This is a genomic window from Rickettsia endosymbiont of Gonocerus acuteangulatus, from assembly GCF_964026435.1.
GTDB lineage: Bacteria > Pseudomonadota > Alphaproteobacteria > Rickettsiales > Rickettsiaceae > Rickettsia.
Genome location: NZ_OZ032147.1, coordinates 976,331 through 1,033,588, shown reverse-complemented (window position 1 = coordinate 1,033,588; position 57,258 = coordinate 976,331). Strand labels below are relative to the sequence as shown.

Sequence of the window (57,258 nt, the reverse complement as noted above, 5' to 3'; positions counted from 1 at the left end):
CATATTGCGTTGCTGAGTATTTTTTATTACATAAATAGCTTATATATCCAACCAAAGCAGTAGTACCCATAGCGGCAGCAAAATTTTCTATAGTAATAGTAATTAATAAAGCTCCAAAAGAAGGAGGTTGACTATTGAGCCAAATAAACGCAAAATGTGTTATGCTTTGGAGGATGCCGGTAATGTCATTGTCAATTAAAAAGGGACCAGTAAATTGCACGAAAAAGGAACCACTATATTTAAAAATTTTTATGCCATATTACCTCCAGATTTATAGTTATTAATACGATAACTTTTACCTTTTATGTTTAGTATATGAGCATGATGTACCACTCGATCAATAATTGCATGAGTTAATACTTCATCAGCAAATATTTCATTCCATTTTTCAAAATCCTTGTTTGTGGTAATAATGGTAGATTTATTTTCATATCGTTTAGCAATAATATTAAAAAAGTCTTCTACTGAATGTTTTGGCAATTGCTTAAACCCGAGCTCATCAAGAATTAATAAATCAAACGATAGGAGTAATTTAACCTTTTTGTGATAACTATTATCTGCTCTTGCAATATGTAAATTATAAAGCATATCCGATACCGTAGTAAAATATACAGAGTATTCTCGTGTTAAAGCTTTTAATGCTAGCCCAATGGCAAGATGAGTTTTCCCAGTTCCTGAATCACCTATGAATATTACATTTCCCTTAGTATTAATATAATCACAAGTTGATAAATCACTTATTACTTTGGCATCAACACTTGGTTGGAAATTAAAATCAAAGTCTTCTAAATTTTTAGTTACCGGCAATTTAGCAGCACTTTTACGGCGACGGTAATTATTATCCTTACGGTTAGATTTTTCATCTTCACATAATAGTGATAGAAATTCTTTAAATCCTAGTTTATTATTTTGAGCATAAATAATCCTTTCATTTAAACTATTGACTATACCTGATAATCTAAAGCTTCGTAGGTCATTAAATAAGTTCTGCATTATTACCTCCAAACTCTGGTAATGGTAAGTTTACTGCATTACTATTTAAAATATTCTTAATTTTAGAGTAAGAACTTATACCATAATGTAGTGCTCTATGACAGGCTTTATCTATTAAGTCATCATTGTAAACCTTACGTAAAGAAATGATACCTCGTGCACAACGTTGCCAATCATTCACTCTTGTTTGTTGTAATGATTCTAATAATAAACTGCAATTATTCCCTATCTGCTGCATTTGTTGTTGATAATGTTCACTATATTCTATAAAACCTGGGCATAGACGTTTGTATTTAGCATAATGAGACGGATTAGTGGTAAATATCCCCTTGCCCTCTGTTCTAACGTGTCTTGCTATTAAATCATTTTGTATAGAAAATATTTGAACAAGTTTTGGGGACAATTGTACCATTACCTCACTGTATATATATTTTGCTGGTACAGAGTAATAATTATTATCTATGGTAATATGACAATCTTTTGCTACTTTTCGATTATGCCAAGATGACAAATCAAAAGTTTCTAATGGTAAAGGAATCAAACTACTTCTTTCCTCTTGCTCAAACAGTTCTCTAGGTATTCTCTTAGTAGTACCATGTATTCGGCTATTGGCCTTATTTAACCAATTTGCAAGACCATTTGTTAATTCTTCATATCTATCAAATTTACGACCAGCAAAAAAATTATTTTTAACGTATTTTATTCCCGACTCAACTTTGCCTTTTTCTTGCGGTTGATACACTCGACAAGGAGAAAGTAAAATTCCATAATGATCGGCTAAGCACTTATATTCCTTCTGATATACTGGCTCATAAAAATTGGCATCTACTACTCCAGCTTTAAGATTATCAAGTTTTATTACTTTTGGACTACCAGCAAAATAATTAAATGCATTGATATGACATTGAATCCATGTTTGACAACTTTGATCAAACACTACTTCATAATAATCAAGGCGACTATAGCTTAAACGCATATTAAATACATATGCTTTAACTCTACGCCCTTTAGAATTATACTGTAAGCCTATGTCACCAAAATCTACTTGTGCTTCCTCTCCTGCTAAAGTATGAAAACGAATGCAACTGTTATCCTTAATTTTATATTTTTTGATATAACGGGTCAAAGAAGTATAACTGCTTGTATAACCTTGATTTTTTAACTCCTCAAAAATTCTTATGTAACTCAGATTTTTTTCTAATAACTCAATTATTTTTTCGTGCCAAAAATCCAAAACTGAAGATCGTTCATAGATTGCTGGGGATTCTGTACCAGCCTCTACATAGCGGTTTATTATTTTTCGTACTGTTTTGCGGTCTGTTCTTGTTAGTTTGGCAATATTCCTTTGACTATTGCCTTGTTTATAAAGGGTGATAATTGTTGTATACATATTTATTCTTATCATTGTATCACTAGATATTTACTTGCTTAATTATCTAGTGAATATTGCACATTAACCTTATTAGGTCACACCAACTTCTCTGGTCCCTTTTTCGTGCAATTTACTGGTCCCTTTTATTTTAGCAATGACAGTAATAATTAAGCCTTTAAAATTATTAAACCTATACATTATAGCATAAGTCATTAAGGTACTGACAGAGCGAGAGTATCATGTTATAGTAAGCAAATATTAACAAGCATGTAAAGAGATATGGCACGAGCATATGCAATAGAACTAAGACTAAGAGTTATAAAAGCTGTAGAAGCAGGGATACGAATAAGTAAGGTAAGTAAATTATTTAATGTAAGTCGTGATACTATATATAAATGGAAAAAATTAAAAGATAAGCAAGGTACTTTAGAAGCAGCAACTGGTTATCAGAAAGGACATAGTCATAAGATAAAAGATTCAGAATCTTTTAAAGAATTTTTTAAAGCTAATATGAATAAAACATCAAAGGAGTTAGCAAAGCAATGGGGTAATATTGCATCTGTAACTATTTTAAGACAAATCAGAAAACTTGGCTATAGCTATAAACAAAACTCATTTTCATCCGAAAAGAGATATTAAATTAAGAAATGAATTTATAGCAAAGATACAAACCATCACAAAAGACAAATTAGTATATCTTGATGAATCTGGAATAGAGGATAATGCTTGCAAAGAGTATGGATGGAGCATTATAGGACAAAGGTGTTATGGAGAAAAGGTGTATCAACATAAATTTAGAATAAGTATGATAGCTGGTCTTTGTAATGGTAATCTTATTACTCCTGTAATATTTGAAGGTAATTGTAATACAGAGGTCTTTAAAACTTATATTAGGGATGTATTAATTACAGAATTACAACCTGGGCAAACCGTTATTATGGATAACATTAATTTTCATAAAAATTCTAAAGTTAAAGAGTTAATTGAATCCGTTGGTTGTACCATATTGTATTTACCAACTTACTCTCCTGATTTAAATCCTATAGAGCATTACTGGTTTAAGATAAAAAATGAAATTAGGAAAGTTGTAGGAGATTTTGAAACATTTTATGATGCTGTTTTTAATACTATTAAATTGTCAGTATCTTAATGATTTATGCTATACCATACCACCGACAAATCCACCGACTAAGGTTGCAATCAAGCCATATAGCTTAACAATTACTGCTATTTCTGTTTTACTATAGCCAAGCTCTATATAAAAAGGCGACGCAATAGATAAAAGCATTGCATCACCGAGTTTAAAAAATATTAAAGCAAACAAAATAGTTACAGCAAATTCTCTTTTAAAAAAATCTTTAAAAGGACTAATTACTGTATGAATCCAAGAAGCGATAGAAGTAAATTTTATCTTTTCTCTTACTAATTCTTTTTCCTTTACTGTTATTATAAAAATCGTAGAGACGGCAAATATTATACCTATAACAAAGAAAGTTAATTGCCAGTTATCGTTGGTTATTTCAGCAAAATATAAAGCCCAGCCACCTGTAATCAGCATACCGATTCTATAACCGAATACCGCTGTTGCACTAGCTATGCCTTGCGTTTCTTCTTCAAACTTATCGATATACGAAGAGCATCAACAGCAATGTCAAATGTGCTTGATAAAACCCCTAAAGCTATAGTTAGAAAATATAAAGCAGTTAAAGAAGTGGCAGGATTTTCTCTTCCCATAGCTATCAATACTAAAGCCATCAAACTGCTACATAATATAAGCCAACCTTTTCTATGTCCCCATCTGCTTAAAAAAGGCACTTTAAAATTATCAATCAGAGGAGACCAAAATACTTTTAGAGAATAAGATAGTTTTGCTATTCCAAAAGTAGTGATAACTGCAATATCTATACCCGATTCTTTTAACCAAACCGAAATAGTACTATAAATTATAGCTAGTGGCATGCCGCTAACTATTCCTAAGATTAATATTTCGAATAAGCGATAGTCTTTAAATATTCTGGTGATAAGCATTTGTTTTATTATTATTTAGTCATTTCTACGTATTTTTTATCGTCATTGCGAGGAGATGCGTAGCCAGGAGGGCGGAGGCAATCTCATGAGATAGTGTAAGACTCCTGAGATTGTGTACGTACAATTACTTTGTAATTTCCTCGCAATGACGGAAAAACTGTTATACAGGAACGTTATCACTATCCCTCAGCTCTTTATTATACAACGCATAATATTCACTCTTATTATCAAGCAGCTGCTTATGGTTTCCTTGTTCACAAACTGCACCATTTTTCATCACAATTATATTATCAAGGTCAGTAATGCTACTTAAGCGATGGGTAATAATTAAAGTAGTTTTTCCGTTGCGTAATTTCTTTAGAGATTCTAGAATTTTCTGCTCAGAAGATTGATCTAAGCTGCTTGTTGCCTCGTCCCAAATTAAAATTGGTGCATCTTTTAAAAAAGCTCTGGCAATCGATAAACGTTGACGCTGACCACCTGAAAGAGTTGTCCCTTGCACACCTATTTGTGTATCATAACCATTTGGCAGCTGCATGATAAACTCATGTGCATCAGCATATTGTGCTGCCTTAATTATTTCTTCTTGTGTAGCATTAGGTTGACTATATGCTATATTCTTGGCAACGCTAGTATCAAATAAATGCGTATCTTGTGTAACTAAAGCAATTTGGCTGCGTAGAGAAGTAAGCTTAATATCTTTAATATCATGAGTATTAATTAAAATTCTTCCTTCTGTGGGATCATAAAAACGTGCTAACAAATTGCTGAGCGAAGTTTTACCACTACCAGAACGCCCAACAAAGGCAATCATTTTATTAGGTTTTAACTTTAAATCTATATGTTTTATAGCTACCTTACTTTCAAAACTTAAAGCTAATTTCTCAAAAGTAATTTGTGCATCAGATAAATTGATTTCCTTAGAATTACTATGATCTTTAATTAAAGGTTCGGTATCCAAAATACTAAATACCCTTTTAGCTGCTGCAATCCCCTCTTGTAGGTTAATATTCAACGATACTAAACTTTTAAATGGTCTATAAGCTGCAGCAAAAGAAGCTAAAAAAGCAAATAATGCACCTGGTGTAGTCTTCCCATCAAGTACCAAACTACCTCCATACCATACCATACCACCAACTGCAAGACCGCTTAACCCCTCCATAATAGGTGAAACTAACGCATCTAATTTAGATGTTTTTTTGTAATATTCTAAAATATTGTTAATAATTAACGCTGCTCTCTTACTTTCTATTTTTTCACCGACAAAAGATTTAATAATTTTAATTGACTGAAAGGCTTCATCAAGCTTAGAAGTATAATGCCCAAGCTCCTCTTGTGATCGTGCAAATATTCTCCTTATCTTTCTTCCCATTTTCTGCACCGGATAAACGGCAAGAGGAAAAACAAGGAAAACCACACAAGATAATAGCGGTTCTAAATTAAACATCGTTATTATTAAACATACTACAGTTAGAAAATGTTTAGCACATCCGACGAGTAAATTAGAAACAGCACCACGCATTAAAGAAATATCATTAGTAAAGCGGGATATAAGACGCCCTGAAGATTGCTTTTGAATAAAAGAAATATCGGCAAATAACAAATGCTCATACATTTTTATCTGCAAATCGTTTAATACTCTCTGTCCGACAAATTTTATTAGATAATTCTGATAATATTCCGAAATTCCTTTGATAAAGAAAGTTAAGATAAGCACTATCGGCATTATAACAAGCATTCTTCTATCATGCGTTAAAAAAATCTTATCAATAATAGGTCTAACCGTATGTACTATAATTGCCGTACAAATTGCTGCAACAGCCATACAAAATATTGCTATATATATCTTAGTTGCATAAGGTTTAATATGATTTTTTATTAACCTTTTAATTATATAAAAAGCTTGGTAGTCATTATCTAAATTATTGTTCATTGTCGTTAAAAATATTAAATTGATGAGTAGGACTAGTTGGCAGTGGAATTTTTAAATGCTCAAAAGCAGCAGCTGTTATCACCCTGCCCCGTGGTGTTCTTTGTAGTAAACCTATCTGTATTAGATAAGGCTCTATGGTTTCCTCAAGTGCATCACGCTGCTCGGAAAGAGCGGCGGCAATTGTCTCAATTCCGACAGGTCCACCATTATAATTATCTGCTATAAATTTGAGATAACGATAATCATTGCTATCAAGTCCAATAATATCAACCTCCAAGCGGTTTAAACCAAAATTAGCTATTTCTTTATCTATTTCTAACTGATTGTTAACCGCGGCAAAATCTCTTATACGGCGTAGCAACCTTAAGGCAATTCTTGGCGTTCCTCTACTTCTTCTTGCTATTTCTTCTGAACCTGAATCAGTCAAATCAATATCAAGCAATTTACTTGCTCTGTTTAAAACCTTTTTCAGCTCTTCGGTATTATAGAAATTCAAACGCATAGGAATACCAAACCTATCACGCAAGGGGTTACTAAGCAAACCAAGACGGGTAGTAGCACCTATAAGCGTAAATTGCGGCAGGTTTATTTTTACCGATCTTGCAGCAGGACCTTCTCCGATAATTATATCAAGCTCAAAATCTTCCATAGCCGGATATAAAACCTCTTCAACCGAAGTATTTAAACGATGGATCTCATCAATAAATAATACATCATTTTTTTCAAGGTTGGTGAGAATAGCGGCTAAATCTGCTGCTTTAAGTATGGCAGGACCGGAAGTAGATTTGAAATTACCACCTATCTCATTAGAAATAATCTTGGCAAGCGTAGTCTTACCAAGCCCAGGTGGACCGTAAAATAAAGTATGATCAAGGTGCTCACCACGTGATTTAGCTGCCCTAATAAATACAGAAAGGTTTTCCTTAATCTGTTGCTGTCCAACAAATTCTTGCAAATATGATGGTCTTAGCGGCAATTCTTGATCATTCTGATTTTTTTCGGGCGATAATATATTAGTCATTTTTAAGTAAATTGTAGCTTTATTTGGGCGGCTCTGATGTTATTCTCGTATAGGCACATGAGTATTAACTTAAGGACCAATGTCATCCCGTGGCTTGTCCACGGGATCCAGTAATTAAAAAATACAAAAGCTCGATTTCTCGCTTTATGCTGGATTCCCGCCTCCGCGGGAATGACATATAATCCACACAATATTTACACATGTTACGACTATATAATAGCGGAAAAATAGTTTTTTGCTATACTATTTATTTAAAAATTATTATTACGATTCTTTAATGCGGTTCTGATTAATTCATCAATGGAGATTTCTGGATTTTTGGTGATAATTTCTTGTACAGCGTTTTGTGCTTCAAACCTTGAAAAGCCTATATTTATCAAAGCTTTTATCACGTCATTACTTGCTACCGGCGTAATACCTTTAATGCCCAAACTGTCTTTAATAACAGCAGATGAGCTTGATATTTTTACCACTTTATCACTTAATTCTCGTACTATACGCTCGGCTAGTTTAGCTCCTACTCCTGCAATCGCTTTAAAAATATTCTTATCTTCATTATTTATGGCAATTTGTATATCAGTAGGCGTAAGGGCTGTCAAAATAGACAAAGCCATCCTTGTTCCTATACCATTTACAGATTGCAGCAAGTTGAAACAACTCTTTTCTTCTAAACTCAAAAAGCCGTATAAATTAATATGGTCTTCTCTTACATGGGTTTCAATAAATAATTTATAAGATTCCCCTTCCGCAAGCTTAGCTAATGTCTTACCCGAAGCAAAAACTCGATATCCAACCCCATTTACGTCAATTATCGCATAATCATCATAGCTTGAGTCGACTCTGCCGCTTAATTTTCCGATCATATTATTTTTTCTTTTTCTTCTTACTATATATTAAAACTAACGTTGGTAAAGCGGTAATAATAGCAGCTAAAATATAATGAATAACAAGCGGTCTATCCACCATATGACACTGCCCATCATCTGGAATCGTCTGAGCCAAAATCATATAGGCAACTATTATCGTTATTGCTATATATAGAAAAGCAAAAAATAAGTATTTCATAAATTTTTTCATGTTAATCCCTGTTTGAATTGTCATTTTAACATAGGCTTAGCGTTGCTTGTATGATGCCAATGTCATTCCCACGTAGGCGGGAATCCAGAAAAATAGACATAAAAGCAGCAAATTTTTAAAATTAAAAGCGTAGGTTATCTCGCTTTATGCTGGATTCCCGCCTACGCGGGAATGACATTGATACTATATTATAATACCTTAAATTTATAGCAAACTTGATTCTTTTCCCCTTTACTCATCAAAATTCCTTGCTCTAAACCATATGCCAAATCTCTACTTGCTGTGGCTGTGGAAATATTTTTATGCACTGCGATATAATCTTTTCTAGTAAACCATTTATTTGTTAGAGCAGTCTTAGTAAATTCGATTCTTGATAGTGGTGAATTAGCCTCATATATTATATTATTACTATATAATTTTAATGCTGCAAGGATTTGATCAAGCATGAACTCAATAAATAAGGTAGACTCCCCAAGCTTATCACACTTACTTAAAACACTATAATACTTACTTTGACTATTTCTTATTAAACTTTCAACTGAAATATATTCAAAAATTCTATTATTTTGCATTAATAATAGTTGTTGCCATAATCTTCCTATCCGCCCGTTACCATCAGAAAAAGGATGAATAAATTCAAACTCATAATGAAATATACAAGCTTTGATTATTAAAGAAGTATTACTATCTTGCGTTATGAACTCAAATAAATCCTGCATTAATATAGGTACACGACTAGGAGGTGGAGCAAAATGCACTAATTCAGTACCTTTAAATATTCCTGCATTCCCTTTACACCAATATCCATTATCTATTATTAATCCTTGCATTAATATTTTATGAGCCTTTAGTAATGATTCAATTTCAAAAGGATTAAATATTGTAAGATTATCATATAACAAAACTTACGCTATGAGTAAAAAAGTGATAAATTATTGTAAAAATAATTAAACATGTCAAAGAGGATAAAGTTGCAAGCAATACCAATTAATAGGACAGATTATTGTCAATTTTTAATAGTTAGCCAAAAGAATTATAGTTTAACCTACTACGCTGAACATGCAAAGAAATGTAGTCATGATGTTATTAATAGATTTTTAAGGAATAAAAAATATACACCTTCTTTGTTATGGGAACACATCAAGAATGATGTTATTTTTTCATCTAATGGATATACAATATTTGATGATACGGTTTTAAATAAAAGGAATACGAAGCAAATAGAAATTGCAAGATCGCAGTACAGTGGAGCTACAGGTAGAGTTACTAAAGGTATAGGAGTAGTGAGTCTGGTATATTATAACCCTGATATTAATAAGTTTTGGGTAATAGATTATCGAATTTTTGCACCTGATCATGATGGAGCAACAAAACTAGAACACCTATTAAACATGTTAAATAATGCTGTTTATAGCAAGAAGATTCCTTTTCAAACAGTACTTTTTGACACATGGTATTCTACACACAAAATTATGCAACATGTTGACTCTCTGGGGAAATATTATTATGCCCCTATTAAAGCCAATAGAAACGTTAGTAAAACACACGATTCTAAACCTTATAAAGCTGTAAAAGAGTTGACATTTTCAGATGAAGAGATCAGGCATGGAGTAGAGATTCATATAAAAGGCTTTGCTAAAAATAAGCATGTTAATTTGTTTAAATTTACTGTTTCTACCAACAGAGTTGAGTATGTTGTTACCAATAACAAAACTCAAAAATCTTCTAAAGCTGCACAAGATGAGTGTGGCTTTCGATGGGTAATTGAGAGCATGCACAGAGAAATTAAGCAACTTACTGGGATAGAACGTTGTCAATGCAGGAAACAGCGTATTCAACGTAATCATATTAGTTGTGCATTTTTAGTTTGGGCATTTCTCAAAAGGACTGCAAATACAATCGGTAAAACGGTTTACCAAATAAAGTTAGAGCTTTTAGATGACTATATGCAACAACAGCTGCGTTCTCCATCTTTACGATATTTAGAACCAAACATAGCGTAAGTTTTGATAATTCTATAGCATTCTTTACTTCTAAAATATCTTTTTCAGGGGCAAGGACTCTTTTACCATTTATTAAATCAGTGACTTGCTCTATGCTTAAACTATTACCTTCAATTGCTAAAGATGATTGAAGGGTTTTGATTTGATTATTTTTTCTAAGCTTTACAGGTGTAGAGTAAAGCTTACTACCTACTAAAATACCCAGCTCATAAGAAATATCTTGTAATAATTCCAAGATTTTATTAGTTATTTGAAAAGTTGGTTTGTTATTCATGATATGATGTAAAACTGTTGTTGGGTGAAGTATGTGTGATTCCCGCATAGGCGGGAATCCAGGAAAAAAATAAATATAAATACATCAAAGCTTAAAAAATAAATCTCGCTTTATGCTGGATTCCCACCTACGCGGGAATGACATAAGAACCGCAGGATGATAAAGCAGAACTAATCCACACAAACAAAACCATAAAAACATTATTATGCCCAGTTCAGCTTTTTTGATTGCGTTTTTTGTATCTATAATTCGTTACTACGATTATGCATTATTTGGCTTATCAGCACACATTTTAGCACAAAATTTTTTACCTAGAAGTACGCATGAAATACAGCTACTTGGCTTTTTTGCATTACTTAGTGCGGCTGTTGTGATCCGTCCTTTAGGCTCTATAATTTTCGGCTATATAGGTGATAGATACGGACGCACTAAATCTATCAAAATATCGATGTTTATCAGCAGCATTTCTACCTTGCTAATCGCTGTTACCCCTTCCTTTGATAAAATAGGTATTCTTGCTACAATTATGCTTACATTTTGCCGGATGATTTTTATTGCAAGTTTAGCTGGTGAAGTTGATGGAATAAAAGTTTATGTGGCAGAAAAAACAAAAAATAACCAAAAAAATTTAGGACTAGGAGTAGTTGCAAGCTGCACTCAAATAGGAGCATTACTTGCTGCTATGGCTTATTATTGTGCGACTAACCTTAATATTTATTATTTGTGGCGAATTAATTTCCTGATCGGTGCTATATTTGGATTATTTGCTATTTTAATGAGAAATTATTTCAAAGAAAGCAACGAATTTTTACATCATAAAAATAAGCAATCTAATAATATCTCTATTTTTCAGGTTCTAAAAAACTCTAAAAAGTCTTTTATTTTGGCACTACTAATAAACGGTACAATCGGCGGTATATACCATTTCTTAGTATATTTCTTAGGCGTGTTTTTAGCAAGAATAGCCTTTATAAACCCTATAGAAACTGAGTTTATGAACATAAGCTTAATTATTACTTACGGGATAGCGGCTATTTTCGCAGGAATGCTTGCTGATAAAATAAATCCTTTAAAACAAATTATATTTGCCTTACTGCTTAGTCTTGTAGCTGCTTTTGCCATGCAGATTTTACTATATCAGCAAATATTTACTGTTCTAGGTCCTATTATGTTAATTGGACTTGCCGCATTTTATGCTGTTCCATTACAAATTATCGTCCAGTCTTTATTTAAAACAGCTATTAGAATGCGGCTTTATAGCTTATCTCACTCCCTTGGCGGTATTATATTATCCTCAAGCACGCCTTTCTTCAGTATGTTACTATGGCAAAACTTTAAGTCGTTATGGGTAACATTCAGCTTCTTCACTTTCTTACTTATAATACTAACTATTGCAGTATTGGTTTTACGTAAAACTATTACACGCTAAAAGACTTACCGCAACGCAATCGTTTTTCTAGGAAATTACTATAGTTATGGATGTGCTGTAATTGTTAGAATGGTAATATTATCTTTTTTAGGTCCATAGTGCCAAAAAATCCTATAAGCCGCAGGAGTATTATTCTCAGCATAAGCTTCAAATATTTCTTCTCCGTTGTCGCCTTTAGTAGATTTATATTTATGAGTATTTAAACTAGGATGATGCGGATTTGTTTGTAAATATGCTAATGTTTTTCTTACTGCTTTTAAACGCTTTTCTAAACTTTTATTATTTTCAAGTTCTTCCAAATCTTTACTAGCCTGAATAGTAAAAAGAATTTTAAAGGTCATCAATAAAAGTAATCCCCGCCGCAAGCAGCGGGGTATTTTAGAAGAAAGCTAGCTGATGATCCTCATGCAGTTTCTGATATTCCTTGCCTTGGTTTTTTACGTATTTTCCTATCATATTCTCATTTCCATGCTTACCTACCGTACTCGTAAAATATCCATCAGTCCAAAATTCTCCACCCCATAATTGTTTCTTTACCTGTGGACACTGTCTAAATATTTGACGAGCTGTAACACTTTTAATTGTTGTTACTATTTTTGTTACGCTATAGGTTGGTACAGATTGTACCAAAAAATGGACATGATCTTCATCAACCCCTATTTCTAAAAATTTTATTTGATATCTCTTTTCTATCTCTAAACATATTTCTCGTAATACTTGATCAACTGATACGTCAAACACTGCTCGGCGATATTTTGCTGGAAATACCATGTGATACAGCAGTACCGTAACATTATGACTTTTATGTATATATTTGCTCATTCCGCCATATTACGCCGCAAGCGGCGGGGAATATACCCAAAAGAGATTTAAATATTTACTGAAGTCTTCTATATATTTTACTTGCCCTTTAGCTGAGCCTTTAATCCCATTATTTAGCTGTTCTAAAGCTTTTTTATTATTAAATAGCCAACTTTCTTTTAAAGGGATTTCGGTATAGGGCTCTAAAATAATTTGTCCCTTTTTACTATTAATAATAACATGGAAGCTACTTACTCCTTTAGCGAGTTTACCAAGTGTTATCCTTCCTTTCGTATCAGGCTTTAATATACATGATTGGGTCATATAAATTAATATTCTTTGTTATAACTTATATAATAATACATAGTGGGTAATTAATCAAGTGGGATTACACGCTAAAAGACTTGCCACAACCGCAATTAGCTTTTTCGTTAGGATTGGTAAAAGTGAATTGGGATTTGAATTTCGTTTCTATATAATCCATTTCAGAGCCTAATATATACATCAATGCTTTTGGATCGATTAGGATTCGCACGCCTTTTTCTTCAACCACCTCATCAAATTGGTTTTTATTGTTGGCATACTCAACATAATAAGTTTGACCAGCACAACCGCCTGACCTAACGCCTACCCTAATTCCATATGTAGGCTTATTACGTTTTTCTATCAATAACCGCACTTGTTTTGCAGCTGAATCAGTTAATGAAATAACGTTTTTCTTCATGTTTTAGGAGTCTTTTTTATTTTCTTTTTTAAGCTTGTAATCAGCTATAGCTGCTTTTATAGCATCTTCAGCAAGAAGTGAACAATGAAGTTTTACCGGTGGCAATGATAATTCTTTTGCAATTTCAGTGTTTTTAATCTCTTCAGCATCGTCTATTGATCTACCTTTTACCCATTCTGTTACTAAAGAACTTGAGGCAATAGCTGAACCACAGCCGAATGTTTTAAATTTTGCGTCCGTAATAATGCCGTTATCGTCAACCTCGATTTGTAACTTCATCACGTCACCACATGCCGGAGCTCCAACTAATCCCGTACCGACGTTTTTCTTCTCTTTATCAAGCGACCCAACATTACGAGGATTCTCATAATGATCTATTACTTTTTTGCTATAAGCCATTGTTATTCCTTAATTCATGATTCTATTTTTGTGTAGATGCTCGCATGATTTTGAGAATTGAATTTTATTTTGATCGGTGAGTGAGCGGAGCGTACAAGTAGTACGTGAGCACACGAATCCCTAATAAAATGAAAGAGCAATTCTTAAAAGCAAAAGAGCATTAGTGCGTAGCCCATTTAATTTTCTTCAAATCAATCCCCTCTTGCATCATTTCCCAGAGCGGGCTTAAGTCCCGTAGCTTATTGATTTTTGAGCATATTAACTTTACTGCATAATCTACTTCCTGCTCGGTAGTAAATCTACCTATACCGAATCTAATTGAAGTATGGGCAAGTTCTTCATCAACTCCCATAGAACGCAATACATATGATGGTTCAAGCGAGGCTGAAGTACAAGCCGAACCGGAAGAAACCGCTAAATCTTTAATAGCAAGAATGATTGACTCGCCCTCTACTCCTGCAAAGCTTAAATTTAAGTTGCCTTTATATCTTTGATCTTTATCACCATTTAAATAAACTTCAGAAATTTGATTGTTTATAGAATTTAAAAACTTATCAAATAAGTGATTTACATGCTTGGTATCTTTTTCCATCTCATTATAAGCGATATTAGCAGCTGTGCCAAGCCCTACTATTAAAGGAGTTGGCAGTGTACCGGAACGCATACCACGCTCTTGACCACCACCGTTTATTAGCGGAGTGATACGCACACGAGGTTTTTTTCTAACATACAAAGCACCTATACCTTTTGGACCATAAATCTTATGCCCTGAGATACTGGCAAGGTCAATATTGCATTCATTCACATCGATTGGAATTTTACCGAATCCTTGTGCAATATCAGAATGAAAGAAAACCCCTTTTTCACGACAGATTTTTCCAATTTCCTTTAAAGGCTGAATTACTCCTATTTCGTTATTTACCGCCATAACTGATACTAACATAGTCTGATCAGTTATAGCATTTTTTAAAACCTCTAAATCGATTATTCCATTAGGTTTGATCGGTAAGTAGGTGACTTTTATCCCTTCCTGCTCTAAATGCCTGCAAGCATCGAGGACGCATTTATGTTCACTAACTACTGTAATAATATGGTTCTTTTTATTGCCATAGAATTTTGCTATACCTTTTATAGCAAGGTTATTGGACTCAGTCGCACCAGACGTAAAAATGATTTCCTTAGCTTCAGCCCCTATTAGCTTTGCAATATCACTTCTTGCCTCTTCTACAGCGTTTTCAGCTTCCCAACCAAAAGAATGGCTACGTGAATGAGGATTGCCAAACTTGGTAGTAAAATATGGCAGCATCGCTTCCATCACACGTGGATCTAACGGAGTCGTTGCCTGATAATCTATATATATTGGCAGGATTAAATTGTTTAATTGTGTGTTCATATAATTGTGAGTATTAAAAATTTGTTTTTTATTTTTGTGTCATCCCGTGGCGGCTTTGCCAGCGTGGATCGAAAAACACCCTCGGTGTCATCTAGTTGCTTGACTACGGGATGACACAGAGGGGAAAGAATCCACGCGGGCAAGCCTCACGCAGGAATGACATTGTGCACTTCTTTAAAAGCCCTCATGAACGCCTTTATATCATCAACCGTATTATTACAGCCTAAAGACACTCTAATAGACGATTTTACTTCTTCTTCATCTAGCCCCATATTAGTTAGCACATGCGATTTAGATATTTTACCTGATGAGCAGGCAGAACCGGAGCTAACACAAATATTTCGTAAATCAAAACCGATCAGTTTTATCTGAGCGTCTGTACCTGGCACAGTAAACAATGTAGTATTAGGTAATCTCTTTGCGTTTTCGCTAATAATATTTATGCTTTGGTATTTCTTTAATTTTTTCTCTAAAACTTCTTGTAAGCTTCTGAGTTTTGCATAATTCTCTATGATATTTTCTTTCATTAATTCAGCTGCTAAGCCAAATCCTGCAATTGCTAAAACATTTTCAGTGCCTGAACGTACTGACTTTTCTTGTCCACCTCCTATGATTATTGGAGTAAGCGGAAAGCGAGAAGTAGAAATCAAAGCAGCTCCTCCCTGCCCGCCTCCTATTTTATGCCCTGAAATTGTAGCAAAATCTAACCCTAACACTTTGATATTTGTTGATATTTTACCAAAAGCTTGTACTAAATCGCTATGAAATCTTGCATCATATTTTTTAGCTATCTCACTTATTTTATCTATATCTTGTAGCACTCCACTTTCATTATTAGCCATCATTACAGATACTAGTTTTTTAGAAGCTGCACTTTGTACTAATAACTCCTCTAAATACTCAAGATCAACTATCCCCTGCTTATCAACTCTTATTATCTTAATATTTGGAGCTTGTTTTATATGGTTATAGATCGATAAATGTTCAATAGCAGAAATGAAAATATCACCGTCATAAAAATTTTTCATTATTAAGTTATTACTTTCAGTTCCTGAAGAAGTAAAAGTAATATCATATTCCCTAGATGATGTTGATATAGCTAAAGCTGTTGCTATTTGAGAACGTGCTGTTTCTATAATATTTTTAGCAAATCTACCTGAACTATGAGCAGATGAAGGATTAAGCTCCTTATCCATCAAGCTTATTACATATTCCTTAACCTTTGGTGCAATAGAAGTAGTAGAGTTATGGTCTAGATATATCATATATTTAAATTCAGGTTTAAAGCATCTTTAACTGAAATATTCTCAAAATAATCTCTGATATGCTTACCAAGACCTTTCCATAATTTATGTGAATTACATTTCATTGTACTCGAGGCACAATTTTTTATCGATTTTTTGTAACAACCGGTCATTATGAAGTTTTCATTTACAGCATCCATAATATTAGAAATTTTTATTTCTTCTAATTTACCTATTAAGATATATCCCCCATTTGGACCTCTAATAGCCTTAACTAAATTGGCTTTTTTAAGTTTAGAAAATATTTGCTCTAAATAATTAAGTGATATATTTTGTTTTAAAGAAATTTCATTCAAAGTTATAGGCTCATCGCTTACATTTGAAGCCATCTCTAATATCGCCATTACGGCATACCTACCTTTTGTCGTTAGCATCATAGGATTATTTACCAATAAATATTGGCATTACAATAAAATATCCTAGTATATTAGTCAAGTATTATATAGATATTATTATCTTTGTTTTTCTTGCGTATTTTTATTATGTATAATAGGAGAGTTGGAGGAAGGACTTAATTTATGACTAGTGTTTATAACTATTTGTTCCCTTAAATTTGAAGTCATATTCTTTGCTTCAGCTAAAGTATTTGAATGAAAATTATTTTTAAATTCAGCTTTTAAATTATCTTTTAATTCGTTATTGAAAATCTCTTTTGGGAGATAAATCCCACCAGTAGCAAGACCAGCCCATGTATATTTAGATTTAGCGTTTAAAGTATTTGCAATATTGTTTATTAGCTTTTCTTGATTTTTAGGTTTTGAAAAATGATCTACAATATTTGGATTTTCTTTAATATGCTCGGAAATTACTTGTTTTAAGGTCTGATTAATCATATGAAAATCTTCTCCCCTATTATCCCCTCTATCAAATAGCTTTTGCGAAACTTGTTCACTTAGCATATTTGCTAAGAGTCCTACCTTTATATCTTGTTTATTTACTAAATTTTCATATAAAGGATTCAGCACTTGCATCGGAGAATTTATATGTTCTGAAATATGGCTATATTGATTCGTTTTTGGAGTAGAAACGTCCCCTACACTACTAATCGGCTTTGAACTTAGCTTTTCTACAATATAATTTTCAAGTTCTGGATTTTCTTTACATATTGTTTTTACTTCGTTAGCAAATTCTTTTTTATTAGGTAAATTTTGCTTGTTTTCCGACTTAGCTTGCAAAAATACCTTATCAATAGCCTGATCAATAAGGATATTTTTATCTGTAATTTTACTTTCTTCTAATGGTTGTTGAGCATCACTAAATATATTTATTACTTTCCCAGCTACATAGTTTAATCCTATCTTCACTCCCGCTTTTGCAAGACTTGGTAATTGACCTTCAAAGTAATTTGTTTTTTGTGCTAGATTATATAAACTACTAGCAGCATTGGTATAATTACTATTTTCAACCCCTTCAATAATTTTAACTAATTCATCAGGATGATTTAACATTGATGGCAAAATATTATATATTTTTTCTTTATCAAGATTTCCTACTCCAGCTACTACTTCTAAAGTTTTATCCATAATATTTGCGAATATTTTTTTATTATCATTTAAATATTGTTGAATTTCAGGATTGTCTTTCGTTAAAGTAATTAGCTCTTTTGCAATTCCGGTATAATCACCTTTAATAAAGCCACTAAAAACTTTTTGTAATGACTCAGGCTTATCAAGCAATAAAGGCATCACTTTGCTAAGCTTTATAACATCTTCTGTTTGTAGACCATAATTTTCAAGTTGCTGTTTAATGACACCGCTATCTTTTACATCTACGTCAACTATACCTTTTAATAAATTATCAAATAAGCTATCTTTACTTTGCTGCACTAATGTATCTTTTAATTTAAACGAAGGATCATTGAGAGCTGAGATTAAACTATTTGTCACGCTCATATAGTCACCTTTATTTACATCTAACATAATATCATGTGCCATTTCAGGCTTTGACATCATTTCGCCGACTATATTAAGCATTTGTTTATCAAAATTATAATCTCTGGTCATTTTTTGCAAATCAGAATTATTTTTAATAATGCCTAAAGCTGCATTTGGTAAAAATTCTTTATTATTCGCAAAGAAATCTCTTAAATCTTTATTGTCTTTAGTCATTTCTAAAGTTTTTTCAATAGCTATCATTAACCCTTGATTTGGATCATTAAGAGTATCAAAAACTTCTTTTATTTTAGGAATTTCATTTAATAAACTAGGGACAGTGCTTAAAACTTTAGGATCAATTCTATAATTTTCAAAATACTCTTTCAAGGCAGGTTTAGCCTGCTGTTTAGCATCTGCTACAAAGCTATTTAGTACTGTCTGTTTTTCAGGACTTAGGTTATTAAATTCCTTTAAAGACCTCAAATTATCTATATTTTCAGCAACTTCTTGCTTTAAAGCAGGATTTTTATCAAAGATTTTTTGCACTTCTGCATAGCTTTGCTTATTTTCCGGTTTTTGTAATATATCATCAAAGGTATTGACATAATCACTTGGTAATATTTCAGTTGCTCCAGTTCTTATATAATCTGCAATGTTTTTTCCTTTTTCATTAAAAAACTTTTCAAAGTTTTTATCTTTGGTAAGCAAATCCAAAGTGTTAGAAGCTACTTTGGTCCAATCAGGTTCTTCTTTCTTTACTTCAATTGCAACTTCTTTAAGCTGATCAAGTACGCTATCATTTTTAAAACTTTCTTTTAATATATACAAACCTTTCTGATCTAAGAAACTACCTTCTTGAAATTCTTTAAATCCAGCTTTATCAAGTATCTGCCCTATTTTAGGTAAATTCTCAGCATTACTTTTTAAAAATTCCCATATTGGTTTTTTCTCAAGGAGTGATTTTTGAAATTCCGGATCAAGATATGTATCAGAAGAGTTAGCAAGCTTGATAAGGTTATAAGTATTTACAGGATTAGTTAAGACAAATTTTGCTCCAAGTAAAAGCGTTTTAAAACTCAAGCTTTTTGAAGATGATAAATCTTTAATTGCACTCTTGAATAATTTGTTAGCACTAGAAGAAGATAAAGTTTTTTCTAAACTTTTTCGTAAACTATTACTACGCTTGGATGTGTCTGTTGTTGCCATATAAATAATTATTCTTTATTAAAATAAATTACTAATATCTATTAAAGATAGTCAATTGCATGCTAAAAACAATAGAAAAGTTTACATTTAAACTTTTGATCCTTATTATATGACATCTAAATTACAATTAATGCTAGAAATAAAATGATTATTATACCAATATTAAGTTTTCTTGGCTTTTCATGCTTTTTCTCAAAATATTTCAAAATAAAATTAAACCATGCGATACCTATAACAATTAGCATATTAGTTACGATTCTATATTGCTGTGCTATACTAAATCTGTTAATGGCTGCTACCTATTTACTTTACTTCATCGGTATATTATTAGTATACTCTTGCTCTTTTCCAAATAAAACTTCGTTTAATAACTCTTCATTTATTAGCAGTATATTTATAAATCAGCATAGATTTTCTTATGAATCTCTCTTTTTTACTTTAGTAATCTTTGCTTTTTTTCTCTACACCAGAGAAGCATCACTGCATGCTTATGATGATTTTTCTCATTGGGGAATATTTACTAAAGAACTATTATATTCAGGAGTTTTTGAAAGCCAAATTTCATTTACCTCTATTATTTTACGCATGCACATTATCCAAGAGGTGCCGCTGTTTATCATTATTTTATGTTAACGCTTTCAGGTTACTCGGACAGAAATGTGCTATTTGCTCATTTCTTACTACATTTAATGTTCTTAGCTCCTTTAGCCTACAATAAGAAAATTTGGCAGACCGGTTTACTATTTTCTGCTATACTTTGTGCAGTAGTACTATATACAACAGGGCTTCGCTCTATATATAATGATAGTACTATAGGGCTAATGTTCGGTACTATCTTTGCTATTTATATCCTTGAAGAAGATAAGAAAAAAGCTTTAAAGCTAATTATACCTATTGCTATAATGCTTCCTTTATTTAGAGAAATTGGAACATGGCTAGCAAGTTTTGCTTCGATAATTCTTATATTACATTATACATTTTTTGATAAAAAACCTAAAATATCACATGATTATATTACCTATGTAATTTTATTAATTCTACCAATATTATGCAATTTTATCTTAATGGATTATTTTAGGAATACTCACGATTTCTTAGATAGAAAAGAGCATAGTTTTAGTAATTTGAAAATACTATAAGTAAGTAGAACAAAACTTATTTAAAATAATAAGATTTTAAATAGGTAATGATGAACAGAAAATATAGACACTTATCTCGCGAAGAGAGATATGAAATAAAAAGAATGTATGACCTAGGAGTCAGTATTAACAAGATAGCACAACATCTTACGAGGTCTAAAAGCACTATTAGTATGGAGCTAAAAAGAAATAAAGTAAAAGGTAAGTATATGCCTTGTGTTGCTCAGGAACAATATAAAAAAAGGATGCATCAGCAAGAGTTATTAAAAATAGAGAAGTTACCTATTTTGTTAAATTATATCAAAAATGCTATGATTCACAAGAAATGGTCACCGGATGCTATAGCCGGAAAGTTAAAACTGGACAAAAATACAGCTTGTTGTATCAGTACAGAAAGTATATATAGATTCGTCTACACTTCTGCAGTAGCAGCTAAATTAAAGTTATATAGCTATTTACCGTCTAAAAGATATAAAAGGCAAGAAAGGGGGACAAGGCATCAAAGGATCATTATACCACAAAGGATCTCAATACATCAGCGTGATGCAATAGCAATGCAAAAGCTAGAAGTAGGACATTTTGAGGCAGATCTTACATTTCATAAAGGTAATCAAAGTATGAATATCGGTGTGCTGGTGGATAAAAAGAGTCAAAAGATTATTTTAGTGCTGAATAACTCCAAGAGAGCTAAAATAGTTACCACTGGGTTTTTAAAAAAGATCAAAACGCTGCCAAGTAGTGTTAGAAAGACTATTACTATGGATAATGGCAAAGAGTTTGTAGGGCATCTTGCTTATAGACTATCTGGGTTTCAAACTTTCTTTTGTGATCCATACCGCCCTAGACAAAAAGCACTAGTGGAGAAAATGAATTCTATGATTCATAGAATTTTACCTAAAAATACAGATATTACAACCGTTACACAAAGAGGTCTTGACAATATTGCTGAGATTTTAAATAACATGCCAAGAAAGATTTTTGGTTATAAAACCCCCAATGAAATTTGGGCAGAAAATTTATAGGTTTTGTTCGACTTAGTCCTTGAATTTTCAATTTAATATATATTGCAGAAAATTTTAATAAACAGCATAAATTATTACTAATAAATTATGGTAAGTTTCTTTTAAAATTTTTAGTAAAAGAAGGAAGTTTAGTTGTATATACTATTTGTTTTATTGCTTGGTATGGAATTCGTAAGTATAAACCGAAACTGTTAGCAGAATATACAAAACTTACGCTATGTTTGATATAATGCCCATGAATTAAGGGATATTATGAAGTGCTTCACTATAAAACATTGCTGTGTAATAAGAGTTTTTAGCATATTTGCTATAACATAGCGTAAGTTTTGTATAAATTTTTTCTAATAGCCACATTTATTTGTGGTATAATTTTTGCTTTATGGCGGCTATATCTATATTTCCAAAACTTACGCTATGAGTAAAAAAGTGATAAATTATTGTAAAAATAATTAAACATGTCAAAGAGGATAAAGTTGCAAGCAATACCAATTAATAGGACAGATTATTGTCAATTTTTAATAGTTAGCCAAAAGAATTATAGTTTAACCTACTACGCTGAACATGCAAAGAAATGTAGTCATGATGTTATTAATAGATTTTTAAGGAATGAAAAATATACACCTTCTTTGTTATGGGAACACATCAAGAATGATGTTATTTTTTCATCTAATGGATATACAATATTTGATGATACGGTTTTAAATAAAAGGAATACGAAGCAAATAGAAATTGCAAGATCGCAGTACAGTGGAGCTACAGGTAGAGTTACTAAAGGTATAGGAGTAGTGAGTCTGGTATATTATAACCCTGATATTAATAAGTTTTGGGTAATAGATTATCGAATTTTTGCACCTGATCATGATGGAGCAACAAAACTAGAACACCTATTAAACATGTTAAATAATGCTGTTTATAGCAAGAAGATTCCTTTTCAAACAGTACTTTTTGACACATGGTATTCTACACACAAAATTATGCAACATGTTGACTCTCTGGGGAAATATTATTATGCCCCTATTAAAGCCAATAGAAACGTTAGTAAAACACACGATTCTAAACCTTATAAAGCTGTAAAAGAGTTGACATTTTCAGATGAAGAGATCAGGCATGGAGTAGAGATTCATATAAAAGGCTTTGCTAAAAATAAGCATGTTAATTTGTTTAAATTTACTGTTTCTACCAACAGAGTTGAGTATGTTGTTACCAATAACAAAACTCACAAATCTTCTAAAGCTGCACAAGATGAGTGTGGCTTTCGATGGGTAATTGAGAGCATGCACAGAGAAATTAAGCAACTTACTGGGATAGAACGTTGTCAATGCAGGAAACAGCGTATTCAACGTAATCATATTAGTTGGGCATTTTTAGTTTGGGCATTTCTCAAAAGGACTGCAAATACAATCGGTAAAACGGTTTACCAAATAAAGTTAGGGCTTTTAGATGACTATATGCAACAACAGCTGCGTTCTCCATCTTTACGATATTTAGAACCAAACATAGCGTAAGTTTTGTTTCTTTACTTTTAGCTATGAAGAAGCAATTAGAGCAGCCTCATTACTTCGATATCTTGGTTGTTACGTTCTAGCTATAGGTATAATTGCTGCTGCATATATAAAAAGTAGTATTTTCTTAAATGAAAAACAGAGTAGAAAAGAATTATTTGTTCTTATGTTATTATTTGCTGTTTTTTCATTTTCAGTAGTAAAAAATATTCTAAGAATCAAGCACTTAAATTTAGAACAAAAGAGTTTTATAAAGCAAGCAATAAATATTAAAAAATTGTTAGAGCAAGGAAATGAAATCGCATTTAATTTTAGTAATAAAAAAGATAATCTACAATGCCATATATTGAATTATACCATATATTGAATTATAATTTAGTACCATATTTAAATAAAAAACACTTACAAGAATGTTTAAAAACTCCTAAAGGAGCAGTTATAGATATAAAAAGAGAAAATATATATATATACCTTTTTTATAAATATCCTCTGTGTCATCTAGTTGCTTGCTAACTAGATCCAGAAAATAATAAAAAATACTAATAATTTAAAACTACCTTGACTCATGACTAACGTAAAATACAACTTAGCAGCTGCTTACAAAATAATGGCATATTTATCGATGGATGACCATACCTATACCCATCTATCTGCAAGACCTAAAGATGCTGATTTTTATTATATTTACCCTTTTGGGCTTAGGTTTGAAGAAGTAACAGAGCATAATCTCCTCAAAGTTACTTTAGATGGAAAAATTTTAGAGGGAGAGGAATATCAATATAATAAGACTGGCTACTTTATTCACGGAAGTATTTATCGAACACGTCCTGATATTTCAGCTATTTTTCATTATCACACTCCAGCAAGTATTGCAGTTTCTACTTTAAAATGCGAATTACTGCCAATCAGCCAATGGGCATTACATTTTTACAATAGAATTTCTTATCATGAATATAATTCTTTGATATTAGACGCCGATAAACAAAGCGATAGGCTAGTTGATGACCTTAAACAAAATTATGTGATGCTGCTTCGTAACCATGGTGTTATTACTTGCGGGAGAACAATATATGAAGCTATGTTTTATGCTTATCATTTAGAACAAGCTTGCAAAACACAATGTTTACTAAATTCAGCTAACAAACAAGATCTTATATTACCCTCCGAAGAAATATGTGAACAAACTGTAAAAGATTTATTATTATTTGAAGAAGATTTAGGCAAACGTGACTGGGATGCTTGGTTAAGAGTTATAAACAAGAAATTATAACTCTATTTGCAAACGAAATATGGCATTGTTAACAAAACAGCTTTAATTGATAATCAAATAGTGCCATACTATAATGCACTTATTTCACCATGATAACAATCAACTACAAAAGAATTGGGATGAAATCTGGAGCAAGTATCAAAATTGATTATATTAATAATATTGGTATTATTATCTACCTCTTTTAACCAATCTATTAATGTTTCTAAATATTTTTGAGATTCTTGAGATTTATCTCCTCCAATTATTCTTACTTGTATTAGATTATCTTTTATCATTTTGGCAGGATTTAACTCTTTTATCAGTTGTTTTAATTGTTCTTTATTAATAGCACTAGCTAAACCAACTTTTCCTAATTGTACTGAAAAAAACTGCACGCAATTTCCAAAACTTACGCTATGTTTGGTTCTAAATATCGTAAAGATGGAGAACGCAGCTGTTGTTGCATATAGTCATCTAAAAGCCCTAACTTTATTTGGTAAACCGTTTTACCGATTGTATTTGCAGTCCTTTTGAGAAATGCCCAAACTAAAAATGCCCAACTAATATGATTACGTTGAATACGCTGTTTCCTGCATTGACAACGTTCTATCCCAGTAAGTTGCTTAATTTCTCTGTGCATGCTCTCAATTACCCATCGAAAGCCACACTCATCTTGTGCAGCTTTAGAAGATTTGTGAGTTTTGTTATTGGTAACAACATACTCAACTCTGTTGGTAGAAACAGTAAATTTAAACAAATTAACATGCTTATTTTTAGCAAAGCCTTTTATATGAATCTCTACTCCATGCCTGATCTCTTCATCTGAAAATGTCAACTCTTTTACAGCTTTATAAGGTTTAGAATCGTGTGTTTTACTAACGTTTCTATTGGCTTTAATAGGGGCATAATAATATTTCCCCAGAGAGTCAACATGTTGCATAATTTTGTGTGTAGAATACCATGTGTCAAAAAGTACTGTTTGAAAAGGAATCTTCTTGCTATAAACAGCATTATTTAACATGTTTAATAGGTGTTCTAGTTTTGTTGCTCCATCATGATCAGGTGCAAAAATTCGATAATCTATTACCCAAAACTTATTAATATCAGGGTTATAATATACCAGACTCACTACTCCTATACCTTTAGTAACTCTACCTGTAGCTCCACTGTACTGCGATCTTGCAATTTCTATTTGCTTCGTATTCCTTTTATTTAAAACCGTATCATCAAATATTGTATATCCATTAGATGAAAAAATAACATCATTCTTGATGTGTTCCCATAACAAAGAAGGTGTATATTTTTCATTCCTTAAAAATCTATTAATAACATCATGACTACATTTCTTTGCATGTTCAGCGTAGTAGGTTAAACTATAATTCTTTTGGCTAACTATTAAAAATTGACAATAATCTGTCCTATTAATTGGTATTGCTTGCAACTTTATCCTCTTTGACATGTTTAATTATTTTTACAATAATTTATCACTTTTTTACTCATAGCGTAAGTTTTGTTTCGTTATTTAGCTCAGTAGAAAAAAGTATAGCATAAATCATTAAGATACTGACAATTTAATAGTATTAAAAACAGCATCATAAAATGTTTCAAAATCTCCTACAACTTTCCTAATTTCATTTTTTATCTTAAACCAGTAATGCTCTATAGGATTTAAATCAGGAGAGTAAGTTGGTAAATACAATATGGTACAACCAACGGATTCAATGAACTCTTTAACTTTAGAATTTTTATGAAAATTAATGTTATCCATAATAACGGTTTGCCCAGGTTGTAATTCTGTAATTAATACATCCCTAATATAAGTTTTAAAGACCTCTGTATTACAATTACCTTCAAATATTACAGGAGCAATAAGATTACCATTACAAAGACCAGCTATCATACTTATTCTAAATTTATGTTGATACACCTTTTCTCCATAACACCTTTGTCCTATAATGCTCCATCCATACTCTTTGCAAGCATTATCCTCTATTCCAGATTCATCAAGATATACTAATTTGTCTTTTGTGATGGTTTGTATCTTTGCTATAAATTCATTTCTTAATTTAATATCTCTTTTCGGATGAAAATGAGTTTTTTTATAGCTATAGCCAAGTTTTCTGATTTGTCTTAAAATAGTTACAGATGCAATATTACCCCATTGCTTTGCTAACTCCTTTGATGTTTTATTCATATTAGCTTTAAAAAATTCTTTAAAAGATTCTGAATCTTTTATCTTATGACTATGTCCTTTCTGATAACCAGTTGCTGCTTCTAAAGTACCTTGCTTATCTTTTAATTTTTTCCATTTATATATAGTATCACGACTTACATTAAATAATTTACTTACCTTACTTATTCGTATCCCTGCTTCTACAGCTTTTATAACTCTTAGTCTTAGTTCTATTGCATATGCTCGTGCCATATCTCTTTACATGCTTGTTAATATTTGCTTACTATAACATGATACTCTCGCTCTGTCAGTACCTTAATGACTTATGCTATACCGCATTATTTTGTGCATCACAAATTTTGTATTCTTTAGACTTAACTTCTATTTTTATCTTTTCCATCCTTGGTTTGTATTTTTAGAGCTTGAGGAATTTTGTAAGGTAGTAGGCGACTCCGGTTTTGGAGTTAAATCAATATTCTTAACTAATGATTGAATTTTTTGGAGCTTTACAGATTTTATAAACTGTTCAGGATTTGATTTCAATTCATTAAATTTTAATAAAAGCTTTGCAAGAGTAATTTTTGAATCCTTTAAAATATTGTCAAAACTTTTCGATATTTGCTGTTTATCTGATGAAGATATAGAAGATTCATTAACCACATACTCCTCTATTTCTTTTCTAAATACTTCTTGTACTAAAGCTGGATTTTCTTTCCAGAAGAAATCAACAGTTTCTTGCTCATTTTGGTAGCTGTTATAACTCATTGTTGCAAAACTTATAGGACCTCCAATTATATTTTTTATTTTTGACCAATCAGGTAATAACCTAGAAGAGAAGTAATAATTTATCAATTCTTTTTGTTTTTCATTAGACAAGTTCATAGGAGGTACTTCCTTAGAAACTGTAAAATCAAATGCTTCATTTAAACCTTGAGGATTTTCTTCAAGAAATAACCTTTGCGATCTTAAAGCTTGATCTTCAGTTCTTTTACCAGGAGTTGCATATTCTATTTTAGAAGTTTGAGGATCAAAAACCATAGAAGGTGATTTATGCTTGTCTAATATATCTGCAGATTTAATATCTATATTAGGAGATTTTTTTAATTTATTAATTACTTTTTTAAGATTATCCTGAGAAGTATACTTTGCATCAGATGAATCGCTTCCTCCTAATAAATAAACATTTAGTTTTTTATCTTCTGGAAACTTACCTAATATATCTTGTGAAATTGCTGTTTCCACATTAGTACGTAAATCAATATGACCTAATACCGATTTTTTATTTTCTGGATCTTGAGCAATTACTACTATACATGCAGTGACAAGGTGAGTTCCCATTTTTTCTTTATCAGAAATACCGTATTCCCTCTGCTCTATTATATTGAGCATCATAATCCACTTTATTATAAAATAAAATATAAGATTTATTATAATTCTCAACTGCTTTAAAATGATCACCTTGTAATTTATAAATAGAACCTAGTGCTAATCTAGATTTTAATTCTAAAATTTTATCATCACTTTTTATACTTTGATCTAAATTTTTTTAGTTTTCTATTTTATATTTCTCTAAATTACCTTGGTTTGAATATATTACAGTTATAAAGTTTTGAGCCTCTTCTGCATGACTAATTAATCTAGAATTTAAAGCAATATTTAAAGCTTCATTATAGCTTTCCATTGCCTTTTCATTATCACCTAACTTATTATAGCTTTCACCTACTGCATTATATATTCTAAAAGTAATATAAGGACCTTCTTTAACAACTGATGGTAGTTGCATTGTAATTGCTTCTAATTCCTTTATAGAATTTGTCTTAAAGACTGTACTAAGCAAATCCAAATTTTTACCTCTTTCAACACTATCCTTGGTCCATATATTAATTTCTGGGAAACTCTAGAAGGTAAACTCTAGAAGGTAAATCAGATAATTGCTGTAATATTTCCTTTGTATTAGATACTGTTGGTTGGCCATTAATTAACATAACAAACCTATTAAATTTTATTAATGGTAATGTAATATAGGATATATGTAGTTGTCAACTATTTTAAACTTTTTATTATTTAATCCACAAGAAACCAATATAACTGTAACATTTTGTAACATAATATACCTTGCACCATTTAGCATTAAATATTAATATCTTAAATATATGTTATTAGTATTTTAAATGCAGCAAATTACATTATCAAAGCCCGTAAGCTGTTACGGAATAGGTGTTCATTCTGGGAAACGTACTCAGTTAACTATTGAACCCGCTAAAGAAAATACTGGTATTATCTTCATAAGAACCGACATATCTTCAGAAAATAATTATATTGAAGCAAAATATTTTAATATTTCTGACACTTTACTCTCTACTACTATAAGCAATAGCAACAAAATACAAGTCTCAACAATTGAACATATAATGGCTGCATTATGGGGATGCGGAATTGACAATGCTATTATCAAAATAGATGGTCCTGAAGTTCCTATAATGGATGGCAGTAGCAAACCTTTTGTCTTTATGATTGAGTGTGCTGGGAAAAAGCTACAAAATGCTCCTAAAAAATATTTAAAAATTTTGAAAGAAGTAACAGCTACTCATAAAGATTGTGAGTTAACTTGTACCCCTTCTGATCACATGAAAATAGATTTGACTATTGATTTTAATAGTAAAGCTATAGGAAGACAAAACTTAGTCTTTTCAAAGCAAGAATCTTTTAATAATAATATCGCTGATGCACGTACTTTTGGCTTTACAAAAGATGGTGACTATTTACAGAGTAAAGGGCTTGCTCTAGGTGTTTCATTCGAGAATACAATAGCTATAGATGATCAAGATAAAGTCTTAAATCCTGATGGATTGCGTTATCAAGATGAGTTTGTACGTCACAAATTATTAGACCTATTTGGCGATCTATATACTTCTGGTAATAACATTATAAGCTCAATCAATGGCTATAAAACTAGCCATGCTCTTAATAACGAGTTATTACAACGAATCTTTAGCGATACTACTTCACATAAATTTGTTACTGCTAACGAAATATAGTATATTTTCTTTTTTTATTCATCACATTTGCTAAGTTGCTATATTCTTGAGCCTTACTAGGTTTCTCATAGAATGGATTCATTACTCTTCCAATATCTTTGGCATAGCTTTCTTTTTCAATATTTAATGATATTTTATTCTTGTTACAAAAATCATTGAACCCATTATTTCTTATTTCATAAATAAAATTATTTCTTATCTCATGAAATTTCTCTCTCTTATCATGATCTTTCATTTTCCAATAATTCTTATCGGTAATTAACTTCTTTAACACTGCTGTTTGCAGAATTTGTTCTTTAGTATATTTTTCCAACTGATCTAAATTTTTATAATCTGGAGTGTCGTGCTTTTTACATTCCTCATTTATATTTAACTTAAATATTGTTCTTATTCTATTTTTTTCTTTTTCGCTAAGCCCCCCAGTAATTAACGAAATAGAAGTTAATATGCCATAACCTGTAGCTCTTAAAACTCCAAGTACATTTCCGCTTGCTCCTTGAACAATAGCAGTAGATATAGCAGAAGTTATAGCAGAAGTTATACCAGCTACATTATTCGTAAGTACTATACCAACACTTTTAAGATTTTTGCTAGTTACTTTATACTTATCACTATTTAAATCTTTTTCTTTCTTAGGTGGTGTAAATAATTCACTTTTTAGAATATCGTTTAAACTAGGTTCTAATGATAATATATAATCTTGCTGTACTTTAGCATTTCTATTTTGTACTAATAAATTATTTTCTTTATGAAGTTTACGTAAATTTCGTATTTTAACAGTTTCATTTATAGCCTGAATTCCTACACCTACCGCAGTAATAGCAGCTACTGTTATAACTATAGGCGATACAGGTGTAAAAAGCCCTGAAACCGCAATTACTGCCCCTGTTAATGAAATAGCATAATTTAAAGAATTACTAAGTAATATTTTACCAATTTTGCTTTCTGTAAAACGATTCCAATTATTATTAATTTTATCTAATATTATTCGAAATCTTGATTTTTTTAAATCGACCATTTATTTTTTTAATTTTATTTGTTTAATTAACTTCTCTTATAATCCAAATTATAGTATAAATTCTAATAAAAAACAAAAGTAAATGTCTGGAAAAGAACTAAATAAAATTGTTGCATCTATATTGTTTGCAAGTTTAATTGCTATGATGGTTGGGTTTATTGCAAATATATTATATAAACCAGTTTTAGAACCAAAACATCGAGGTTATAGTATTGCAGTGCAGGAAGTTTCAGAATCACCTACCACGCAAGCACAAGCCCCAATCAATATACCGGAATTGATGAAAACGGCGAATGCCGATAATGGTCATGAAATAGCTAAAAAATGTTTAATGTGCCATTCTCTTGATAAAGATGGTCCAAATAAGATAGGACCTCATTTATGGGATGTAGCAGGTCGCCCTAAAGCAAGCATAACGGATTATAAATATACCCCTGCTCTATCAGCCCTTGGAGGCGTATGGGATGATGATAGTTTATTTGCTTTCTTACATAAACCAAGTAGCTATGTGCCTGGTACTAAAATGTCTTTTGCCGGTATATCAAAACCACAAGATATCGCAGATGTTATATTATTTTTAAAAACTTATGTTCATGATAAGTAATTTTTTTTCTTTCAAAAATAGTATTTCATACTCTTTTTGAAAGAAGAATTAGAATAATGAGTATATAAGATGGAAAGCGATTCCCATCTTATATACAAATAAATTTATTTTTTGTTTGTAATAAAATGCTCAATTTTCATTTTATTTTGGAGTATATCTCAGTGACTGAATTATGGTTAATAATCGGGGTAATTTGTATAATTGCAGAATTTTTTGCAATTCCAAATATTGGGTTCTTATTTTTTGGATTTGGAGCATTATCAAACGCTCTTATAATTTATCATTATCCTCTAATTAACTTAACCAATCAAATAACGCTTTTTGGTTTATTATCTCTTATATGGTTTTGTATATTATACTATCCTCTCAAAAAATACGTATATAGCAAAACTACTACTAATGAAAACTATTCGGATATGATAGGTAAAGAAGTCGAAGTTTATAGCGAGGTAATTTCAGAAGAAAAGCTTGGACAAGTAAAATGGTCAGGGGTCATTATGAATGCTTACCTTGTACCGAACGAGAAAGCTAAATCAGGAGATAAAGTATATATTACCAAGGTTAAGGGTAATATATTAATCTGCTCTAAACACAGACCTAAATAATAAAAAGAAATACTTTAAGGATTGCCTGTGTGGATCGAGAGTCGTCATTGCGAGGAAATTACAAAGTAATTGACGAAGCAATCCAGTAAAATATAGCATAAACCATTAAGATACTGACAAATAAAAGTAATCCCCGCCGCAAGCAGCGGGGTATTTTAGAAGAAAGCTAGCTGATGATCCTCATGCAGTTTCTGATATTCCTTGCCTTGGTTTTTTACGTATTTTCCTATCATATTCTCATTTCCATGCTTACCTACCGTACTCGTAAAATATCCATCAGTCCAAAATTCTCCACCCCATAATTGTTTCTTTACCTGTGGACACTGTCTAAATATTTGACGAGCTGTAACACTTTTAATTGTTGTTACTATTTTTGTTACGCTATAGGTTGGTACAGATTGTACCAAAAAATGGACATGATCTTCATCAACCCCTATTTCTAAAAATTTTATTTGATATCTCTTTTCTATCTCTAAACATATTTCTCGTAATACTTGATCAACTGATACGTCAAACACTGCTCGGCGATATTTTGCTGGAAATACCATGTGATACAGCAGTACCGTAACATTATGACTTTTATGTATATATTTGCTCATTCCGCCATATTACGCCGCAAGCGGCGGGGAATATACCCAAAAGAGATTTAATAGTATTAAAAACAGCATCATAAAATGTTTCAAAATCTCCTACAACTTTCCTAATTTCATTTTTTATCTTAAACCAGTAATGCTCTATAGGATTTAAATCAGGAGAGTAAGTTGGTAAATACAATATGGTACAACCAACGGATTCAATGAACTCTTTAACTTTAGAATTTTTATGAAAATTAATGTTATCCATAATAACGGTTTGCCCAGGTTGTAATTCTGTAATTAATACATCCCTAATATAAGTTTTAAAGACCTCTGTATTACAATTACCTTCAAATATTACAGGAGCAATAAGATTACCATTACAAAGACCAGCTATCATACTTATTCTAAATTTATGTTGATACACCTTTTCTCCATAACACCTTTGTCCTATAATGCTCCATCCATACTCTTTGCAAGCATTATCCTCTATTCCAGATTCATCAAGATATACTAATTTGTCTTTTGTGATGGTTTGTATCTTTGCTATAAATTCATTTCTTAATTTAATATCTCTTTTCGGATGAAAATAAGTTTTTTTTATAGCTATAGCCAAGTTTTCTGATTTGTCTTAAAATAGTTACAGATGCAATATTACCCCATTGCTTTGCTAACTCCTTTGATGTTTTATTCATATTAGCTTTAAAAAATTCTTTAAAAGATTCTGAATCTTTTATCTTATGACTATGTCCTTTCTGATAACCAGTTGCTGCTTCTAAAGTACCTTGCTTATCTTTTAATTTTTTCCATTTATATATAGTATCACGACTTACATTAAATAATTTACTTACCTTACTTATTCGTATCCCTGCTTCTACAGCTTTTATAACTCTTAGTCTTAGTTCTATTGCATATGCTCGTGCCATATCTCTTTACATGCTTGTTAATATTTGCTTACTATAACATGATACTCTCGCTCTGTCAGTACCTTAATGACTTATGCTATACATAGCATTTTTTATTATTTTTCTCGATGCCGTGGCTTGACCAATAGTACCGGACAGTTATTATTGATAGTGTTAGTAAACAAAGAAAAATTAAATATTCTCTCTTAGCCAATCGAAAACTTTTTTGATCCAGCTGCTATTTTCATCAAGTTTCATATGGGCAAATTCTTTTTGCTGTTTTAAAGCATGAATTTTTAGCATACCTATAACTGCCGAATAAGCCGCGGGATTATAGTCTTCAGTAAAGCCATCCATAAGCTCTGGCTTACCTATCCTAGTTTGTTTCTCAAAAACCTTACTTGAAAGCTCCTTTAAACCTCTAAGCTGCGATCCGCCTCCAGTAATAACAGTACGATATACTGATATTTGTCCTTTTATTGCCTTATCATATTCAGATTTTACCATTAATAATATTTCTTCCGCTCTTGCTTTTATTACTTCAGCGAGCTTATAGACCGTTACTGCTCCTGCAGGGCTATGGTGAGCATCAACATTAAAATCCTCCATATTAATAATACTGTCTTTATCAAAAGAGGATAAAATTGCGTTACCATATAAAATCTTTAATTTTTCAGCCGTAGCAAGATCAGTACCGAAAACTTTTGCAATATCAGAGCTAATATGAAAACTACCTATATTTACGTGTCCTGTATATATTAATTTACCAGCAAAGAAAATACCAAAAGAAGTGGTTTTATCACCTATATCTATAATTAGTGAACCGAGGTTTTTTTCATCATTTGTAAGACAACTAATCGCAGAAGCATAAATAGCTAGAGTAATATTGGTAACTTCAATATGGCATTTAGCAAAACACTGCACGATGTTTGATAGCATATTTGACTCAGCTGCAATAATATGTAATTCACAACCAAGTTCCTTTCCATACATACCTACAGGGTTTTCAACCCTATTATTATCAAGAATAAACTCAAGAGGAAAGTAATGAATAATTTCTTGATTCTTAAATTTAAACTCTTGTAATGCTTTTTGTAAAAGCTTTTTTATATCTTGCTCGGTTATAGTTGCTGTACTAATTTTAATAGTATAATTTATATAGTAAGATTTAGTAGCAGCTCCTGATAGCGATAATATAACTTTTTTGATATCTTTATTGCAATCTTTTTCTAATGCATAAATTGCCGAAATAATACTACTTTCAGCATTTTTTAAGTCTGTTATAACCCCTGATTTTATGCCTTTAGAATGATGTAAATTTTGACTTGCTACCTTAATTTCACCTTTTTTACTAATATAGGCAGCAATGGCAGCAATTTTACTACTACCAAAGTCAAGTGCTACAAAATTCGATATTTTCTCTTTCATTTTTTGTGTTTGTTGTAATGTTCGAATTATATGTCATTCCTGCAAAGGCGGGAATCCAGAAAAATAAACATGAAAGCAGCAAGTTTTTAAAATTAAAAGCTTAGTTATCTCGCTTTATACTGGATTCCCGCCTCCGCAGGAATGACAAAAAGTTAATACTTTTCAATATAGTACTTATTCTTGTCTCTCAAATCCAACTGTTTGTAGTTTTGATTAAATAGTTTATTTGCTTTATTGAGTGCATCTATATATTTTAAGGCTTCTTCAAAATTCTTTGCCGGTAATTTAATATTTATTCCACCCTTAAGATTTAAATCCCATCTTCTATCCCCACATCTAATAGCAGATGAGGTTTTATTTATTAATGCCGGATATTTTTGTAGCTCATTTACTAGCTTGCTAGCATATATATTTGCTCCCTCCCCTACAACATGTAATAAATGAGGAAATGGCTCTATGTTCTTACTGATTTCATAACCCTCTTCATCAATTAAGAAGAGTTGATTATTGATTTGCCAAATGGCAATAGGTTCTCTTTCAAACAGTTTTATATATATCGTGTTTGGTAATCTTCTTGAAACATATACTTCCTTAATCCATCTATTATTCTTTAAATTATTCCTAATTTCATCTAAATTAAGAGCAAAAATAGAACTACCTTTTTTAGCATTTAAAACTTTTAATATTGTAGGTTCATCAACATTTTGTTGTCCCTCAATTATTACATTCTCAAGTTTAAAACCGAGTTCTGTAGTTGTTTGATATATGTTTGTTATTAAATAGCTTTTTAACGAAGCAAAATATTTTGTGAAAGCAAACAAACATATGAAGATAATTAAAACGATTTTAAGTATTAATATTGTTTTCTTATAGATTAATCCTAACTTTCGACGCAATGAAATGTTATTGTTTTTTTTAGCTGTATTTTTTTTGTTTGAGCTTGTTTTTTTTCTCATGATTCAAAGCTTGCCGTCTTTAGAATTTCTTCAATTAAATTAACAAAATTTATACCTGCATGAGCTGCAATTTCTGGTACTATCGATAAAGGAGTCATGCCAGGATGCGTATTTATTTCTAAAGCATATAACTTATTTGTTCTTTCTTCTAAAATAAATTCAGCTCTAACGACCCCTTTGCAGTTCATTGTTTTAAAAATCTTTTCTGACTCTTTAAGTAGCTTATCATATATATCGGTAGGCAAAGGAGCCGGACATAAATGCTCGGCAAATCCTTCAGTATATTTAGTTTCATAATCATAGAAGCGATTTTTTAGCAGCTTAATTTCTAAAGCTCCTAAGGCTTTACCGTTTAACACTGCTACCTGTAATTCACGCCCTTTTATATATTTTTCTATTATTACCTCATCACCATAAGGAAAATCATAATTAGCAAAGCTAAAATCATCTTCCTCAAATATCACCTCAACACCTATGCTTGATCCTTGCATAAGCGGCTTAATCACATATGGGCGTTTTATAGGATCAGTTTTAACATTATCACATTTACTTATGACAATACTTTCTGCCATATTAATATTGTTAGTCAAAAACCAACTTCTAGAATGCACCTTATCAAAAGCAAAGCTTGATGCTAAAACCCCGCTATGAGTATAAGGAATTCGCATAATATTAAGAAGTCCAGGCAAGCAACCATCTTCACCATATGTACCATGCAGACAATTAAAAACAATATCAGGTTTTATTTCATACAGCTTAACAGCAATATCAGCTCCCATATCTATAAAAGTAACTTTATATCCTGCTTCTATTAAAGCTTTGCCTACTCCCTCTGCTGATATCAGCGATACTTCACGTTCAGCAGACATACCGCCCGCTACTAATGCTATATGTTTCTTGCCTTTATCACTTAATATTGTAATTTCTGAGCTTTCAACCCAATGTGTTTGATATTTATGCATATTTTATTTTTTTATTAGGAAGTCATATGTCGATTATGTCATTCCCTACACGTCTTTATGTCATTCCCGCGGAGGCGGGAATCCAGTATAAAGTGAGAGAAATCGAGCTTTTAATTTTAAAAACTTATTGTTTTTATGGTTATTTTTTCTGGATTCCCGCCTCCGCGGGAATGACATTAAACATACCTCCCAACTCTCTTTATTTCCCAATTCAATTTAATCCCACTATCTTCGAATATTTTTTGTTGGACGAAGTTACCTAGATCCTCTAATTCTTTAGCAGTAGCATTTCCATTGTTTATCATAAAGTTACAGTGAAGTTCTGAGATAGAAGCATCGCCTATTCTATAACCTCTAAGTCCTGCTTTGTCAATAAGCTGCCACGATTTAAACCCTTCCGGATTTGCAAAAGTACTGCCGCCAGTACGCTCCTTAATAGGCTGAGTAGATGATCTTGCAGCATTTATTTCATTCATCCGCACTAATATATCTTCACTATTACCTTTATTAACTTTAAAAACGGCTTTGAGAATAATTAAATCCTTTGGTAAACTATTACCACGATATTTAAAGCCTATTTCTTCATTTGTAAATGTTCGAAAATTTCCCGCAAAGTCAATTGCTTCAATTCTAACTAAAATATCTTTAAATTCACAGTCATAAGCTCCAGCATTCATCGCAACACCGCCGCCAATAGTTCCAGGAATACCTACTAAAAACTCGAAGCCGCTAATAGCATTTACCTGACAAAATTTAGCTAAACTAAAATTAAGGCAACTACTACCAACTATTAAATGACCCTCATCCGTAAAATCGATATTGCTAAAATTTTGACCAAGCTTTATGGTGACGCCCTCTATACCTCCGTCTCGTATGATAATATTGGAGCCAGCACCAAAGGTAGTTATGGGTAATTTTTGTTTATTCTGCACTAAGAAGCTTGCTAAATCTTCTCTATCTACAGGCTTAAAAAATATTTCAGCATTACCACCTACTTTAAACCATGTTAAATGTTTTAAGTTATAGTCTTTCCTATACTCACCTTTTACTATAGGAAGATTCATGACAAATTACCAAATTTTTGTGGTAATTCATTAGCGAAGTTTGAAATATTTCCTGCTCCCATCATAATAATCATATCACCAGGGGCTGCCTTATTCATTATAACTTCTACAGTGTCATCTAATTTTGCTAAGAAATTTGCTTGATTATGATATTTGAGCTTAGTAATGTTATCAATTAAACTTTGCCCACTAATACCCTCTATAGGGCTTTCACCTGCCGCATATACATCTGTGATATAAAGTAAATCCGCATCATCAAAGCAACGCATAAAATCATCAAATAAATGCTGCATTCTCGAATATCTATGTGGCTGGAAAATAGCAATAACCTTACCATGCTGTTTGTTTGCTATGTTTTTAGCAGTAGATAATGTTGCCTTAATTTCTTCAGGATGATGAGCATAATCATCAATAACCGAAGCATGATTATATTCAGCTACTTTAGTAAATCTTCTTTTTACTCCTTTAAAGCTATTAAAGCCGTTTTTAATAGCCTTAATACCAAAATCTAACTCCACCCCTACACTGATTGCAGCAAGGCTATTTAAAATATTATGTCTTCCTGGAGTGGGAATAGTAATTTTTTCTATGATTGTCACACCACTTACATTTGGCAAACTAATTTTTACATCAAAGGTAGATGAAGTAATATCCGTACTAATATTAAATGCAGTAATATGAGCATCATCAGAATCAATACCATAAGTGATAACTTTCCGCTCAGTAATATTATTTACTAACTCACGTACTATTTTATGGTCAATACAGCAAACGGCAAAACCATAAAAAGGTAAATTTGTGATAAAACTCCTAAAGGCATTAATTAACGTATCAAAATCTTTGTAGTAATCTAAATGTTCTGGATCAATATTAGTTATTATTGCAATAGTCGACGGAATACTGATAAAAGTTGCATCTGACTCATCTGCTTCAGCAATTAAATAATTACTTGAACCAAGATAGGCATTTGTTGACCTATTATTAATAATGCCACCATTAATGACTGTAGGATGTAAACCAGCTGCCTCAAATAAGCAAGCAACTAAAGAAGTGGTAGTAGTCTTACCATGCGAACCAGATACCGCTACCGAGCATTTTAACCTCATAAGTTCAGCAAGCATTTCTGCACGTCTGATAATTGGGATTTTACGTTCCAAAGCTTCTTTTACTTCGGGATTATTTCGATTAATTGCCGAAGAAACAACAACGTACGAGACGTTTGTAATATTTTGTGGTGTATGACCAATAAATATTTTAATACCATATGCCTCTAAACGTTTGGTATTATAATTTTCTGATAAATCAGAACCTTGCACCTTATAACCAAGATTATGTAATATTTCAGCGATGCCGCTCATTCCAACGCCGCCAATGCCAATAAAATGTATAGTTTCTAAAGTTTGATTAGTTTTTTTTAATTCAAGTAACTGCATTTAAGTTAATTTTTAAAATTGAGTTGTGCATAGATGGTTTTAGGGATTTTGTCAAGTGATATACTTTCTATGTCATTCCCGCGTAGGCGGGAATCCAGCATAAAGCAAGATAAATCGAGCTTTTATTTTTAAAAATTCACTATATTTATTTTTTCTGGATTCCCGCCTACGTGGGAATGACATACGAGAGGGCGTTACCCTACTCCACCCTATCAAATTTTGCTTTGGAGTAGTAATTGCCTTGCAAGCCGCCTACTTTTAGGTCTATTAAAAACTTAGCTATTTCGCCATTTTCGACAAATTCAGCTACTGTTTCAATATTTAAATCTTCTGAGATCTTTATTAGTCTTTCAACAAAATATCTACTTTGTACATCACTTGTAATACTACGGACATATTTGCCATCAATTTTTATAATATCAATAGGCAAGCTTTGGAGTTGTTTAAAAGATGTAAAGCCTGAGCCGAAATCATCTAAAGTAAATTTACAACCAAACTTACGTAACTTATTGATAAATACGTTTATTTTATCATAATTCTCATTAAAAGAAGTCTCGGTAATTTCGATAATTAAACGATCTCGAACATCATAAGTTCTTAATAAATTTTCTGCTACTTCCCATAAAGCTTCATCGGTTGTGCCAATATTTGAAATATTAACAGATAGCATTAAATTAGGGTTGTTTACAAGCTCATGAATACTCATCTCTAAAACAATCTGATCAATTACAAAAATTAATCCTTTATTTTCAGCAATAGGAATTATAGGACCAACGGAAATATAAACACCATTCTCATCTGGTATGCGAAGCAAACATTCATAATAATGTACTTTCAAAGTCTTACGATCAATTATAGGCTGATAGGCAAAACGTATAGTTTTTTTAGCTAAAGCTTGTCTAAGCAAATTGAGCTGTAAATTAAATTTTTTTATATTCTCTAAATCATGGTCATCACGATTATATTCACGATAATAATAATTATTATTTTGTGAAAGTAACATATTTAGTATTTTCTCAATCTCTTCTGCATTAGTACTTACTTTTGGAAACTCAATGCTCGCAATACAACAATTTATATAGATTTCCGGTCGCTCATCATTTATATATAGCTGGGAAGATAAATATAATTTTCTGGCAAAACTTTTAATTAAATCAAAATCGGTAATATCTAGTACAAATAATATAATATCTTTTTTTGTTTTTCTAAACTTTAGAGGAGCATCAAGCTCTTTACTTACATTTTCAATAATTTTTTCTAAATCCCCAATTATGAAATTCTTATTTGGTTCGATGAATACTATTTCATCATAATTCAATAATTTACAGGCAAAACATACTCCTTTCCCTACTTTATCCATTTCAGCTTGTAAAACTTTATATTCTGCGATTAATTCTGACATTGCCATTTTGATAATAAAATTATATATTCTAACAAATACTAAGATATTTTTTCTATAAATAAAATAAAAATATGAGCAGAATAGACAGGATAACTAAAAGCTTAAGTGTCTTAAAACCACATTTTTGTGAAATAATAGACGAAAGTCATAAACATGCTAGTCATTATGACGGAATTCAAAGCCATATTAAAATAAAAATTTCGGCAGAAATTTTACAAGGAAAAAGCCTGGTCGCCAATCATCGTACTATTAATAGCCTACTTGCTGATGAATTTCAAAATGGCTTACATGCTTTATCGATAGAGGTATTATAATTATGAAAACAAATGATATTTTAAAAGTAGCAACAGGTGCTAGCAGCGTCTTCCATAAAGCGATAAATAATATAAAAGATAAAAGCTGTGACGTGATTGAGGATAAAATACTTAAAGGTAATTATGTTACTAGGGAAGAATTTGAAAAATTACAAACCCTAGTAATAAAATTGAAGAAAGAAATAACGGATATGAAAGATAAATAGTGCCTTTCTAGTTATTGGAGTCTGAATTATAAGATAGATATTTTTTAAATATTATTGATTTTGGCTTTTAGTTTTTCAATTTCTTCTTTTGGTAATCCGGTTGATGTAGATATAACTTGTATGTCTACACCTGCAATCAGTAAATTTTTTGCTATTTCTGTGTTTCTTGCAGTTCTACCTTTTTCAAAATGTTCTTCTAAGGTAATTTCTTCAGTTTGCTCAGCAAGTTTAGTTCTAATATATAAATCATAGCCTTCATGAGTCATATTATGCATTTCAATGACATGATAAGCTTCTTTGACTTTATCGCTAGTGATATCTTCCGGTATATCTTTTTCCTCTACTGCACATTTAAATAAATGTAGCCATTCATCTGCAACTGTCACTAATTTTTCCTTATTAAATTTTCCAAGTTCAATAAATACATATGATAAGTCGTATAAATATTGTTTTTTGCTACTTGCCTCTACTGTTTTATGATAACTAATATATGGTATAGCTTAATGCGATAAGGTAGTGACTTTTTTAAGAGCATAGTAAACAGCATCAAAAAAGTGCTCAAAATTAGAAATAGTTTTTCTTATTTCATTCTTGATTTTAAACCAGTAATGCTCAATAGGATTTAAGTCAGGAGAGTAAGTTGGTAAACAAAACTTACGCTATGTTTGGTTCTAAATATCGTAAAGATGGAGAACGCAGCTGTTGTTGCATATAGTCATCTAAAAGCCCTAACTTTATTTGGTAAACCGTTTTACCGATTGTATTTGCAGTCCTTTTGAGAAATGCCCAAACTAAAAATGCACAACTAATATGATTACGTTGAATACGCTGTTTCCTGCATTGACAACGTTCTATCCCAGTAAGTTGCTTAATTTCTCTGTGCATGCTCTCAATTACCCATCGAAAGCCACACTCATCTTGTACAGCTTTAGAAGATTTTTGAGTTTTGTTATTGGTAACAACATACTCAACTCTGTTGGTAGAAACAGTAAATTTAAACAAATTAACATGCTTATTTTTAGCAAAGCCTTTTATATGAATCTCTACTCCATGCCTGATCTCTTCATCTGAAAATGTCAACTCTTTTACAGCTTTATAAGGTTTAGAATCGTGCGTTTTACTAACGTTTCTATTGGCTTTAATAGGGGCATAATAATATTTCCCCAGAGAGTCAACATGTTGCATAATTTTGTGTGTAGAATACCATGTGTCAAAAAGTATTGTTTGAAAAGGAATCTTCTTGCTATAAACAGCATTATTTAACATGTTTAATAGGTGTTCTAGTTTTGTTGCTCCATCATGATCAGGTGCAAAAATTCGATAATCTATTACCCAAAACTTATTAATATCAGGGTTATAATATACCAGACTCACTACTCCTATACCTTTAGTAACTCTACCTGTAGCTCCACTGTACTGCGATCTTGCAATTTCTATTTGCTTCGTATTCCTTTTATTTAAAACCGTATCATCAAATATTGTATATCCATTAGATGAAAAAATAACATCATTCTTGATGTGTTCCCATAACAAAGAAGGTGTATATTTTTCATTCCTTAAAAATCTATTAATAACATCATGACTACATTTCTTTGCATGTTCAGCGTAGTAGGTTAAACTATAATTCTTTTGGCTAACTATTAAAAATTGACAATAATCTGTCCTATTAATTGGTATTGCTTGCAACTTTATCCTCTTTGACATGTTTAATTATTTTTACAATAATTTATCACTTTTTTACTCATAGCGTAAGTTTTGTCTTATGTAACTTAGATTCTTTTCTAATAACTCAATTATTTGTTCGTGCCAAGAATCCAGCGCTGAAGATCGTTCATAGGGTGCAGGATATTCTGTACCAGACTCTATAGCTTAATGCGATAAGGTAGTGACTTATAGTATGAGTTGGATTATACTAAATGAAAAACTTATGGCAAAGGCATATTCATACGATTTAAGAATACGAGTAATAAAAAGTTTAACAGATGGTAAAACAATAAAAGAGACTTCAGAGATATACTCTATTAGTAGGAAGACTATAATAGAGTGGAAAAAATTAAAGAAACAAACTGGGGATGTCAAAGCAAAAAGTGGTTATCATACAGGACATCGTAGAATAATAAGAGACATAGAGGGATTTAAAAAATTTATAGAATTAAATCTCTTTTGGGTATATTCCCCGCCGCTTGCGGCGTAATATGGCGGAATGAGCAAATATATACATAAAAGTCATAATGTTACGGTACTGCTGTATCACATGGTATTTCCAGCAAAATATCGCCGAGCAGTGTTTGACGTATCAGTTGATCAAGTATTACGAGAAATATGTTTAGAGATAGAAAAGAGATATCAAATAAAATTTTTAGAAATAGGGGTTGATGAAGATCATGTCCATTTTTTGGTACAATCTGTACCAACCTATAGCGTAACAAAAATAGTAACAACAATTAAAAGTGTTACAGCTCGTCAAATATTTAGACAGTGTCCACAGGTAAAGAAACAATTATGGGGTGGAGAATTTTGGACTGATGGATATTTTACGAGTACGGTAGGTAAGTGTCATTGTCAATTAAAAAGGGACCAGTAAATTGCACGAAAAAGGAACCACTATATTTAAAAATTTTTATGCCATATTACCTCCAGATTTATAGTTATTAATACGATAACTTTTACCTTTTATGTTTAGTATATGAGCATGATGTACCACTCGATCAATAATTGCATGAGTTAATACTTCATCAGCAAATATTTCATTCCATTTTTCAAAATCCTTGTTTGTGGTAATAATGGTAGATTTATTTTCATATCGTTTAGCAATAATATTAAAAAAGTCTTCTACTGAATGTTTTGGCAATTGCTTAAACCCGAGCTCATCAAGAATTAATAAATCAAACGATAGGAGTAATTTAACCTTTTTGTGATAACTATTATCTGCTCTTGCAATATGTAAATTATAAAGCATATCCGATACCGTAGTAAAATATACAGAGTATTCTCGTGTTAAAGCTTTTAATGCTAGCCCAATGGCAAGATGAGTTTTCCCAGTTCCTGAATCACCTATGAATATTACATTTCCCTTAGTATTAATATAATCACAAGTTGATAAATCACTTATTACTTTGGCATCAACACTTGGTTGGAAATTAAAATCAAAGTCTTCTAAATTTTTAGTTACCGGCAATTTAGCAGCACTTTTACGGCGACGGTAATTATTATCCTTACGGTTAGATTTTTCATCTTCACATAATAGTGATAGAAATTCTTTAAATCCTAGTTTATTATTTTGAGCATAAATAATCCTTTCATTTAAACTATTGACTATACCTGATAATCTAAAGCTTCGTAGGTCATTAAATAAGTTCTGCATTATTACCTCCAAACTCTGGTAATGGTAAGTTTACTGCATTACTATTTAAAATATTCTTAATTTTAGAGTAAGAACTTATACCATAATGTAGTGCTCTATGACAGGCTTTATCTATTAAGTCATCATTGTAAACCTTACGTAAAGAAATGATACCTCGTGCACAACGTTGCCAATCATTCACTCTTGTTTGTTGTAATGATTCTAATAATAAACTGCAATTATTCCCTATCTGCTGCATTTGTTGTTGATAATGTTCACTATATTCTATAAAACCTGGGCATAGACGTTTGTATTTAGCATAATGAGACGGATTAGTGGTAAATATCCCCTTGCCCTCTGTTCTAACGTGTCTTGCTATTAAATCATTTTGTATAGAAAATATTTGAACAAGTTTTGGGGACAATTGTACCATTACCTCACTGTATATATATTTTGCTGGTACAGAGTAATAATTATTATCTATGGTAATATGACAATCTTTTGCTACTTTTCGATTATGCCAAGATGACAAATCAAAAGTTTCTAATGGTAAAGGAATCAAACTACTTCTTTCCTCTTGCTCAAACAGTTCTCTAGGTATTCTCTTAGTAGTACCATGTATTCGGCTATTGGCCTTATTTAACCAATTTGCAAGACCATTTGTTAATTCTTCATATCTATCAAATTTACGACCAGCAAAAAAATTATTTTTAACGTATTTTATTCCCGACTCAACTTTGCCTTTTTCTTGCGGTTGATACACTCGACAAGGAGAAAGTAAAATTCCATAATGATCGGCTAAGCACTTATATTCCTTCTGATATACTGGCTCATAAAAATTGGCATCTACTACTCCAGCTTTAAGATTATCAAGTTTTATTACTTTTGGACTACCAGCAAAATAATTAAATGCATTGATATGACATTGAATCCATGTTTGACAACTTTGATCAAACACTACTTCATAATAATCAAGGCGACTATAGCTTAAACGCATATTAAATACATATGCTTTAACTCTACGCCCTTTAGAATTATACTGTAAGCCTATGTCACCAAAATCTACTTGTGCTTCCTCTCCTGCTAAAGTATGAAAACGAATGCAACTGTTATCCTTAATTTTATATTTTTTGATATAACGGGTCAAAGAAGTATAACTGCTTGTATAACCTTGATTTTTTAACTCCTCAAAAATTCTTATGTAACTCAGATTTTTTTCTAATAACTCAATTATTTTTTCGTGCCAAAAATCCAAAACTGAAGATCGTTCATAGATTGCTGGGGATTCTGTACCAGCCTCTACATAGCGGTTTATTATTTTTCGTACTGTTTTGCGGTCTGTTCTTGTTAGTTTGGCAATATTCCTTTGACTATTGCCTTGTTTATAAAGGGTGATAATTGTTGTATACATATTTATTCTTATCATTGTATCACTAGATATTTACTTGCTTAATTATCTAGTGAATATTGCACATTAACCTTATTAGGTCACACCAACTTCTCTGGTCCCTTTTTCGTGCAATTTACTGGTCCCTTTTATTTTAGCAATGACAGTAAGCATGGAAATGAGAATATGATAGGAAAATACGTAAAAAACCAAGGCAAGGAATATCAGAAACTGCATGAGGATCATCAGCTAGCTTTCTTCTAAAATACCCCGCTGCTTGCGGCGGGGATTACTTTTATTTTTCAAAACTTACGCTATGTTTGATATAATTCCTATAAATTAAAGGATATTATAAAGTGATGCACTATAAAAACATAGCTTTGTAGTAAGGGTTTTTAGCATATTTGCTATAACATAGCGTAAGTTTTGTTTTGATAAAACCACCATGGAGCTAGCTAATAACTGGAGTCAAAAAGTATCTGCAAGTACGATATCAAGATTGCTTAATAAATTAGGTTATAGTTATAAAAAAAACTTTTCTTCATCCCAAAAGGGATATTGGTCTAAGGAATGAGTTTATATTGAAACTAAAAACTATAGATAAACAAGATTTAGTATTTATCGATGAGTCTGGGATAGAAGATAATAGCTGTAGAGAACACGGGTGGAGCATTATCGGTCAAAGATGTTATGGTGAAAAGGTCTATCAACATAAATCACGGATTAGTATGATTGCTGGGCTGTGTGTCAAAGATATTATTGCCCCAATAATATTTGATGGGACATGTAATAAGGACATTTTTGAAACTTATGTACAAGAGATATTGATCAAGGAATTAAAGGCTGGTCAGATAGTAGTAATGGATAATATTAATTTTCATAAAAGTACAAAAGTGAAAACGTTAATTGAATCTGTTGGTTGCAGTATTTTATTTTTACCAACTTACTCTCCTGACTTAAATTCTATTGAGCATTACTGGTTTAAAATCAAGAATAAAATAAGAAAAACTATTTCTAATTTTGAGCATGAAAATTCAAGGACTAAGTAGAACAAAACCTATAAATTTTCTGCCCAAATTTCATTGGGGGTTTTATAACCAAAAATCTTTCTTGGCATGTTATTTAAAATCTCAGCAACATTGTCAAGACCTCTTTGTGTAACGGTAGTAATATCTGTATTTTTAGGTAAAATTCTATGAATCATAGAATTCATTTTTTCTACTAATGCTTTTTGTCTAGGGTGGTATGGATCACAAAAGAAAGTTTGAAACCCAGATAGTCTATAGGCAACATGCCCCACAAACTCTTTGCCATTATCCATAGTAATAGTCTTTCTCACACTATTTGGAAGAGTTTTTATCTTTCTTAAAAAACCATTGGTAACTGTTGTAGCTCTCTTGGAGTTATTCAGCACTAAAATAATCTTTTGACTCTTTTTATCCACCAGTGCACCAATATTCATACTTTGATTACCTTTATGAAATGTAAGATCTGCCTCAAAATTCCCTACTTCTACCTTTTTCGTAGCTATTGCATCATGCTGATGTATTGAGATCCTTTGTGGTATAATGATCCTTTGACGCCTCTTCCCTCTTTCTTGCCTTTTATATCTTTTAGAAGGTAAATAGCTATATAACTTTAATTTAGCTGCTACTGCAGAAGTGTAAACAAATCTATATATACTTTCTGTACTGATACACAAAGCTGTATTTTTGTCTAGTTTTAACTTTCCGGCTATAGCATCCGGCGACCATTTCTTGCGAATCATAGCATTTTTAATATAATCTAACAACATAGGGTTCTTTTCTATTTTTAATAACTCTTGCTGATACATCCTGTTTTCATATTTTTCCTGAGCAACACAAGGCATATACTTATCTTTTACCTTATTTCTTTTTAGCTCCATACTAATAGCGCTTTTAGACCTCGTAAGATGTTGTGCTATCTTATTAATACTGACTCCTAGGTCATACATTCTTTTTATCTCATATCTCTCTTCTCGAGATAAGTGTCTATATTTTCTGTTCATCATTACCTATTTAAAATCTTATTATTTTAAATAGGTTCTGTTCTACTTACTTATAGTATTTTCAATGCTCTTAAAAAAGTCACTACCTTATCGCATTAAGCTATACTTCCTCACTAAACAGCTTATCTTTAATTAAAGATATAATAACTACTGGTAATAAATTCTTGTAAAGTAGACCTTTTTAAAGCTGACTAACATAAGCATGAGCAGAATAATATTGAGCTCGTTTTAAATAATCCGACTCATTCTTCTTTTGCATCTCGATTATATACCCTTCAGGTAAATCAAGTATACTATTGATAAACTCTTTTAAGCGTTCTATATCGCTAAAAATTTTCTTAAACAAACTATCATTTGTTGGGTCTAAATATCTTTGTATATTAATATGAGCTACTTATAGTTGCATATTTTTTTGCCTTATAGCATAAAAATTTAATTTAGACAACACTTTCCTTAAAAAATTAAACTTTCTAATCAGTTCTAATATATACAACTACTGACATACCTGGGATTAAATTAGCAACAGGGGCATCAAAATCTATTAAAACAGGTACACGCTGCACTATCTTAGTAAAATTACCGGTGGCATTATCGGGTGGGATTAAGGTAAATTTAGAACCGGTAGCAGGGGAAATATTACGGATTTTTCCATAAAATGTTTTCTTAGGAATAGCATCAAATTGTATTTTTACTTTCATGCCTGGCTGAAATTTCTCAATTTGTGTTTCCTTAAAATTAGCCTGAATATACATTGAATTATCTTGTACTATGGAAAACAAGGCTCTACCAGGTGTTATATAATTTCCCACTTCTAAACTACTATTACCAAATACACCAGATACCGCAGCAATAAGCTTAGTGTTCTCCAAGCTCCGTAAGATAATTTTTTTATTTGCTTCTAATTCTTTTAGCTTTTCTTGTTCTGCAGCTTTTTCAAGCCCAAGGAGCTGTAAGTTTTGCCTAGAGATATCTATATCTAGCTGAGCTTGTTTGTAATCGGTTTTTGCTTTTTGATAAGCATTTTTAGAATCATCTAATGCTTTAATACTGGCAAATTTTGCCTTATTTAACTCTTGTACTCTAGTAAAATCAGTTGAAACAATATTAAAATTTGTGGCGGCAAGTTTTAGTTTTTCGCCTGCCTGTTCTAATTGATTCTGCCCTATAGATATTTTTTGATCAATAATCTCTATATTTTTTTCTGAAGCTCTAATAAATGCCTCAAGGGCTGCAAGCTTGGCTTTATAGTCTCTATCATCGATTTCGCCGATTAAATCGCCTTTACTAACTTTTGTGTTATTAGTCACTAATAAACTAGTTAAAACTCCACTAATTTCAGCACTAACATCTGAAATATCAGCATCAATATAAGCATTATCTGTTGATTCTGTATTTACCCAAACATAAATTTTATAACCTAAATAAGTTATTACTATAAGGGCTATAATGAGGATATATTTAGCAAATGGGTGATTTTTATATTTTTGAATATTTTGTTGTAATACATCAAGCATAATTAATTGTTATTAAATTTATGTTTTAAGAAATAACAAAACGGGATAGAAAGAATATATATAACTGCAATAAATGGCAGTGCATACCATGGATATATTATAAGATTTATAATAACAACAGCAAATAAAATCATCGCAAGCGATAAATATTCAGGCTTGATACTTAAATTTTTTGTTGAAATTGTAGGAAGTCTGCTAGCAAGCAGAAAAGCTATAATAGCTAAATAGATGTTAATTGTTATAGTATGAATACGAACATTTATATTTAATAATGTACCGATTTCAAAATCTATCATTACAGGAACTAAGGCAAGTAAAGCACCGCAAGGGGCAGGTACACCTGTAAAGAAATGCTCAGGTTTTTTATCTTGTTTTGGCTGATAAATACCAACATTAAACCTAGCAAGACGTAGAGCCATACATACTATGAATAGTAACATTACTGCTGAAGAAAATACTTTATACTCATATTGCTGGAAAGACCATAAATATATTAAATAAGCAGGTGCTATACCAAAATTAGCAAAATCACATAACGAATCAAGCTCCGCACCAAATGGGCTAGTAGCATTTAGCATCCTTGCAATTCTTCCATCAATGCCATCAATAATTGCTGCTACTATAATGCAATATACTGCAATTTCCCATTTACTATCTAATGCAAATTTTACTGAACTCATACCAGTTACTAAGCCAAGCAGAGTCACAAAGTTTGGTATTAATTTTATTATAGGTACAGGTTTAGATATTATAGTTTTACGAATTTTTAACAATGCAGAGACTCAAGAAAATATGGTTTATGATATTATAATGTTCATGCCCACCATGTCATTCCTAGCTAAAGCAGGCATCCAGTAAAAAAGTATAAATACAATAAACTTTTAAAATTAAAAGCTCGATTTATCTCGCTTTAGACTGGATTCCTGCCTACGCGGGAATGACATATAAATGACGGTTGCTTCTACTTTCTTTCAAATTGTAATTCAGATGTCTTTTTGCGTCCGAAATCAGCAATAATAGTTTCACCACCAATAGCAGTTTGTCCTTTACTTACTAATAAAGCTGTTTTTAAAGGTAGATACACATCAACTCTACTACCGAAACGAATTATACCATATCGTTCGCCTGCTTTAACTTCGTTACTTTCTTCTAGATCACAAACTATACGTCTTGCTATTAACCCTGCAATTTGAACAAAAACAATTTTCTGTCCCTGCTCTGTTTCCATTAATACAGATTGACGTTCATTATAAACACTTGCTTTATCAAGAGAAGCATTAAAAAACTTTCCAGGATTATAATGTAATGCTAAAATTTTACCATTTGCCGGAATTCTATTCACATGCACATTAAAGATATTTAGGAAAATACTAACTCTAATCATTTCGACATCACCAAGCCCTAACTCTGCTGGCGGTAAAGCTTCTTTAATTTCTTGAATTACCCCATCTGCAGGGCTTATTACCAAATCATTACCTATCGGTACGAAACGATCAGGGTTACGGAAAAAATAAATACACCAAGCAGTAGCAATAAATCCCATACAACCAAGCTTCTCGTTAAAAGAAGCAAGTAAGAAGCTGACTAATGCAAAACTAGCAATAAATATGTAACCTTCACGATGAATAATTTTAAATAAGTCGTTATATTGTTTCATTTTAATCTCTATAGTTATTATATTTTTTTATGTTGATAGCGTATGTGGATCGGTTTTTCATCATTGCAAGGAAATTACAAAGTAATTGTACCTACGCAAGGAAGTATAAAAAATGCTAATTTATAGCATTTTTTAGCTGGACCTAGTTCCCAAGCCACAGGATGACACCGAACATATCCACAAGCTGATAATTTATGCTTGTTCTGCTTTATTATCTTCATCATTATTTGTAGTTTGAGCTTCTTGAGCAGTACCAAGAGCATAAACACACAAATCTTCAAACGATACATTATTTTTTTTCGAAAGATCATATAGCTGTTTTACTGCATCCATAACAGCATCAGGAATAGTACCCCCTCTCTCGTCTGACAACCATTTTGCTTGGAACTGCAATGGATGATGTCCATCTTGTGGTGTACCTACATAGATAACAAAATCAGCCTCTTGTCCTCCAAAATTAGCTTTAATATTGAATTTTTTCATAATACAATTACAGACATAATTAACATGCTTAATTATTATATCTTAATGCTAAAAATGCAAATTTAAAATAATATTTTGCTTAAGATTTTTTTAATTCTCTAGTAATGTAACGATTCGAGTATATAAATTTATCACTAGAATCTACAACTACACCACCTGCTTCTTTAATAAAAAGATCAAAAGAATAATATAATGTAAAATTTAATAATGGTAAATATATTAAATCCGCCTTGCCTGATGCCAAAAGCATTGCTGCATAACAAGAAGAACCAAAAGTTCTAGTGTTATTAAACACTTGAGAATTATTGTTTTTTAAATCTTCAATAATTGTTAAACAGTTTTCTCGACTAGCATTATCAGAAACTCTTAATCTTAAACCTTTATGATTAGATCCTAAATCATTTTTTTCTACCCAAGCCCCTCTACCCTTTTCAGCATAATAAATCTCATTAAGAACTGGAAAATATATAATAGTAGAAACAGGTGTTAGACCATCTTGATTTTGCTTCAGACAAGTTATTGATACAGCAAAAAAAGGAAGACTTCTAGCAAAATTATTTGGACTATCTATAGGATTCACTAAAAAAACAGTTTCATAATTATTATTCGGATCAAACTGATCTTCAGGAAAAAATAAATATTTCGTATGTTTTTGTAATTCTTCACATAATAAAGTTTTTAATCTTAAATAAGATCGCTTACAAAACTCTTCATTTCTAATAGGATTTTTTTGAAGCATTTCAAGCTCTAAAAAATCTCTATGTACAAACTTAACTGCTTTACGCAGTGAATTAATTAACAAATTAGTTATAGGTTGCATTTAGTAATTATATACTTATGGGTGAATAAAAAAACTGTCATTTTGTGGATCGATTTTTCGTCATTGCGAGGAGATGCATAGCAGAGGGCGGAGGCAATCTCATGAGGCAATACAATATTCCTGCGATTACTTCGTCGCTACTCTCCTCGCAATGACGGTTAGCCACAACTTACTTTGATCTTTCAACATAGGTTAAATCCTCAGTCTTAACAACAATTTTTTCGCCTATTTCCAAATATTGAGGTACTTTTACCTTAACACCATTTGCAAGGGTTGCTGGTTTGTATGAAGCGGTAGCGGTTGCTCCTTTTATTACCGGATTAGTTTCAATAATTTCTAGTATAACTGTTGCAGGGAGTTCAATACTTAAAGGTTTTTCATTATAAGACTCAACTTTAACAATCATATTTTCAGTTAAAAAAGGCAACTTTTCATCTAAAATTTCTTTGCTTACACTTATCTGTTCAAAAGTCTGATTATCCATCAATACTATATTATTATCTTCAAAATATAAAAATTGATAGTCTTTTTGTTCAAGTTCAGCTTTTTCTAAGTGATCTGAAGAACTAAATCTTTCGTTACGCTTTGTACCAGTTTTTAGATTTTTCATCTCAACTTGTACATAAGCACCGCCCTTTCCAGGCTGAGTATGCTCAGGTTGTTTGCTTACCACCCATAAATCGTTATTATAAACTAATATATTACCTGTTCTAATTGAATTTGCTGAAATTTTCATATATTATTACACTTAAACTTACTTTAAAAAAATATAAATATACAAATTATTTCCTTTAAAAACAAGAATTTAATCTTATGAGTGCAAACATATTAATAGTAGACGATATAGAAACGAATATTAAATTACTAGAAGCAAAGCTTTTAAATGAGTATTATACTGTTTTTAAAGCAAATAGCAGCAAAAAGGCATTAAATATTTTAAAAAAAGAAAAAGTAGATATAGTACTACTTGATGTTATGATGCCTGAGATGGATGGATTTGAAGTATGCAAAAAAATTAAATCTGATCCTGAAACTACCCATATTCCGGTAGTAATGGTAACTGCTCTTTCTGATGTTGATGATCGTGTTAAAGGGTTAGAGGCTGGTGCAGATGAGTTTTTGACAAAGCCAATTAATGATAATGCTCTTTTTATAAGAATTAAATCATTATCAAGAATGAAGAGCTTAATTGATGAGTTAAAAGTTCGTAATAGTACTAATGCATTACTTGGTGGTGTTAATATTGAAATACATGATAATTTTGCAGATAAAAAAATATTGCTAATTAACGATGATGTAGTACAAGCTAAAAACATAAAACAAATGTTGCTTAAAATTACCTCAAACGTAAAAGTAATAAGTAATTCTGAGGAGACAGATACTATAAATGAATATAAACCTGATCTCATAGTAATTAGTAGTACCCTTGAAAATGAAGATCCTTTAAGAGTAGGAGCTATTTTAAGAGGCAAACCGGAAATAAGCGGAGTGATATTAATTTTGCAAATTTATGAAGATGAAGATGGAAATGAAAATCAAATGCAATTAGTTATGAAAGGATTTGAACTTGGCATTAATGATTATTTTGTTTATCCTATTGATGAAAGTGAGCTAGCTGCAAGAATTAAAACACAATTAAGACGTAAGCAATACCAAGATAATTTACGTAACGATTTAGAACAAAGCGTAAATTTAGCAGCTAAAGACGGATTAACAGGTTTATTTAATCGCCGCTATTTCGATGTACACATTAAGCAAATGGTTGAAAAGGCTAATAAAGAGGATATGAAATTATATTTGCTTATGTGTGATATTGATAATTTTAAGCATGTAAATGATACTTATGGACATCAAGCAGGAGATAAAGTTTTAATAACCACTTCTCGTATTTTAAAAAATACCTTTAGAGTAACTGATTTAATAGCAAGATTTGGTGGCGAAGAATTTACTATACTTTTAAATGATATAAATATTGACCAGGCACTATATACAGCAGAGCGAGTTAGAGTTAAAATAGAAAGTATGAACTTCCAAATAGACAAGCAAGAAGAACCTTTAAAAAAAACTGTGTCTATAGGAGTTACAGAGTATAAAAAAGGTGAGTCAATAGAAGATTTTATTGAACGCTCGGATAAAGCTATGTATGAAGCTAAAACAACTGGTAAAAATAAAGTTGTAAAACTATAATTATGAATAAAACTTCTAAAAAACATCTAGCATTACCTTACAGACCAGGCGTTGGTATGATGATATTAAACGCTGATAATAAAATATTTGTTGGTAAGCGAATAGATACTAAAATCTCTGCATGGCAAATGCCACAAGGTGGAATAGTACCTGGCGAAACCCCAAGTATTGCAGCTATGCGTGAAATGTTAGAAGAAATAGGAAGTAGCAAAGGATATATAATTGCCGAAAGTAAATGCTGGTATAGTTACGACGTACCAAGTTTTTTAATTCCTAAATTATGGAATGGTAATTTTCGTGGGCAGAAACAACGCTGGTTTTTAATTAGATTCACTGGCACTAATGAAGATATTAATATAAACACTCTTAATCCAGAATTTGACGCGTGGCGTTGGGCATCACTTGACGAATTATTATCAATCATTATTCCATTCAAACGTAAGCTCTACCAAGCAGTAGTTAAAGAGTTCGAGTCATTAATACAATAATCATTCTTTCATTACAAACAAACTTAAGTAAAGTAAGATTCCTGAGATTGCTTCAAACCCAGTTTTTCCGGCATTGCCTGCGTGGATCGAGAGTCGTCTGATCTAAGCGAATGAAATGAGCATGTCAATCCAGAAAAAATAATAAAAAACGCTATAAATTAGCACTTTTTATACTTCCTTGCTTCGTCAAAACTTATAGTTTTTCCTCACAATGACGATTAGTATCCACGCAACAACGCCAATTTTTCCTCGCAATGACATTTCGAAATTATGGCTGGGTTAAAGTTACAGTAATAGTATCTTGATAATTACCAACATTAGCAAGAGGTTGAGCAGGTAGGCTTGCATATATAGTATAATTTCTAGTAACCGGTCCAAGGGCAAGCAAATAGCTATCTTGAATTGTTACTGTACTGCTTGTTCCATTACCAAGTATTTGACTATAAGCAGCATCTTTATATAAATTGTAAGTTAGCTTATTACTGCCGTTAAGCATATTTCTTGGATTATAAATATTTGCTGAACCTGTACTAAATTTTAAGGTATAACTCACAATTAATGACAAAACTTACGCTATGTTTGATATAATTCCTATAAATTAAAGGATATTATAAAGTGATGCACTGTAAAAACATAGCTTTGTAGTAAGGGTTTTTAGCATATTTGCTATAACATAGCGTAAGTTTTGATGAAATTAAAGCACTACAAGTGACTGAAGCCGTAACTGAAGTAGTTTTGCTAGACGACGTACTAACATTACCAAATCCCACAGTTGGTACAGATACGCTACACGTTGCCATGGTTTGACCTGATAAGATTAAACTAATCAAAAATACTAAATATTTTATTCGCATACTATTTCACCTAAATCAATTATTGGATCATTTGAATCTTTATTAACGGGTACACTAAAATGACAACATTTACTATTTTCTACATTTTCATTACAGATAGAACCATTTAATCTCTTTTGGGTATATTCCCCGCCGCTTGCGGCGTAATATGGCGGAATGAGCAAATATATACATAAAAGTCATAATGTTACGGTACTGCTGTATCACATGGTATTTCCAGCAAAATATCGCCGAGCAGTGTTTGACGTATCAGTTGATCAAGTATTACGAGAAATATGTTTAGAGATAGAAAAGAGATATCAAATAAAATTTTTAGAAATAGGGGTTGATGAAGATCATGTCCATTTTTTGGTACAATCTGTACCAACCTATAGCGTAACAAAAATAGTAACAACAATTAAAAGTGTTACAGCTCGTCAAATATTTAGACAGTGTCCACAGGTAAAGAAACAATTATGGGGTGGAGAATTTTGGACTGATGGATATTTTACGAGTACGGTAGGTAAGCATGGAAATGAGAATATGATAGGAAAATACGTAAAAAACCAAGGCAAGGAATATCAGAAACTGCATGAGGATCATCAGCTAGCTTTCTTCTAAAATACCCCGCTGCTTGCGGCGGGGATTACTTTTATTAATGCTGTTTATAGTAAGAAGATTCCTTTTCAAACAGTACTTTTTGACACATGGTATTCTACACACAAAATTATGCAACATGTTGACTCTCTGGGAAAATATTATTATGCCCCTATTAAAGCCAATAGAAACGTTAGTAAAACACACGATTCTAAACCTTATAAAGCTGTAAAAGAGTTGACATTTTCAGATGAAGAGATCAGGCATGGAGTAGAGATTCATATAAAAGGCTTTGCTAAAAATAAGCATGTTAATTTGTTTAAATTTACTGTTTCTACCAACAGAGTTGAGTATGTTGTTACCAATAACAAAACTCAAAAATCTTCTAAAGCTGCACAAGATGAGTGTGGCTTTCGATGGGTAATTGAGAGCATGCACAGAGAAATTAAGCAACTTACTGGGATAGAACGTTGTCAATGCAGGAAACAGCG

59 protein-coding genes and 11 pseudogenes (2 of these 70 only partly in view) are annotated in these 57,258 nt (G+C 31.5%); 22 read left to right on the top strand and 48 right to left on the bottom strand.

All coding sequences use genetic code 11. From position 1 onward, the window contains the following. The 4 genes and pseudogenes from AAGD55_RS06330 to AAGD55_RS06315 all read right to left on the bottom strand — a co-directional run. Positions 1–184: pseudogene (locus AAGD55_RS06330) on the bottom strand (MFS transporter) (its annotated part extends 164 nt beyond the left edge of the window); the annotation flags it as partial. A 65-nt stretch (positions 185–249) separates the two neighbouring features. Next, positions 250–993, bottom strand: a complete 744-nt coding sequence (gene istB / locus AAGD55_RS06325) for an IS21-like element helper ATPase IstB (protein ID WP_341790851.1) — start codon at positions 991–993, stop codon at positions 250–252. Continuing rightward, positions 977–2,383, bottom strand: a complete 1,407-nt coding sequence (istA, locus tag AAGD55_RS06320; protein ID WP_341790850.1) for an IS21 family transposase — start codon at positions 2,381–2,383, stop codon at positions 977–979. Before istA (AAGD55_RS06320) ends, istB (AAGD55_RS06325) begins: the two co-directional genes overlap by 17 nt. Positions 2,384–2,455: 72 nt before the next feature. Then, positions 2,456–2,578: a hypothetical protein gene (locus AAGD55_RS06315; protein WP_341790849.1), complete on the bottom strand. Its 123-nt coding sequence runs from the start codon at positions 2,576–2,578 to the stop codon at positions 2,456–2,458. Between the two features lie 66 nt (positions 2,579–2,644). Between AAGD55_RS06315 and AAGD55_RS06310 the strand changes: the two genes are divergently transcribed. After that, a protein-coding gene (locus tag AAGD55_RS06310) for an IS630 family transposase (RefSeq protein WP_341790848.1) occupies positions 2,645–3,515 on the top strand; the annotation gives its coding sequence in 2 pieces (ribosomal slippage) (positions 2,645–2,971 and positions 2,973–3,515; 870 coding nt in all). Between the two features lie 12 nt (positions 3,516–3,527). Here the strand turns inward: AAGD55_RS06310 and AAGD55_RS06305 are convergent. The 6 genes and pseudogenes from AAGD55_RS06305 to AAGD55_RS06280 all read right to left on the bottom strand — a co-directional run. Beyond that, positions 3,528–4,393: pseudogene (locus AAGD55_RS06305) on the bottom strand (MFS transporter); the annotation flags it as partial. A 160-nt stretch (positions 4,394–4,553) separates the two neighbouring features. Further along, positions 4,554–6,326 (bottom strand): ABC transporter ATP-binding protein, encoded by a 1,773-nt coding sequence (locus tag AAGD55_RS06300; RefSeq protein WP_341790847.1) that lies wholly within the window; start codon positions 6,324–6,326, stop codon positions 4,554–4,556. Continuing rightward, positions 6,316–7,347 (bottom strand): Holliday junction branch migration DNA helicase RuvB, encoded by a 1,032-nt coding sequence (gene ruvB / locus AAGD55_RS06295; protein WP_341790846.1) that lies wholly within the window; start codon positions 7,345–7,347, stop codon positions 6,316–6,318. Before ruvB ends, AAGD55_RS06300 begins: the two co-directional genes overlap by 11 nt. Before the next feature lie 251 nt (positions 7,348–7,598). After that, positions 7,599–8,210, bottom strand: a complete 612-nt coding sequence (ruvA, locus tag AAGD55_RS06290; protein WP_341790845.1) for a Holliday junction branch migration protein RuvA — start codon at positions 8,208–8,210, stop codon at positions 7,599–7,601. 1 nt (position 8,211) lies between these two features. Then, positions 8,212–8,424 (bottom strand): Holliday junction ATP-dependent DNA helicase RuvA, encoded by a 213-nt coding sequence (locus AAGD55_RS06285; RefSeq protein ID WP_341792533.1) that lies wholly within the window; start codon positions 8,422–8,424, stop codon positions 8,212–8,214. A 188-nt stretch (positions 8,425–8,612) separates the two neighbouring features. Beyond that, positions 8,613–9,329: pseudogene (locus tag AAGD55_RS06280) on the bottom strand (Fic family protein); the annotation flags it as partial. A gap of 48 nt (positions 9,330–9,377) precedes the next feature. Between AAGD55_RS06280 and AAGD55_RS06275 the strand changes: the two are divergent. Beyond that, complete coding sequence (locus AAGD55_RS06275) at positions 9,378–10,427, top strand: transposase (protein WP_341790844.1); 1,050 nt, start codon at positions 9,378–9,380, stop codon at positions 10,425–10,427. Here AAGD55_RS06275 and AAGD55_RS06270 read toward each other — a convergent pair. After that, positions 10,387–10,701 (bottom strand): annotated as a pseudogene (locus AAGD55_RS06270) (Fic family protein); the annotation flags it as partial. The gene AAGD55_RS06275 and the pseudogene AAGD55_RS06270 overlap by 41 nt on opposite strands. 205 nt (positions 10,702–10,906) lie before the next feature. On the opposite strand from AAGD55_RS06270, the gene AAGD55_RS06265 reads away from it, so the two are divergent. Further along, entirely contained in the window at positions 10,907–12,130 is a 1,224-nt protein-coding gene (locus tag AAGD55_RS06265; RefSeq protein ID WP_341790843.1) for an MFS transporter, read from the top strand. A gap of 44 nt (positions 12,131–12,174) precedes the next feature. Here AAGD55_RS06265 and AAGD55_RS06260 read toward each other — a convergent pair whose 3' ends face one another. Together AAGD55_RS06260 and tnpA (AAGD55_RS06255) are read right to left on the bottom strand one after the other, a co-directional pair. Beyond that, positions 12,175–12,471, bottom strand: a complete 297-nt coding sequence (locus AAGD55_RS06260; protein ID WP_341792607.1) for a hypothetical protein — start codon at positions 12,469–12,471, stop codon at positions 12,175–12,177. Positions 12,472–12,508: 37 nt separating this feature from the next. Continuing rightward, positions 12,509–12,952, bottom strand: a complete 444-nt coding sequence (gene tnpA / locus AAGD55_RS06255; RefSeq protein WP_341790826.1) for an IS200/IS605 family transposase — start codon at positions 12,950–12,952, stop codon at positions 12,509–12,511. On the opposite strand from tnpA (AAGD55_RS06255), the gene AAGD55_RS06250 reads away from it, so the two are divergent. Then, positions 12,945–13,130, top strand: coding sequence for a hypothetical protein (locus tag AAGD55_RS06250; RefSeq protein ID WP_341790842.1), 186 nt, complete (start codon positions 12,945–12,947; stop codon positions 13,128–13,130). The two genes, tnpA (AAGD55_RS06255) and AAGD55_RS06250, sit on opposite strands and share 8 nt — an antisense overlap. 189 nt (positions 13,131–13,319) lie before the next feature. Here the strand turns inward: AAGD55_RS06250 and AAGD55_RS06245 are convergent, their stop codons facing one another. The 6 genes from AAGD55_RS06245 to AAGD55_RS06220 all read right to left on the bottom strand — a co-directional run bounded on the left by AAGD55_RS06245 (position 13,320) and on the right by AAGD55_RS06220 (position 19,831). Next, positions 13,320–13,655, bottom strand: coding sequence for an iron-sulfur cluster assembly accessory protein (locus AAGD55_RS06245; RefSeq protein ID WP_341790841.1), 336 nt, complete (start codon positions 13,653–13,655; stop codon positions 13,320–13,322). A gap of 3 nt (positions 13,656–13,658) precedes the next feature. Next, positions 13,659–14,054 (bottom strand): Fe-S cluster assembly scaffold IscU, encoded by a 396-nt coding sequence (gene iscU / locus AAGD55_RS06240; RefSeq protein WP_011477608.1) that lies wholly within the window; start codon positions 14,052–14,054, stop codon positions 13,659–13,661. A gap of 160 nt (positions 14,055–14,214) precedes the next feature. Then, the gene (locus tag AAGD55_RS06235) at positions 14,215–15,447 is read right to left on the bottom strand and encodes an IscS subfamily cysteine desulfurase (protein ID WP_341790840.1); all 1,233 of its coding nucleotides are present in this window, start codon (positions 15,445–15,447) and stop codon (positions 14,215–14,217) included. A 146-nt stretch (positions 15,448–15,593) separates the two neighbouring features. Then, positions 15,594–16,712 (bottom strand): cysteine desulfurase family protein, encoded by a 1,119-nt coding sequence (locus tag AAGD55_RS06230; RefSeq protein ID WP_341790839.1) that lies wholly within the window; start codon positions 16,710–16,712, stop codon positions 15,594–15,596. Next, entirely contained in the window at positions 16,709–17,128 is a 420-nt protein-coding gene (locus AAGD55_RS06225; RefSeq protein ID WP_341792532.1) for an Rrf2 family transcriptional regulator, read from the bottom strand. The genes AAGD55_RS06230 and AAGD55_RS06225 overlap by 4 nt, the downstream gene beginning before the upstream one ends. Positions 17,129–17,203: 75 nt before the next feature. Beyond that, positions 17,204–19,831, bottom strand: coding sequence for a hypothetical protein (locus AAGD55_RS06220; protein ID WP_341790838.1), 2,628 nt, complete (start codon positions 19,829–19,831; stop codon positions 17,204–17,206). A gap of 144 nt (positions 19,832–19,975) precedes the next feature. On the opposite strand from AAGD55_RS06220, the pseudogene AAGD55_RS06215 reads away from it, so the two are divergent. From AAGD55_RS06215 to AAGD55_RS06195, 5 genes and pseudogenes are all read left to right on the top strand, one after another. After that, positions 19,976–20,958, top strand: a pseudogene (locus AAGD55_RS06215) (hypothetical protein); the annotation flags it as partial. A gap of 59 nt (positions 20,959–21,017) precedes the next feature. Then, complete coding sequence (locus AAGD55_RS06210; RefSeq protein WP_341790837.1) at positions 21,018–21,992, top strand: IS30 family transposase; 975 nt, start codon at positions 21,018–21,020, stop codon at positions 21,990–21,992. 455 nt (positions 21,993–22,447) lie between these two features. Beyond that, on the top strand, positions 22,448–23,497 hold the full coding sequence (locus AAGD55_RS06205) for a transposase (RefSeq protein ID WP_341790834.1): 1,050 nt from the start codon (positions 22,448–22,450) through the stop codon (positions 23,495–23,497). Positions 23,498–23,504: 7 nt separating this feature from the next. Further along, positions 23,505–24,007: pseudogene (locus tag AAGD55_RS06200) on the top strand (hypothetical protein); the annotation flags it as partial. A 52-nt stretch (positions 24,008–24,059) separates the two neighbouring features. Further along, on the top strand, positions 24,060–24,764 hold the full coding sequence (locus AAGD55_RS06195) for a class II aldolase/adducin family protein (protein ID WP_341790836.1): 705 nt from the start codon (positions 24,060–24,062) through the stop codon (positions 24,762–24,764). 68 nt (positions 24,765–24,832) lie between these two features. Here the strand turns inward: AAGD55_RS06195 and AAGD55_RS06190 are convergent, their stop codons facing one another. The 5 genes from AAGD55_RS06190 to AAGD55_RS06170 form a co-directional block, all read right to left on the bottom strand. After that, on the bottom strand, positions 24,833–25,141 hold the full coding sequence (locus AAGD55_RS06190) for a hypothetical protein (protein ID WP_341790835.1): 309 nt from the start codon (positions 25,139–25,141) through the stop codon (positions 24,833–24,835). Positions 25,142–25,155: 14 nt separating this feature from the next. Next, complete coding sequence (locus AAGD55_RS06185; protein WP_341790834.1) at positions 25,156–26,205, bottom strand: transposase; 1,050 nt, start codon at positions 26,203–26,205, stop codon at positions 25,156–25,158. A 96-nt stretch (positions 26,206–26,301) separates the two neighbouring features. Continuing rightward, positions 26,302–27,171: an IS630 family transposase gene (locus tag AAGD55_RS06180; RefSeq protein ID WP_341790833.1), complete on the bottom strand. Its 870-nt coding sequence runs from the start codon at positions 27,169–27,171 to the stop codon at positions 26,302–26,304. 135 nt (positions 27,172–27,306) lie between these two features. Then, positions 27,307–28,311: a hypothetical protein gene (locus tag AAGD55_RS06175; protein ID WP_341790832.1), complete on the bottom strand. Its 1,005-nt coding sequence runs from the start codon at positions 28,309–28,311 to the stop codon at positions 27,307–27,309. A 154-nt stretch (positions 28,312–28,465) separates the two neighbouring features. Continuing rightward, positions 28,466–28,762: a tetratricopeptide repeat protein gene (locus tag AAGD55_RS06170; protein WP_341790831.1), complete on the bottom strand. Its 297-nt coding sequence runs from the start codon at positions 28,760–28,762 to the stop codon at positions 28,466–28,468. 328 nt (positions 28,763–29,090) lie between these two features. Here AAGD55_RS06170 and lpxC point away from each other — a divergent pair, with 328 nt between their 5' ends. Then, positions 29,091–29,957 carry a UDP-3-O-acyl-N-acetylglucosamine deacetylase gene (gene lpxC / locus AAGD55_RS06165; protein WP_341790830.1) on the top strand — a complete coding sequence of 289 codons (867 nt, stop codon included), beginning with the start codon at positions 29,091–29,093 and terminating at the stop codon, positions 29,955–29,957. On the opposite strand, the gene AAGD55_RS06160 is transcribed toward lpxC, so the two are convergent. Beyond that, positions 29,944–30,975, bottom strand: a complete 1,032-nt coding sequence (locus AAGD55_RS06160) for a hypothetical protein (RefSeq protein WP_341790829.1) — start codon at positions 30,973–30,975, stop codon at positions 29,944–29,946. The two genes, lpxC and AAGD55_RS06160, sit on opposite strands and share 14 nt — an antisense overlap. An 82-nt stretch (positions 30,976–31,057) precedes the next feature. Here AAGD55_RS06160 and AAGD55_RS06155 point away from each other — a divergent pair, with 82 nt between their 5' ends. Beyond that, positions 31,058–31,579: a cytochrome c family protein gene (locus AAGD55_RS06155; RefSeq protein WP_341790828.1), complete on the top strand. Its 522-nt coding sequence runs from the start codon at positions 31,058–31,060 to the stop codon at positions 31,577–31,579. A gap of 125 nt (positions 31,580–31,704) precedes the next feature. After that, the gene (locus AAGD55_RS06150; protein ID WP_341790827.1) at positions 31,705–32,184 is read left to right on the top strand and encodes an NfeD family protein; all 480 of its coding nucleotides are present in this window, start codon (positions 31,705–31,707) and stop codon (positions 32,182–32,184) included. Between the two features lie 155 nt (positions 32,185–32,339). Here the strand turns inward: AAGD55_RS06150 and tnpA (AAGD55_RS06145) are convergent, their stop codons facing one another. The 8 genes from tnpA (AAGD55_RS06145) to AAGD55_RS06110 all read right to left on the bottom strand — a co-directional run bounded on the left by tnpA (AAGD55_RS06145) (position 32,340) and on the right by AAGD55_RS06110 (position 40,924). Then, entirely contained in the window at positions 32,340–32,783 is a 444-nt protein-coding gene (tnpA, locus tag AAGD55_RS06145) for an IS200/IS605 family transposase (protein WP_341790826.1), read from the bottom strand. Continuing rightward, a protein-coding gene (locus tag AAGD55_RS06140; protein ID WP_341790825.1) for an IS630 family transposase occupies positions 32,764–33,685 on the bottom strand; the annotation gives its coding sequence in 2 pieces (ribosomal slippage) (positions 32,764–33,360 and positions 33,362–33,685; 921 coding nt in all). Before AAGD55_RS06140 ends, tnpA (AAGD55_RS06145) begins: the two co-directional genes overlap by 20 nt. Before the next feature lie 171 nt (positions 33,686–33,856). Then, entirely contained in the window at positions 33,857–35,092 is a 1,236-nt protein-coding gene (gene ftsA, locus AAGD55_RS06135) for a cell division protein FtsA (RefSeq protein WP_341790824.1), read from the bottom strand. A 152-nt stretch (positions 35,093–35,244) separates the two neighbouring features. Continuing rightward, a complete protein-coding gene (locus AAGD55_RS06130; RefSeq protein WP_341790823.1) occupies positions 35,245–36,048 on the bottom strand; it encodes a cell division protein FtsQ/DivIB in 804 nt (267 codons plus the stop codon). Next, complete coding sequence (locus AAGD55_RS06125) at positions 36,045–37,010, bottom strand: D-alanine--D-alanine ligase (protein ID WP_341790822.1); 966 nt, start codon at positions 37,008–37,010, stop codon at positions 36,045–36,047. Before AAGD55_RS06125 ends, AAGD55_RS06130 begins: the two co-directional genes overlap by 4 nt. A 176-nt stretch (positions 37,011–37,186) precedes the next feature. Further along, a complete protein-coding gene (gene murB / locus AAGD55_RS06120; protein WP_341790821.1) occupies positions 37,187–38,074 on the bottom strand; it encodes a UDP-N-acetylmuramate dehydrogenase in 888 nt (295 codons plus the stop codon). Further along, positions 38,071–39,507 (bottom strand): UDP-N-acetylmuramate--L-alanine ligase, encoded by a 1,437-nt coding sequence (gene murC, locus AAGD55_RS06115; protein WP_341790820.1) that lies wholly within the window; start codon positions 39,505–39,507, stop codon positions 38,071–38,073. Before murC ends, murB begins: the two co-directional genes overlap by 4 nt. A gap of 199 nt (positions 39,508–39,706) precedes the next feature. Next, a complete protein-coding gene (locus AAGD55_RS06110; RefSeq protein ID WP_341792531.1) occupies positions 39,707–40,924 on the bottom strand; it encodes an EAL domain-containing protein in 1,218 nt (405 codons plus the stop codon). 56 nt (positions 40,925–40,980) lie between these two features. Between AAGD55_RS06110 and AAGD55_RS06105 the strand changes: the two genes are divergently transcribed. Next, entirely contained in the window at positions 40,981–41,223 is a 243-nt protein-coding gene (locus AAGD55_RS06105; RefSeq protein ID WP_341790819.1) for a BolA family transcriptional regulator, read from the top strand. A gap of 2 nt (positions 41,224–41,225) precedes the next feature. Beyond that, positions 41,226–41,429 (top strand): hypothetical protein, encoded by a 204-nt coding sequence (locus AAGD55_RS06100; protein ID WP_341790818.1) that lies wholly within the window; start codon positions 41,226–41,228, stop codon positions 41,427–41,429. A gap of 44 nt (positions 41,430–41,473) precedes the next feature. Here AAGD55_RS06100 and AAGD55_RS06095 read toward each other — a convergent pair whose 3' ends face one another. From AAGD55_RS06095 to AAGD55_RS06085, 3 genes and pseudogenes are all read right to left on the bottom strand, one after another. Continuing rightward, positions 41,474–41,848: a hypothetical protein gene (locus AAGD55_RS06095; protein WP_341792530.1), complete on the bottom strand. Its 375-nt coding sequence runs from the start codon at positions 41,846–41,848 to the stop codon at positions 41,474–41,476. 81 nt (positions 41,849–41,929) lie between these two features. Further along, a pseudogene (locus AAGD55_RS06090) lies at positions 41,930–42,076 on the bottom strand (transposase); the annotation flags it as partial. Between the two features lie 7 nt (positions 42,077–42,083). Next, positions 42,084–43,133, bottom strand: coding sequence for a transposase (locus AAGD55_RS06085; protein WP_341792476.1), 1,050 nt, complete (start codon positions 43,131–43,133; stop codon positions 42,084–42,086). Between the two features lie 193 nt (positions 43,134–43,326). On the opposite strand from AAGD55_RS06085, the gene AAGD55_RS06080 reads away from it, so the two are divergent. Continuing rightward, positions 43,327–43,623 (top strand): IS630 transposase-related protein, encoded by a 297-nt coding sequence (locus AAGD55_RS06080; protein ID WP_341791446.1) that lies wholly within the window; start codon positions 43,327–43,329, stop codon positions 43,621–43,623. A 9-nt stretch (positions 43,624–43,632) separates the two neighbouring features. Further along, a pseudogene (gene tnpA, locus AAGD55_RS06075) lies at positions 43,633–43,983 on the top strand (IS200/IS605 family transposase); the annotation flags it as partial. 66 nt (positions 43,984–44,049) lie between these two features. Here the strand turns inward: tnpA (AAGD55_RS06075) and istB (AAGD55_RS06070) are convergent. Together istB (AAGD55_RS06070) and istA (AAGD55_RS06065) are read right to left on the bottom strand one after the other, a co-directional pair. Beyond that, positions 44,050–44,793 (bottom strand): IS21-like element helper ATPase IstB, encoded by a 744-nt coding sequence (gene istB, locus AAGD55_RS06070; protein ID WP_341790851.1) that lies wholly within the window; start codon positions 44,791–44,793, stop codon positions 44,050–44,052. After that, entirely contained in the window at positions 44,777–46,183 is a 1,407-nt protein-coding gene (gene istA, locus AAGD55_RS06065) for an IS21 family transposase (RefSeq protein ID WP_341790850.1), read from the bottom strand. The genes istB (AAGD55_RS06070) and istA (AAGD55_RS06065) overlap by 17 nt, the downstream gene beginning before the upstream one ends. Positions 46,184–46,288: 105 nt before the next feature. Between istA (AAGD55_RS06065) and AAGD55_RS06060 the strand changes: the two genes are divergently transcribed. Both AAGD55_RS06060 and AAGD55_RS06055 read left to right on the top strand, forming a co-directional pair. Continuing rightward, entirely contained in the window at positions 46,289–46,423 is a 135-nt protein-coding gene (locus AAGD55_RS06060) for a hypothetical protein (protein WP_341792475.1), read from the top strand. 169 nt (positions 46,424–46,592) lie between these two features. Continuing rightward, positions 46,593–47,208, top strand: a pseudogene (locus AAGD55_RS06055) (IS630 family transposase); the annotation flags it as partial. A gap of 8 nt (positions 47,209–47,216) precedes the next feature. Here AAGD55_RS06055 and AAGD55_RS06050 read toward each other — a convergent pair. From AAGD55_RS06050 to efp, 7 genes are all read right to left on the bottom strand, one after another. Next, complete coding sequence (locus tag AAGD55_RS06050; protein WP_341792474.1) at positions 47,217–48,191, bottom strand: IS30 family transposase; 975 nt, start codon at positions 48,189–48,191, stop codon at positions 47,217–47,219. Between the two features lie 467 nt (positions 48,192–48,658). After that, positions 48,659–49,702 (bottom strand): HlyD family secretion protein, encoded by a 1,044-nt coding sequence (locus AAGD55_RS06045; protein ID WP_341792473.1) that lies wholly within the window; start codon positions 49,700–49,702, stop codon positions 48,659–48,661. A 2-nt stretch (positions 49,703–49,704) separates the two neighbouring features. Beyond that, the gene (gene pssA / locus AAGD55_RS06040; protein WP_011477629.1) at positions 49,705–50,475 is read right to left on the bottom strand and encodes a CDP-diacylglycerol--serine O-phosphatidyltransferase; all 771 of its coding nucleotides are present in this window, start codon (positions 50,473–50,475) and stop codon (positions 49,705–49,707) included. Between the two features lie 188 nt (positions 50,476–50,663). Further along, entirely contained in the window at positions 50,664–51,359 is a 696-nt protein-coding gene (locus AAGD55_RS06035) for a phosphatidylserine decarboxylase (RefSeq protein ID WP_341792472.1), read from the bottom strand. Positions 51,360–51,551: 192 nt separating this feature from the next. Continuing rightward, positions 51,552–51,842: a DUF2610 domain-containing protein gene (locus tag AAGD55_RS06030; RefSeq protein WP_341792471.1), complete on the bottom strand. Its 291-nt coding sequence runs from the start codon at positions 51,840–51,842 to the stop codon at positions 51,552–51,554. A gap of 79 nt (positions 51,843–51,921) precedes the next feature. Next, positions 51,922–52,662, bottom strand: a complete 741-nt coding sequence (locus AAGD55_RS06025) for an inositol monophosphatase (protein ID WP_341792470.1) — start codon at positions 52,660–52,662, stop codon at positions 51,922–51,924. 169 nt (positions 52,663–52,831) lie between these two features. Next, the gene (gene efp, locus AAGD55_RS06020) at positions 52,832–53,398 is read right to left on the bottom strand and encodes an elongation factor P (protein WP_341792469.1); all 567 of its coding nucleotides are present in this window, start codon (positions 53,396–53,398) and stop codon (positions 52,832–52,834) included. A gap of 77 nt (positions 53,399–53,475) precedes the next feature. Between efp and AAGD55_RS06015 the strand changes: the two genes are divergently transcribed. Together AAGD55_RS06015 and AAGD55_RS06010 are read left to right on the top strand one after the other, a co-directional pair. After that, the gene (locus AAGD55_RS06015) at positions 53,476–54,849 is read left to right on the top strand and encodes a PleD family two-component system response regulator (RefSeq protein ID WP_341792468.1); all 1,374 of its coding nucleotides are present in this window, start codon (positions 53,476–53,478) and stop codon (positions 54,847–54,849) included. 2 nt (positions 54,850–54,851) lie between these two features. Beyond that, a complete protein-coding gene (locus AAGD55_RS06010) occupies positions 54,852–55,337 on the top strand; it encodes an RNA pyrophosphohydrolase (RefSeq protein ID WP_341792467.1) in 486 nt (161 codons plus the stop codon). 268 nt (positions 55,338–55,605) lie between these two features. On the opposite strand, the pseudogene AAGD55_RS06005 reads toward AAGD55_RS06010, so the two are convergent. From AAGD55_RS06005 to AAGD55_RS05995, 3 genes and pseudogenes are all read right to left on the bottom strand, one after another. Continuing rightward, positions 55,606–55,902, bottom strand: a pseudogene (locus AAGD55_RS06005) (spore coat protein U domain-containing protein); the annotation flags it as partial. A gap of 130 nt (positions 55,903–56,032) precedes the next feature. Continuing rightward, a pseudogene (locus AAGD55_RS06000) lies at positions 56,033–56,191 on the bottom strand (SCPU domain-containing protein); the annotation flags it as partial. After that, on the bottom strand, positions 56,182–56,355 hold the full coding sequence (locus tag AAGD55_RS05995; protein ID WP_341792466.1) for a hypothetical protein: 174 nt from the start codon (positions 56,353–56,355) through the stop codon (positions 56,182–56,184). The pseudogene AAGD55_RS06000 and the gene AAGD55_RS05995, both read right to left, overlap by 10 nt. Here AAGD55_RS05995 and tnpA (AAGD55_RS05990) point away from each other — a divergent pair. Together tnpA (AAGD55_RS05990) and AAGD55_RS05985 are read left to right on the top strand one after the other, a co-directional pair. Then, positions 56,348–56,791 (top strand): IS200/IS605 family transposase, encoded by a 444-nt coding sequence (tnpA, locus tag AAGD55_RS05990; RefSeq protein WP_341790826.1) that lies wholly within the window; start codon positions 56,348–56,350, stop codon positions 56,789–56,791. The genes AAGD55_RS05995 and tnpA (AAGD55_RS05990) overlap by 8 nt on opposite strands. Before the next feature lie 108 nt (positions 56,792–56,899). After that, positions 56,900–57,258, top strand: the 5' portion of a protein-coding gene (locus AAGD55_RS05985) for a transposase (protein WP_341792465.1). Its footprint extends 172 nt past the window's final position; only the first 359 of its 531 coding nucleotides appear in the window; the start codon lies at positions 56,900–56,902; its stop codon lies beyond the right edge, outside the window.

Excerpts from the sequence above, each read along its gene's own strand:
- istB (WP_341790851.1), bottom strand. The coding sequence starts at position 993 with ATGCAGAACTTATTTAATGACCTACGAAGCTTTAGATTATCAGGTATA.
- istA (WP_341790850.1), bottom strand. The coding sequence starts at position 2,383 with ATGTATACAACAATTATCACCCTTTATAAACAAGGCAATAGTCAAAGG.
- AAGD55_RS06315 (WP_341790849.1), bottom strand. The coding sequence starts at position 2,578 with ATGACTTATGCTATAATGTATAGGTTTAATAATTTTAAAGGCTTAATT.
- AAGD55_RS06300 (WP_341790847.1), bottom strand. The coding sequence starts at position 6,326 with ATGAACAATAATTTAGATAATGACTACCAAGCTTTTTATATAATTAAA.
- ruvB (WP_341790846.1), bottom strand. The coding sequence starts at position 7,347 with ATGACTAATATATTATCGCCCGAAAAAAATCAGAATGATCAAGAATTG.
- ruvA (WP_341790845.1), bottom strand. The coding sequence starts at position 8,210 with ATGATCGGAAAATTAAGCGGCAGAGTCGACTCAAGCTATGATGATTAT.
- AAGD55_RS06285 (WP_341792533.1), bottom strand. The coding sequence starts at position 8,424 with ATGAAAAAATTTATGAAATACTTATTTTTTGCTTTTCTATATATAGCA.
- AAGD55_RS06275 (WP_341790844.1), top strand. The coding sequence starts at position 9,378 with ATGTCAAAGAGGATAAAGTTGCAAGCAATACCAATTAATAGGACAGAT.
- AAGD55_RS06265 (WP_341790843.1), top strand. The coding sequence starts at position 10,907 with ATGCCCAGTTCAGCTTTTTTGATTGCGTTTTTTGTATCTATAATTCGT.
- AAGD55_RS06260 (WP_341792607.1), bottom strand. The coding sequence starts at position 12,471 with ATGACCTTTAAAATTCTTTTTACTATTCAGGCTAGTAAAGATTTGGAA.
- tnpA (WP_341790826.1), bottom strand. The coding sequence starts at position 12,952 with ATGAGCAAATATATACATAAAAGTCATAATGTTACGGTACTGCTGTAT.
- AAGD55_RS06245 (WP_341790841.1), bottom strand. The coding sequence starts at position 13,655 with ATGAAGAAAAACGTTATTTCATTAACTGATTCAGCTGCAAAACAAGTG.
- iscU (WP_011477608.1), bottom strand. The coding sequence starts at position 14,054 with ATGGCTTATAGCAAAAAAGTAATAGATCATTATGAGAATCCTCGTAAT.
- AAGD55_RS06235 (WP_341790840.1), bottom strand. The coding sequence starts at position 15,447 with ATGAACACACAATTAAACAATTTAATCCTGCCAATATATATAGATTAT.
- AAGD55_RS06230 (WP_341790839.1), bottom strand. The coding sequence starts at position 16,712 with ATGATATATCTAGACCATAACTCTACTACTTCTATTGCACCAAAGGTT.
- AAGD55_RS06225 (WP_341792532.1), bottom strand. The coding sequence starts at position 17,128 with ATGATGCTAACGACAAAAGGTAGGTATGCCGTAATGGCGATATTAGAG.
- AAGD55_RS06220 (WP_341790838.1), bottom strand. The coding sequence starts at position 19,831 with ATGGCAACAACAGACACATCCAAGCGTAGTAATAGTTTACGAAAAAGT.
- AAGD55_RS06210 (WP_341790837.1), top strand. The coding sequence starts at position 21,018 with ATGATGAACAGAAAATATAGACACTTATCTCGCGAAGAGAGATATGAA.
- AAGD55_RS06205 (WP_341790834.1), top strand. The coding sequence starts at position 22,448 with ATGTCAAAGAGGATAAAGTTGCAAGCAATACCAATTAATAGGACAGAT.
- AAGD55_RS06195 (WP_341790836.1), top strand. The coding sequence starts at position 24,060 with ATGACTAACGTAAAATACAACTTAGCAGCTGCTTACAAAATAATGGCA.
- AAGD55_RS06185 (WP_341790834.1), bottom strand. The coding sequence starts at position 26,205 with ATGTCAAAGAGGATAAAGTTGCAAGCAATACCAATTAATAGGACAGAT.
- AAGD55_RS06180 (WP_341790833.1), bottom strand. The coding sequence starts at position 27,171 with ATGGCACGAGCATATGCAATAGAACTAAGACTAAGAGTTATAAAAGCT.
- AAGD55_RS06175 (WP_341790832.1), bottom strand. The coding sequence starts at position 28,311 with ATGATGCTCAATATAATAGAGCAGAGGGAATACGGTATTTCTGATAAA.
- lpxC (WP_341790830.1), top strand. The coding sequence starts at position 29,091 with ATGCAGCAAATTACATTATCAAAGCCCGTAAGCTGTTACGGAATAGGT.
- AAGD55_RS06160 (WP_341790829.1), bottom strand. The coding sequence starts at position 30,975 with ATGGTCGATTTAAAAAAATCAAGATTTCGAATAATATTAGATAAAATT.
- AAGD55_RS06155 (WP_341790828.1), top strand. The coding sequence starts at position 31,058 with ATGTCTGGAAAAGAACTAAATAAAATTGTTGCATCTATATTGTTTGCA.
- AAGD55_RS06150 (WP_341790827.1), top strand. The coding sequence starts at position 31,705 with ATGCTCAATTTTCATTTTATTTTGGAGTATATCTCAGTGACTGAATTA.
- tnpA (WP_341790826.1), bottom strand. The coding sequence starts at position 32,783 with ATGAGCAAATATATACATAAAAGTCATAATGTTACGGTACTGCTGTAT.
- ftsA (WP_341790824.1), bottom strand. The coding sequence starts at position 35,092 with ATGAAAGAGAAAATATCGAATTTTGTAGCACTTGACTTTGGTAGTAGT.
- AAGD55_RS06130 (WP_341790823.1), bottom strand. The coding sequence starts at position 36,048 with ATGAGAAAAAAAACAAGCTCAAACAAAAAAAATACAGCTAAAAAAAAC.
- AAGD55_RS06125 (WP_341790822.1), bottom strand. The coding sequence starts at position 37,010 with ATGCATAAATATCAAACACATTGGGTTGAAAGCTCAGAAATTACAATA.
- murB (WP_341790821.1), bottom strand. The coding sequence starts at position 38,074 with ATGAATCTTCCTATAGTAAAAGGTGAGTATAGGAAAGACTATAACTTA.
- murC (WP_341790820.1), bottom strand. The coding sequence starts at position 39,507 with ATGCAGTTACTTGAATTAAAAAAAACTAATCAAACTTTAGAAACTATA.
- AAGD55_RS06105 (WP_341790819.1), top strand. The coding sequence starts at position 40,981 with ATGAGCAGAATAGACAGGATAACTAAAAGCTTAAGTGTCTTAAAACCA.
- AAGD55_RS06100 (WP_341790818.1), top strand. The coding sequence starts at position 41,226 with ATGAAAACAAATGATATTTTAAAAGTAGCAACAGGTGCTAGCAGCGTC.
- AAGD55_RS06085 (WP_341792476.1), bottom strand. The coding sequence starts at position 43,133 with ATGTCAAAGAGGATAAAGTTGCAAGCAATACCAATTAATAGGACAGAT.
- AAGD55_RS06080 (WP_341791446.1), top strand. The coding sequence starts at position 43,327 with ATGAGTTGGATTATACTAAATGAAAAACTTATGGCAAAGGCATATTCA.
- istB (WP_341790851.1), bottom strand. The coding sequence starts at position 44,793 with ATGCAGAACTTATTTAATGACCTACGAAGCTTTAGATTATCAGGTATA.
- istA (WP_341790850.1), bottom strand. The coding sequence starts at position 46,183 with ATGTATACAACAATTATCACCCTTTATAAACAAGGCAATAGTCAAAGG.
- AAGD55_RS06050 (WP_341792474.1), bottom strand. The coding sequence starts at position 48,191 with ATGATGAACAGAAAATATAGACACTTATCTCGAGAAGAGAGATATGAG.
- AAGD55_RS06045 (WP_341792473.1), bottom strand. The coding sequence starts at position 49,702 with ATGCTTGATGTATTACAACAAAATATTCAAAAATATAAAAATCACCCA.
- AAGD55_RS06035 (WP_341792472.1), bottom strand. The coding sequence starts at position 51,359 with ATGAAACAATATAACGACTTATTTAAAATTATTCATCGTGAAGGTTAC.
- AAGD55_RS06030 (WP_341792471.1), bottom strand. The coding sequence starts at position 51,842 with ATGAAAAAATTCAATATTAAAGCTAATTTTGGAGGACAAGAGGCTGAT.
- AAGD55_RS06025 (WP_341792470.1), bottom strand. The coding sequence starts at position 52,662 with ATGCAACCTATAACTAATTTGTTAATTAATTCACTGCGTAAAGCAGTT.
- efp (WP_341792469.1), bottom strand. The coding sequence starts at position 53,398 with ATGAAAATTTCAGCAAATTCAATTAGAACAGGTAATATATTAGTTTAT.
- AAGD55_RS06015 (WP_341792468.1), top strand. The coding sequence starts at position 53,476 with ATGAGTGCAAACATATTAATAGTAGACGATATAGAAACGAATATTAAA.
- AAGD55_RS06010 (WP_341792467.1), top strand. The coding sequence starts at position 54,852 with ATGAATAAAACTTCTAAAAAACATCTAGCATTACCTTACAGACCAGGC.
- tnpA (WP_341790826.1), top strand. The coding sequence starts at position 56,348 with ATGAGCAAATATATACATAAAAGTCATAATGTTACGGTACTGCTGTAT.